The sequence below is a fragment of the Pseudoalteromonas sp. NEC-BIFX-2020_015 genome (genome assembly GCF_012952265.1).
In the GTDB taxonomy this organism is placed as follows: domain Bacteria; phylum Pseudomonadota; class Gammaproteobacteria; order Enterobacterales; family Alteromonadaceae; genus Pseudoalteromonas; species Pseudoalteromonas neustonica.
On the sequence record NZ_JABCJL010000023.1, the window covers coordinates 1 to 57,671 of the forward strand.

The 57,671-nt window shown below is 39.0% G+C and carries 53 protein-coding genes; 27 read left to right on the forward strand and 26 right to left on the reverse strand.

From position 1 onward, the window contains the following. Positions 1 to 124: 124 nt before the first annotated feature. From HH219_RS15745 to aceK, 9 genes are all read right to left on the reverse strand, one after another. On the reverse strand, positions 125 to 619 hold the full coding sequence (locus tag HH219_RS15745) for a rod shape-determining protein (RefSeq protein WP_211842161.1): 495 nt from the start codon (positions 617 to 619) through the stop codon (positions 125 to 127). Between the two features lie 114 nt (positions 620 to 733). Then, positions 734 to 1,321 (reverse strand): hypothetical protein, encoded by a 588-nt coding sequence (locus HH219_RS15750; protein WP_169328021.1) that lies wholly within the window; start codon positions 1,319 to 1,321, stop codon positions 734 to 736. A gap of 465 nt (positions 1,322 to 1,786) precedes the next feature. Then, positions 1,787 to 2,005, reverse strand: a complete 219-nt coding sequence (locus HH219_RS15755; protein ID WP_054206280.1) for a DUF6500 family protein — start codon at positions 2,003 to 2,005, stop codon at positions 1,787 to 1,789. 495 nt (positions 2,006 to 2,500) lie between these two features. Beyond that, positions 2,501 to 3,403, reverse strand: coding sequence for an AraC family transcriptional regulator (locus tag HH219_RS15765; protein ID WP_169328022.1), 903 nt, complete (start codon positions 3,401 to 3,403; stop codon positions 2,501 to 2,503). Between the two features lie 106 nt (positions 3,404 to 3,509). Next, on the reverse strand, positions 3,510 to 4,160 hold the full coding sequence (gene lepB / locus HH219_RS15770) for a signal peptidase I (RefSeq protein ID WP_169328023.1): 651 nt from the start codon (positions 4,158 to 4,160) through the stop codon (positions 3,510 to 3,512). A 207-nt stretch (positions 4,161 to 4,367) separates the two neighbouring features. Continuing rightward, positions 4,368 to 4,622, reverse strand: a complete 255-nt coding sequence (locus tag HH219_RS15775; protein ID WP_054206276.1) for a DUF2999 family protein — start codon at positions 4,620 to 4,622, stop codon at positions 4,368 to 4,370. A 63-nt stretch (positions 4,623 to 4,685) separates the two neighbouring features. After that, positions 4,686 to 5,648, reverse strand: a complete 963-nt coding sequence (locus tag HH219_RS15780) for a zinc-binding dehydrogenase (RefSeq protein ID WP_169328024.1) — start codon at positions 5,646 to 5,648, stop codon at positions 4,686 to 4,688. Positions 5,649 to 5,662: 14 nt separating this feature from the next. Then, on the reverse strand, positions 5,663 to 6,055 hold the full coding sequence (locus tag HH219_RS15785) for a hypothetical protein (protein WP_054206274.1): 393 nt from the start codon (positions 6,053 to 6,055) through the stop codon (positions 5,663 to 5,665). A 303-nt stretch (positions 6,056 to 6,358) separates the two neighbouring features. Further along, positions 6,359 to 8,185 carry a bifunctional isocitrate dehydrogenase kinase/phosphatase gene (gene aceK / locus HH219_RS15790; protein ID WP_169328025.1) on the reverse strand — a complete coding sequence of 609 codons (1,827 nt, stop codon included), beginning with the start codon at positions 8,183 to 8,185 and terminating at the stop codon, positions 6,359 to 6,361. Positions 8,186 to 8,289: 104 nt separating this feature from the next. On the opposite strand from aceK, the gene HH219_RS15795 reads away from it, so the two are divergent. Continuing rightward, positions 8,290 to 9,237 carry a LysR family transcriptional regulator gene (locus HH219_RS15795; protein WP_054206287.1) on the forward strand — a complete coding sequence of 316 codons (948 nt, stop codon included), beginning with the start codon at positions 8,290 to 8,292 and terminating at the stop codon, positions 9,235 to 9,237. A gap of 170 nt (positions 9,238 to 9,407) precedes the next feature. Next, positions 9,408 to 9,857: a hypothetical protein gene (locus HH219_RS15800; protein WP_169328058.1), complete on the forward strand. Its 450-nt coding sequence runs from the start codon at positions 9,408 to 9,410 to the stop codon at positions 9,855 to 9,857. Position 9,858: 1 nt separating this feature from the next. Here the strand turns inward: HH219_RS15800 and icd are convergent, their stop codons facing one another. From icd to HH219_RS15830, 6 genes are all read right to left on the reverse strand, one after another. After that, a complete protein-coding gene (gene icd, locus HH219_RS15805; RefSeq protein WP_169328026.1) occupies positions 9,859 to 11,118 on the reverse strand; it encodes an NADP-dependent isocitrate dehydrogenase in 1,260 nt (419 codons plus the stop codon). A 224-nt stretch (positions 11,119 to 11,342) separates the two neighbouring features. After that, a complete protein-coding gene (locus HH219_RS15810; RefSeq protein ID WP_169328027.1) occupies positions 11,343 to 14,048 on the reverse strand; it encodes a 7TM diverse intracellular signaling domain-containing protein in 2,706 nt (901 codons plus the stop codon). Positions 14,049 to 14,077: 29 nt separating this feature from the next. Next, a complete protein-coding gene (locus tag HH219_RS15815) occupies positions 14,078 to 16,348 on the reverse strand; it encodes a TonB-dependent receptor (RefSeq protein WP_169328028.1) in 2,271 nt (756 codons plus the stop codon). Positions 16,349 to 16,446: 98 nt separating this feature from the next. After that, positions 16,447 to 18,699 carry an NAD(P)-binding protein gene (locus tag HH219_RS15820; RefSeq protein ID WP_169328029.1) on the reverse strand — a complete coding sequence of 751 codons (2,253 nt, stop codon included), beginning with the start codon at positions 18,697 to 18,699 and terminating at the stop codon, positions 16,447 to 16,449. A gap of 11 nt (positions 18,700 to 18,710) precedes the next feature. Next, positions 18,711 to 19,667, reverse strand: a complete 957-nt coding sequence (locus HH219_RS15825) for an acetoacetate decarboxylase (protein ID WP_169328030.1) — start codon at positions 19,665 to 19,667, stop codon at positions 18,711 to 18,713. A 400-nt stretch (positions 19,668 to 20,067) separates the two neighbouring features. Further along, positions 20,068 to 20,619, reverse strand: coding sequence for a hypothetical protein (locus HH219_RS15830; RefSeq protein WP_054206267.1), 552 nt, complete (start codon positions 20,617 to 20,619; stop codon positions 20,068 to 20,070). 369 nt (positions 20,620 to 20,988) lie between these two features. Between HH219_RS15830 and HH219_RS15835 the strand changes: the two genes are divergently transcribed. Both HH219_RS15835 and HH219_RS15840 read left to right on the forward strand, forming a co-directional pair. Beyond that, positions 20,989 to 21,156, forward strand: coding sequence for a hypothetical protein (locus HH219_RS15835; protein ID WP_167349706.1), 168 nt, complete (start codon positions 20,989 to 20,991; stop codon positions 21,154 to 21,156). Positions 21,157 to 21,283: 127 nt separating this feature from the next. Continuing rightward, positions 21,284 to 22,141, forward strand: a complete 858-nt coding sequence (locus tag HH219_RS15840; protein ID WP_054455488.1) for a TIGR02285 family protein — start codon at positions 21,284 to 21,286, stop codon at positions 22,139 to 22,141. A 49-nt stretch (positions 22,142 to 22,190) separates the two neighbouring features. Here HH219_RS15840 and HH219_RS15845 read toward each other — a convergent pair whose 3' ends face one another. The 5 genes from HH219_RS15845 to HH219_RS15865 form a co-directional block, all read right to left on the reverse strand. Continuing rightward, positions 22,191 to 22,769: a YceI family protein gene (locus tag HH219_RS15845; RefSeq protein ID WP_169328031.1), complete on the reverse strand. Its 579-nt coding sequence runs from the start codon at positions 22,767 to 22,769 to the stop codon at positions 22,191 to 22,193. A gap of 3 nt (positions 22,770 to 22,772) precedes the next feature. Next, entirely contained in the window at positions 22,773 to 23,327 is a 555-nt protein-coding gene (locus tag HH219_RS15850; protein WP_169328032.1) for a cytochrome b, read from the reverse strand. A gap of 151 nt (positions 23,328 to 23,478) precedes the next feature. Continuing rightward, entirely contained in the window at positions 23,479 to 24,312 is an 834-nt protein-coding gene (locus HH219_RS15855; RefSeq protein ID WP_169328033.1) for a ScpA family protein, read from the reverse strand. A 14-nt stretch (positions 24,313 to 24,326) separates the two neighbouring features. After that, complete coding sequence (locus HH219_RS15860) at positions 24,327 to 24,947, reverse strand: L-threonylcarbamoyladenylate synthase (RefSeq protein ID WP_054206263.1); 621 nt, start codon at positions 24,945 to 24,947, stop codon at positions 24,327 to 24,329. Beyond that, positions 24,940 to 25,797, reverse strand: coding sequence for a PHP domain-containing protein (locus tag HH219_RS15865; protein ID WP_054206262.1), 858 nt, complete (start codon positions 25,795 to 25,797; stop codon positions 24,940 to 24,942). The genes HH219_RS15860 and HH219_RS15865 overlap by 8 nt, the downstream gene beginning before the upstream one ends. Positions 25,798 to 26,218: 421 nt before the next feature. Between HH219_RS15865 and HH219_RS15870 the strand changes: the two genes are divergently transcribed. Genes HH219_RS15870 through trpA form a run of 6 tightly spaced genes read left to right on the forward strand, consistent with a single transcriptional unit; the run spans position 26,219 to position 32,858 of the window. Continuing rightward, positions 26,219 to 27,787: an anthranilate synthase component 1 gene (locus HH219_RS15870; RefSeq protein ID WP_054206261.1), complete on the forward strand. Its 1,569-nt coding sequence runs from the start codon at positions 26,219 to 26,221 to the stop codon at positions 27,785 to 27,787. Between the two features lies 1 nt (position 27,788). After that, positions 27,789 to 28,406, forward strand: a complete 618-nt coding sequence (locus HH219_RS15875) for an aminodeoxychorismate/anthranilate synthase component II (protein WP_169328034.1) — start codon at positions 27,789 to 27,791, stop codon at positions 28,404 to 28,406. Positions 28,407 to 28,414: 8 nt separating this feature from the next. After that, entirely contained in the window at positions 28,415 to 29,485 is a 1,071-nt protein-coding gene (gene trpD, locus HH219_RS15880; protein WP_054455475.1) for an anthranilate phosphoribosyltransferase, read from the forward strand. Continuing rightward, complete coding sequence (gene trpCF / locus HH219_RS15885; RefSeq protein WP_169328035.1) at positions 29,478 to 30,842, forward strand: bifunctional indole-3-glycerol-phosphate synthase TrpC/phosphoribosylanthranilate isomerase TrpF; 1,365 nt, start codon at positions 29,478 to 29,480, stop codon at positions 30,840 to 30,842. Before trpD ends, trpCF begins: the two co-directional genes overlap by 8 nt. 7 nt (positions 30,843 to 30,849) lie before the next feature. Continuing rightward, on the forward strand, positions 30,850 to 32,034 hold the full coding sequence (trpB, locus tag HH219_RS15890) for a tryptophan synthase subunit beta (protein ID WP_169328036.1): 1,185 nt from the start codon (positions 30,850 to 30,852) through the stop codon (positions 32,032 to 32,034). Continuing rightward, positions 32,031 to 32,858, forward strand: a complete 828-nt coding sequence (gene trpA, locus HH219_RS15895; protein WP_054206257.1) for a tryptophan synthase subunit alpha — start codon at positions 32,031 to 32,033, stop codon at positions 32,856 to 32,858. Before trpB ends, trpA begins: the two co-directional genes overlap by 4 nt. A gap of 53 nt (positions 32,859 to 32,911) precedes the next feature. On the opposite strand, the gene HH219_RS15900 is transcribed toward trpA, so the two are convergent. Beyond that, positions 32,912 to 33,181, reverse strand: coding sequence for an HU family DNA-binding protein (locus HH219_RS15900; protein ID WP_054206256.1), 270 nt, complete (start codon positions 33,179 to 33,181; stop codon positions 32,912 to 32,914). A 197-nt stretch (positions 33,182 to 33,378) separates the two neighbouring features. On the opposite strand from HH219_RS15900, the gene HH219_RS15905 reads away from it, so the two are divergent. Both HH219_RS15905 and HH219_RS15910 read left to right on the forward strand, forming a co-directional pair. Further along, positions 33,379 to 33,966, forward strand: coding sequence for an inner membrane-spanning protein YciB (locus HH219_RS15905; RefSeq protein ID WP_054206255.1), 588 nt, complete (start codon positions 33,379 to 33,381; stop codon positions 33,964 to 33,966). A gap of 60 nt (positions 33,967 to 34,026) precedes the next feature. Further along, positions 34,027 to 34,668: a CPBP family intramembrane glutamic endopeptidase gene (locus HH219_RS15910; protein WP_054206254.1), complete on the forward strand. Its 642-nt coding sequence runs from the start codon at positions 34,027 to 34,029 to the stop codon at positions 34,666 to 34,668. Between the two features lie 49 nt (positions 34,669 to 34,717). Here HH219_RS15910 and HH219_RS15915 read toward each other — a convergent pair whose 3' ends face one another. Beyond that, the gene (locus HH219_RS15915) at positions 34,718 to 36,142 is read right to left on the reverse strand and encodes a sodium-dependent transporter (protein ID WP_054206253.1); all 1,425 of its coding nucleotides are present in this window, start codon (positions 36,140 to 36,142) and stop codon (positions 34,718 to 34,720) included. A 211-nt stretch (positions 36,143 to 36,353) separates the two neighbouring features. Between HH219_RS15915 and HH219_RS15920 the strand changes: the two genes are divergently transcribed. From HH219_RS15920 to HH219_RS15940, 5 genes are all read left to right on the forward strand, one after another. Continuing rightward, entirely contained in the window at positions 36,354 to 36,656 is a 303-nt protein-coding gene (locus HH219_RS15920) for a YciI family protein (RefSeq protein ID WP_054206252.1), read from the forward strand. A 392-nt stretch (positions 36,657 to 37,048) separates the two neighbouring features. Further along, on the forward strand, positions 37,049 to 37,312 hold the full coding sequence (locus HH219_RS15925; protein ID WP_054206251.1) for a PepSY domain-containing protein: 264 nt from the start codon (positions 37,049 to 37,051) through the stop codon (positions 37,310 to 37,312). Positions 37,313 to 37,315: 3 nt separating this feature from the next. Continuing rightward, positions 37,316 to 37,990: a response regulator transcription factor gene (locus tag HH219_RS15930; protein WP_016709350.1), complete on the forward strand. Its 675-nt coding sequence runs from the start codon at positions 37,316 to 37,318 to the stop codon at positions 37,988 to 37,990. Then, a complete protein-coding gene (locus HH219_RS15935; RefSeq protein ID WP_054206250.1) occupies positions 37,984 to 39,321 on the forward strand; it encodes an ATP-binding protein in 1,338 nt (445 codons plus the stop codon). Before HH219_RS15930 ends, HH219_RS15935 begins: the two co-directional genes overlap by 7 nt. After that, positions 39,308 to 39,715, forward strand: a complete 408-nt coding sequence (locus tag HH219_RS15940; protein WP_054206249.1) for a hypothetical protein — start codon at positions 39,308 to 39,310, stop codon at positions 39,713 to 39,715. The genes HH219_RS15935 and HH219_RS15940 overlap by 14 nt, the downstream gene beginning before the upstream one ends. A gap of 64 nt (positions 39,716 to 39,779) precedes the next feature. On the opposite strand, the gene HH219_RS15945 is transcribed toward HH219_RS15940, so the two are convergent. Beyond that, positions 39,780 to 40,820 carry an AI-2E family transporter gene (locus tag HH219_RS15945; RefSeq protein ID WP_054206248.1) on the reverse strand — a complete coding sequence of 347 codons (1,041 nt, stop codon included), beginning with the start codon at positions 40,818 to 40,820 and terminating at the stop codon, positions 39,780 to 39,782. A 130-nt stretch (positions 40,821 to 40,950) separates the two neighbouring features. Between HH219_RS15945 and HH219_RS15950 the strand changes: the two genes are divergently transcribed. Together HH219_RS15950 and HH219_RS15955 are read left to right on the forward strand one after the other, a co-directional pair. Beyond that, the gene (locus HH219_RS15950) at positions 40,951 to 41,844 is read left to right on the forward strand and encodes a TIGR01777 family oxidoreductase (protein ID WP_169328037.1); all 894 of its coding nucleotides are present in this window, start codon (positions 40,951 to 40,953) and stop codon (positions 41,842 to 41,844) included. A gap of 136 nt (positions 41,845 to 41,980) precedes the next feature. Next, positions 41,981 to 43,153 carry a GGDEF domain-containing protein gene (locus HH219_RS15955; RefSeq protein WP_169328038.1) on the forward strand — a complete coding sequence of 391 codons (1,173 nt, stop codon included), beginning with the start codon at positions 41,981 to 41,983 and terminating at the stop codon, positions 43,151 to 43,153. Positions 43,154 to 43,161: 8 nt separating this feature from the next. Here the strand turns inward: HH219_RS15955 and HH219_RS15960 are convergent, their stop codons facing one another. Continuing rightward, positions 43,162 to 43,590: a biopolymer transporter ExbD gene (locus tag HH219_RS15960; protein ID WP_169328039.1), complete on the reverse strand. Its 429-nt coding sequence runs from the start codon at positions 43,588 to 43,590 to the stop codon at positions 43,162 to 43,164. A 364-nt stretch (positions 43,591 to 43,954) separates the two neighbouring features. Here HH219_RS15960 and HH219_RS15965 point away from each other — a divergent pair, with 364 nt between their 5' ends. Both HH219_RS15965 and HH219_RS15970 read left to right on the forward strand, forming a co-directional pair. Next, on the forward strand, positions 43,955 to 44,395 hold the full coding sequence (locus HH219_RS15965; protein ID WP_054206244.1) for a hypothetical protein: 441 nt from the start codon (positions 43,955 to 43,957) through the stop codon (positions 44,393 to 44,395). 523 nt (positions 44,396 to 44,918) lie between these two features. Further along, positions 44,919 to 46,772, forward strand: coding sequence for a TonB-dependent receptor (locus HH219_RS15970; RefSeq protein WP_169328040.1), 1,854 nt, complete (start codon positions 44,919 to 44,921; stop codon positions 46,770 to 46,772). Between the two features lie 388 nt (positions 46,773 to 47,160). Here the strand turns inward: HH219_RS15970 and HH219_RS15975 are convergent, their stop codons facing one another. Next, complete coding sequence (locus HH219_RS15975) at positions 47,161 to 47,424, reverse strand: YkgJ family cysteine cluster protein (RefSeq protein ID WP_054206242.1); 264 nt, start codon at positions 47,422 to 47,424, stop codon at positions 47,161 to 47,163. Positions 47,425 to 47,550: 126 nt separating this feature from the next. On the opposite strand from HH219_RS15975, the gene HH219_RS15980 reads away from it, so the two are divergent. The 3 genes from HH219_RS15980 (at position 47,551) to HH219_RS15990 (ending at position 53,514) form a co-directional block, all read left to right on the forward strand. After that, a complete protein-coding gene (locus tag HH219_RS15980; protein ID WP_054206241.1) occupies positions 47,551 to 48,723 on the forward strand; it encodes an efflux RND transporter periplasmic adaptor subunit in 1,173 nt (390 codons plus the stop codon). Positions 48,724 to 48,726: 3 nt separating this feature from the next. Further along, positions 48,727 to 51,888: an efflux RND transporter permease subunit gene (locus tag HH219_RS15985; protein ID WP_054455465.1), complete on the forward strand. Its 3,162-nt coding sequence runs from the start codon at positions 48,727 to 48,729 to the stop codon at positions 51,886 to 51,888. 174 nt (positions 51,889 to 52,062) lie between these two features. Next, positions 52,063 to 53,514, forward strand: coding sequence for a serine hydrolase domain-containing protein (locus HH219_RS15990; RefSeq protein WP_169328041.1), 1,452 nt, complete (start codon positions 52,063 to 52,065; stop codon positions 53,512 to 53,514). 67 nt (positions 53,515 to 53,581) lie between these two features. Here the strand turns inward: HH219_RS15990 and HH219_RS15995 are convergent, their stop codons facing one another. Next, the gene (locus HH219_RS15995) at positions 53,582 to 54,520 is read right to left on the reverse strand and encodes a LysR family transcriptional regulator (RefSeq protein ID WP_169328042.1); all 939 of its coding nucleotides are present in this window, start codon (positions 54,518 to 54,520) and stop codon (positions 53,582 to 53,584) included. A gap of 120 nt (positions 54,521 to 54,640) precedes the next feature. On the opposite strand from HH219_RS15995, the gene HH219_RS16000 reads away from it, so the two are divergent. From HH219_RS16000 to HH219_RS16010, 3 genes are all read left to right on the forward strand, one after another. Next, positions 54,641 to 54,931, forward strand: coding sequence for a putative quinol monooxygenase (locus tag HH219_RS16000; RefSeq protein ID WP_169328043.1), 291 nt, complete (start codon positions 54,641 to 54,643; stop codon positions 54,929 to 54,931). A 42-nt stretch (positions 54,932 to 54,973) separates the two neighbouring features. Beyond that, a complete protein-coding gene (locus HH219_RS16005; RefSeq protein ID WP_169328044.1) occupies positions 54,974 to 55,630 on the forward strand; it encodes a nitroreductase family protein in 657 nt (218 codons plus the stop codon). Positions 55,631 to 56,038: 408 nt separating this feature from the next. After that, on the forward strand, positions 56,039 to 57,547 hold the full coding sequence (locus tag HH219_RS16010; protein WP_169328045.1) for an OmpA family protein: 1,509 nt from the start codon (positions 56,039 to 56,041) through the stop codon (positions 57,545 to 57,547). Positions 57,548 to 57,671: the final 124 nt, after the last annotated feature.

The following is a 57,671-nucleotide window of genomic DNA, read 5'->3' on the forward strand; positions in this document are numbered from 1 at the left end:
GGAAGACACATACACCTTACAACGAATCAACATATTTAGAAGCACTAAAAAGAAGAGGTTCGCCGCTGTTAAAATTTGCAATAAATAGCTAAATTTTACTAGTTGTCCACCTCAGGGCGTGTTGTTAAGTGGCTGATACTCTTACCTTTACTGTATCAAAGTTTTCTACATTAGTATTGATTTTACAACCTAAATAAATAACCACTTCCCGAGCACCTGCACCTATTGCTAGCTCTCGTAAAACTCTTTCTTCTATATCGGTTAGTCCACCATCAGTTTTCTCTAACTGGTGAATAATAACCCTCGGTGAAGGTCTGATGATTGGATTATTATGCATGGTATAAATAGCGTGCTGCAATATTTTCTCTGCGCACATAAAGTCTGCGACAAAAGACCGGTTGTGTTTAAAAGGGTTTAGAACTCTAATGTTTGGAGCAGATAGGGATTTAGCATTCTTTCCGATTGCTTTTATGACTTCCCCTTTTTTAGTATTTTCTATAGCAATATAAGGCTCTTCTTCGAATGACATGTCAGAAGTAAAAGCTTTAATCGAAACTTTGTTCTCACTTAATTCAACAAGTAAATCATTGGAGAACAGACTTCTAAGAAATGTGAACAATACTTTCGGCCTCCGAGCCACTTAACGCCGCGTTAAGCGGACTAAAATTGTTGGTTATAATGTGTAGCGAAGCGGAACCTAACCAACTGTTTTAGTTCCGTTTTAAACGCCTTGTTATGATTTGGCTAAGTGCGAAAACTGTCTATCTTGTTTTATATACTCAATTAAACCATAGCGTCCTTGAAAAACTTTTGAACCTTGAAGTAAGTTCTCATAGTTAACATTGTCAATTGGGCATTCCTGATCTTCTTTCCAACTGGCAAATGCATAGACAATTAATACAGAGCCAGCATGTAGACCTGTATAATAACCTTGTTGGATTAAGTCACTTTTACCAACTACGTCATAAAATTTATGGCTCCAGTACTCTTCAATAGAATTTAATACCATTTGATAATGTTCAGTCTCAATTTTATTCTTGAATTGTTTAAATTTTTCGATTTCTCTAGCTGACATTATCCAGTTACTTCGGTGGTTGATTACCATGCCACCTTCATCTTTATTTTTAGTTAGAATTTCAAATGATGCTTCCAGCTTAATAACAGCAGCATCAAATAACTCCTTATCTAAAGATAACCGTTTATCAAACTTGTTTTTCTTGTATGTAAAAGTCAAACCGGCTAATGCGATGACCGCTGAAGATAAAGCAATGAATGCAGATATTGCCGAAATCATATTTCCCTCGTTGAAAAAACTTTGCATTGATAATCCTAGAAAATCATAACAATTTTGTCTATGACATTTGTCGTTTTATAAACCGACAAATGTCCATATATTACAATGCATTTATCTTAGCCCTCAAATAAACACCTGTAAACAATTAGTTAACTTTGCCTCATATTTTATAAATGCAGAAATACACCAAAATGGTAGAGATCAGTAATATTGGATAAAAACAAAATACTGTCTACATATACAGTGTTTTACTGTAGAGATTCACACTATCAAATCTCCTTTCATTGACGATTAAAATACTGTAAAAATCCTTTGGCTTTAAAAAGTGGTTTTAAGTTAGGCTTACAGTCGTGACGTAAAGTTGCATGACTTTAGGTGATACTTTAGAGTGTTACTTTCAAAACTGCACTGCTTTAGCGTTACATAAAATTGCTGCGACATAACGTGCTTTTAGTGACACCGCTAATAAGAATAAATGAATAGCAGATATTGCTATAGGCCTTCTACTATCATTTCTTTGATTTTTTGGGCTTTTACAAAGTGGTCTAATTGATGGGTTTGTATCCACCACGTTGCAGCTTCCATTAGCGACTGCGGATCATCATTTTTATTTGCAAAAAAAGCATAAAATGACAACCCTACATTGGGTCCTTTTTGTGCAATTTTTTTATTGCATACAGTAATGATTTTTTCTCTAAGTTGCGCATTCATTGTATTCTGGATCTCTTACTTTAATAAAATGCATTACCGTATTTTTAATTTTAAGCAACTGTAATGTATGTAGCGAATAAGTGTGTAGTCATAGTTTAAAGTAGTTAAATAAACTAAACAGCTGCTTTTTTCAAAATATTTTATACTCGGCGCTGATGCTAAAAATGATGCAAGTTCAGCAAGCACTCCATTATTTTCAATATGCTCAATATAGGCACGGTGGTGTTTAACACTAAGCCACTGCTCTTCTATCAACATTTCTGAGTTTGGTTTATCAAAATAAATCGTTACATCTAAACAGCCGTTAAATGCCCTTACTGCGGGTAAGTGTTTTTTCTAAAAATGGCAGTAATAATTCGAGTTGCCCTGATTTTACACAACAATTAAGCGTTACTCTTATACTCATGTCTTTCTCCTGTGATTAATGAGTTGTTGTATTTAATCACCGCTAAAAAATATAACTACTCAAAAACGATCAAAAGTAACGTTTTTAAATCAATTACTTTGTTTAAATTGTTTTGGCGTTATGCTGTACTTCTTTTTAAACAACTTAATGAAATGGGAAACGTTTTCGTAACCTAAATCTGCTGCTATATGTGTGACGGTTAACTCTGTTTCTTGTAAAAGTTGGTAGGCTCGAACCAAGCGTTTTTCTTGTAGCCACTGGTTAGGCGTAACACTGTAAAGAGATTTAAAGTCTCGTGTAAATGTTGATACACTTTTACCGGATAAATTAGCTAAATCTTTAATTGTTAACTTAAGGGTATTCGGGTTATTCAGCAGCCGCGTGATATTACGCTTAGGTGGGTGAGTTGTGTGCTTTGATTGTACGAGCGTTTGATAAATAGCTTTGTCGTAAATTGCTAATAAATACAGTAACTCTAAAAGCTTAACTTTTAACAGAGGCGCTGTATTACAGGTTCGTTTATGCAGTTTTTGAATTGAATCAAAATAGGTTTTCACTAAATCATCGCATTGAATATTAAGCAACGACGTAGCGCTGACAATCTTACTCGGCTGACTTTTATTTACTTTGTATGTGCTTAAAAATTCGCTGATCACATCCTCATCAAAAAAAGTTAAGTACGCTTTTAACGATGAGGTTGTTCTTACATAATCTGAATGCAAGTTAAGCCCTTGCGGTAAAAATACAGCACTGCCAGCATGCAGCTCATGTGTTTTATTTTCAGATGTTGTAATGGTTTCTTGCCCACTTTCAATGTACACCAAACACGGTGTATTCGTATAAAATTCAACATCCACTAAATCATGGCGAAGGCTTTTATAAAAAATCCCTGTATTTGCGGTGTGTAGCAGCGGCACAACATCAGTCATTGTATAAAGTGACTGGGGTAGTACTAATATATTTTTTTTACTGTGATCAGATACGCTGTTCATTTATCACCTATAAAAACGTGCAATCAGTGTTCTTTTGTTAACATCCTGCACTGTATTTTATTCGCCGGCCGAGCATGGTAAATACGTGTAGTTGAGTATTAATTTTTTACTCTAACACTTTTAATATTCGTTCTTTACGCGGTATATAGTAATTATCGTAATTTAATGACACTATCACCCGCTGCGCTTTGCCGAGTAACTCTTTACGTGGCACTAAGCCTATCATTCTTGAATCTGCACTGTTGTCTCGGTTATCGCCCATTGCTAAATACATGTCTTCTGCGATTGTAATTGGCGCAAAGCTTTGTATGGTGGAGCGCTGCTTATCAACTTTTACAAGGTGTTTAATGCCATTTAAGTTTTCGATTCTTATTTGGTTTGTTGTGTTGTCTGTTGAGGTGTCATAACTGAGTTTTTTACCGTTAATAATTAGCTCATTATTAACTAATGCAACCGTGTCGCCAGGTACACCTATAACGCGCTTAATTAATCGATTATCAGCTGCCACTGAATCAAATACTATAATATCGCCCGCACTTGGCTCAGCTATTCTCGCAAGCGATATTTTTGTAAAAGGAACTCTTAAGTCGTAGGCCATTTTATCTGTGAGGATTCTATCACCTTCAACAATTGTTGGTTTCATCGAACCTGTAGGTACTTCATACCAATCAGCTACTGCGCTCCTAAATACACACATTAACGAAATGAAGACGATAAGTGAGCGATTATTTCGCCAAATTTTATATAGGCTTTTCATGTTAGATTATCCATAAAAGTGGGTTACATACTAGACTTGGCAAATAACCTTAGGTTCATAAAACATGTAATAAACAATGTAACAAACTATGAATACAAAAGAGGATAAAATATAGGGCGATAAATAAAAGTAAAGCGCGCTTGGCGCGCTTGGCGCGCTTTACTTTTATACATTACTTAGGGCTTAACGTGATTTTATTGCTTTTTATTATTGATTTTTAAACTGTGCTTTTGCTTGTTCAACTTGGCCTTGATCAATGCCAAGTGAATCAGCCGCTTCTTTAATTAAATGTGGTTGAGTCATTACGACTGCCATTAATTGCTGTAGTTTTTCAGGCGGTATACCAAGTTGTTGCACTAGCGCCATTGCCATCATAGGGTTTTGTGTAAATGCTTGAAAAAGTTCATGTACTTTTTCGTCACTTACGTTGTGTTCTTTTAGGGTTGCTATAATTGGGTTCATTGTATGCCTTGGATTGCTTTTTTCAGTTACCCTAAGTTATATGGGCAAACTTTAATTTTTAAACTACTCAACGAGTAATACAACCTTTCCTGCATTTTCGTTTCGCTCAAGTATGGTATGCGCTTTTGCTGCATCTTGCCATGGTAGGGTTTTATAAATATTAAAATCAAACGTTTGATTGGCTATATCGTCATAAAACCTTGCTACAAACGCATCGCGCAGCTGACGTTTAAAGGTTTGGCTGCGGTTGCGAAGTGTTGAAGCATGCAATGAAATGCGCTTTTGTAATAAGCGTGCAAAATCCACTTCTGCAAAGCGCCCGTCTAAAAATGCCAACATCACAATTTGGCAATCTAATGCAGCAATGGCTGCATTTTTATTTAAATAACGCCCTGATACCGGATCAACAATCACATTTGCTGTTAAATTATGCTGTTGCATATAATCAACAAAGTCATATGTTTTATAGTTTATGGCATGATCCGCGCCGAGCGCTTTGCCGTGCTGACATTTTTCATCGCTCCCTGCGGTGATAACCACAATTGCACCGGTGCGTTTAGCCATTTGAATGCAGGCACCACCTACACCGCTGGCCCCAGCATGAATAAGCACAGTGTGCCCTTGCTGCAAATTACCTAGTTGGAAAAGCGCACCAAATGCCGTTAAATACACTTCGCTAATGGCTGCACCCTGCGCCATTGTTAAGCCACTCGGTAAAACCATTAATTGCGCTGCATCTACTGCTACATATTCACTATAAGCGCCGCCAGCGCACAACGTAAATACCGCTTTATTAAGCCAGCTATTATCAGCATCTGCGCCAAGCTCAATGACTGTGCCTGCACATTCTAACCCTAATATGGGGCTATCGCCTTGCGGAGCTGGGTATTTACCTTGTCGCTGCATGCAATCGGCGCGATTAACGCCTATCGCAGCCACTTTAATCAATACTTCGTGCGCTTTTAATTGCGGTTTAACGGTTTCGCTGAGTGATAATTGCGCATGTTGATGGGAAATAAATTGCATAGGTGCTCCCTTTATTAATCGATTTTACGCCATACTTCGGCTTCAATTAACTTACCATTTTCAGTTAAAGAATGATGCCACAAGTTCCCTTCAATTTTATAATCAAAGGCCATTGTTTTACCAAGTAATGAGGGGATATTGCCATATGCGAACGTCTCAACAAACTGTTCATTTTTTAAAGTGTATTGCCCGCCACCAGCATAGTGGAACTTGCCATTTTTTTGGGTAATATAGTTAAAATGCGTTGCAGTAATCAGTTTTACTGAGGTCAGCTCTGGTGCTTTAGCACTCACAAACCCATCTTCAACGGCGTATTTGCCTTGCACAAACTCCCAGCTGCCCAATAGTGGATTAGCCACTGCTATTGGCGAAGCAATTAATAAACTTGCTAACAATAAAGATTTCATACTCTTTCCTTGGTTTTATTTTGAGGAGTAATATACCCTTTTTCGCACCCAACATTCATTAGACTTTAATAGTGGTATTACTATACCCAAATCACCTCAAGATGCAGGATTCAGCGTTTCACAGGGGCTTAATATCAAGGCGTTACTTTGCAACAATGGCAGTCCCTTTTAAGAAGTAACAACGATGAGAGTAAGCGCCTGTGAAACGCCCAAAGGGTTGGTTTAAAAGCGATTTATACTGTGTTATTGATTTTAACAAGGGAACAACCATTATTTGCAATCAATGCCTTGTCTAAATCGCTTTTAACTCCAACTGCAACTCGCATCTTGAGGTGGTTTGGGTATAAAGCGCCAACTTTGTTTATAAGGGTACACATCAGCCAGATGCCCTGCATTGATTTGGTTTTGACATTGCTGCCAAAATTCAGGGCTGAATAAATTGTGATGTTGCTGGCAAAAATAACTAAACGCCTGCTTGTTTGCGCTAAAAAAAACGTTAAATTGACTTGGAAATACGTCGTTTTCGGCTACATCAAAATAGCTTTCGCAACTGATCTCATCAAAGCTATTTTGGCTCGTTGGTAAATCTCTAAATTCGCAATCTGTTAATGGGCATATTTCATCGTAATCATAAAACACCACACGACCCCAACGTGTCACGCCAAAATTTTTCATCAGCATATCACCAGGAAAAATATTAGCCTCAGCTAAATCTTTAATTGCTTTACCGTAATCGTGCATTACGTTACTAAGCTGTTTGTTGTCACACTGATTAATGTATAAATTAAGCGGGGTCATTTTACGCTCAACGTACACATGTTTTAGCACGAGCGCTTTATTTGAAATTGCCATGCTGTTGCCAATACTCGCGCGCATTTGCTCAAGCAGTTCATCGCTAAAACGGCTTAAATCAAATGCCAAATAGCGAAACTCATGTGTGTCGACTAAACGCCCTACTCTGTCGGCTTGTTTTACAAAATCGTATTTTGCCATTACTTGTGCTTTAGTGGATGTTTTGGGTGCGCTAAATCTATCTTTGATCACCTTGTAAACATAATCAGAGTGCGGTGTCGTAAATACCAGCATCACCATACCTGGAGTCCCTGGGGCAATAATGTATTTATCGTGTGTGGGGCTATTTTTAGTCGTGTCTACTTTGTAACGGTAAAATTCAGTTTTAGCGTGTTTAATAAAACCTATGGCATTAAATAACTCAAATCGTTGCTTATGTGGCATTAACACTGACAGGTAATCTACATAACGGGCTGGTTGATCTGTATCAACCATAAAATAAGTACGTGCAAAGCCAAACAGTAAACTGAGTTGATCAGCCCCCATCATTACAGCATCAAGCTTTAAGCCATTTTCAGTATGTAATATCGCCACTGCAAAAGGCATATTATCGCCATTTTTAGCAATGCATCGGCCAATTAAATAACAGGCTTTATTTCTAAAAAATAATGAATTAGCGTATTCAATAAAACCATCATTTAGACTCATCAATTCATATACTTGGCGACATTGCTGCTTTGCACCTAGTGTTAAAGTACGCTGTAAAGCATCAACATCCTTGTTTAAATCTGTAAATTTAACCCGAAAAGCTTGGCGATAAATTAGTTGTGCTACAGCATGAGTAAAGCCATTTTGTAATGAAATTCGGCTCACTAAATTATCAAATGGTCTTGGTTTAGCGCGGTACTTAGCTTTTAAGACAAACAAATGTACAGTGCGTATTTTTTTATCGTCCCAAATAGAGCCAAATGTTGAATTAAAAAATGTGTGCGCAATGGGCTGGTTTTCGTGATTTTCGACCATTTCTCCATAAATGTGTTTTGCTTGCTCCCATAGCCGTGGGTCATGTAGTTCTTTAAAAGCAATTATTCGCACTGCATTACTCACGCTTTTAACTTGGCGCTCATACACTTGTAAACGCTCGCGCATTGCTGATTGCACATCTAACCATTGTCGTTGCTCAAAGCGACTTTGTGCACCCAAGGTAATATTTAAAAATGCAGCAAACATGCCTTCAAACCCAGCAAATACAGCCCGTGCTAGTTTAGTTGCAATAACATGCTCTATGGCATCATTCGGTGAAGCCGCTAACAGTATTTGTGTGTTTTGTTTGGGCATATTTTTATCACTTATGGTGGCTATGTAATTTTATGGGTTTACACACCTTAGCAAGCAGGCTTTAATTTAGATAATTAATACAGCGAATGAATAAGATTGATCAAATGAATATAAGAAATGTCGATCTCAATCTACTGGTGTACTTAAATGTACTCATAGATGAGCAAAATGTCTCTAAGGCGGCAAATAAATTAGCGTTAACACAGCCTGCAATGAGTAATGCACTCAAGCGTTTACGTGATTTATTTGACGACCCGCTACTTGTTCGCGCAGCAGGCTCTATGACTCCGACTGCAAAAGCCTTAAGCTTAAAGCCAGAAATAGAGGCGTTGTTAAAAATGGCCGAGGCAATTACTCAGCCCAGTGATGTTTTTGATCCTACTACTGCACACATGACATTTAGAGTGATGGCAAATGACTATTTAGAATCAACCTTAATCGCTCCATTTATAACCGCACAGCTTAATAAACACCCAGGGCTTAATTTTGATGTACTCAGTCCTAGCGATGTAAACCTGCAAGATATGGAAAAAGGCACTATTGATTTAGCGATTAATCGCTTTAATGGTTTGCCGCGATCTTTTCATCAATCCAGTGTGTGGCGGGATAATTATTGCTGTTTAATGCACCCTGCAAACCCCTTTTTACAGCAGCCCAATTTAAACCAATATTTGGCCTCAGAACACATTTGGGTTAATCGTGCTGGCTGGGGGGCTGAAGCTGCGGTTACTAATAAATCAGGGAGCCAGAAATTAGGCTGGGTAGACGAAGCACTCTGGCAATTAGAGCAGACCCGCCATATTAGGGTGTTTACCCGTCATTACATGGTGGCAAGTTTATTGTGCCAATCTCCCCAGTTAATCGCAACATTACCAAGACGACAAGCAATGCTACTAACCAAACACACTAACTTAGTGATCAGCCCTGTACCATTTCAAATAGTGCCTATAGAGGTAAAAATGATCTGGAGCCCACTACTGCACCATGCAAGCCCGCATCAATGGTTACGCAGAGAATTACAAAATTTTGCTGCAACAATTGCGGATCGCTGAGATTGTTCAAACCAATCTTTAAATACTTATGCTACGATTCAATCCAATTCACGATATTGATTAAATCAATATCAGTTATTGAAAACAACAATTTCATAAATAGTGTTCTTAGGGCTAGAGTGAAGTCATACCAAATGAGTTAGCCACTAAAATTAAGAGACAACATTATGATGCAAACGACAGCAAGCTTTACCCAACAAGACGGATTATTCATCGATGGTCATTTACATGCTTTTATTGAGCAACAGCTATGTAAAAAAATGACGATAAATTGTGACGATGTGTATCAGGCATTAGCCACATTAGTTGATGAGTTTGGTTGTCAGTGCCGTAAAAACAAACACCTTGAAGATGATAGCTTAGACGTGCAAACATTATTGCATGCGTACAAAGTTGAACATAATCACCCTCATTGTCATGTTGATGCGCAAACAACAACCGCGGTACTCGATGAATATTGTTGTCAGGTGCCTGCAATCATTGTGGTTGCGTTAATGGATACCCTAAGCGGCACACCTAGCGATGAACATGATGCAAAGGCTATTTATCACCGTGCTGCAACCCTTGTTAACCGCCCTTGTATGTATCGTGCAGAACTTAGTAACGCCAATGCAGCCTAAGCTATGAGTGCTTTAAGTGCTCGATTATCCTTTGTGTAAAGTCACTGCAACTTAGGATAGTCGAGTTATGTGGATCTTCTTGTAAATCAAAGGTCAATTCACCCGCTAAAAAGGTGTATTGCAAAGCATGCTCTATCTGATTAGCTGCTTCATGCCACTTCATAAATCGTAGCATCATTACCGCACTTAAAATGCTACTTGTTGGATTAGCGCTATTTTGACCAGCTATTCGCTCAAAAGTCCCGTGCGTTGGTTCAAAAAATGCCACTTCATTATTTAAGTTTGCCGCTGGCATGATGCCAATCCCTCCCACTTGTGCTGTTAGCATATCAGCTAAATAGTCACCATTTTGATTGGTTGTCACGACCACATCAAATTGCTCAGGGTTCATCAGCGCTTGTTGATGCATGTTATCAGCAATCACTTCTTTAATAACCAGTGGTGCTAAGCCTTCTCGCGGAATTTCAAGCCAACGGCCATTACTATGTGGTACTGCTGAAAACTCATTCTGTGCAAGCGCAAAACCCCAGCGTTTGAATGCACCATCAGTAAATTTAAGCACATTACCTTTATGCACAACAGTGACTGAGTCACTTTTTTGCTCCAGCGCATAATTAATTGCATAGCGAACTAAACGCTGTGACCCTTCTTTGGAGATATTCTTAATGCCAATACCACATTGCTGATCAAAGCGTAGACGAGTAACGCCCATTTCTTGACATAAAAAGTCCAACATTTTTTCTGCTTCAACACTGCCAGCTTGCCATTCTATGCCAGAATAAATATCTTCTGAGCTATCGCGGATCACCACAATGTTAGTTTTTTCAGGATGTTTCAGTGGCGAAGGTAATACACTGTAGCCTTTAATAGGCCGCATATTGACAAACAAATCCATTTCATGACGAAGGGCTACATTGAGTGAACGAAAACCACCACCAATCGGTGTGGTTAAAGGGCCTTTTATAGCAATTTTAAACTGCCTAACAGCATGTATTGTTTCTTGCGGAAACCAATCACCATCGTAAAGCTGCGCTGCTTTTTCACCATTGAACACTTCCATCCAGTGAATTTTACGCTGTCCTTGGTAACACACATCAACAGCGTGATTTACCACTTTTCGCATACAGGGTGAGATATCTTGCCCAACGCCATCACCATCAATATAAGCAATAATAGGTTGTAGAGGAATATGCCACTGGCCTTGTTCATCAATGCTAATCTGTTCGCCATTTGGCGGCACGTCAATATGTTGATAGCCCATAATATTCCTATGTGTTTGTATAAAAACCATAACAATTAAACCATGCTTATAATGATCTGTCGTAGTTAGAGCATCTATAGTTACTATTCAACAATAAAATAATCATGCTAAAACAGTTTTTTGTTGATCGGTATGTGAACAAAATGCTTAGGACAATAAATCTTTTGAGGTTAACGCTCAGTAGCAGATCGCGTGGCTGTGGGGTCACAGTCTAAATAATAAATTCATTGTTTAACTGGGGATATAATCGAGTCCATTTTAGCTAATAATCCGTTAACTAAACGACTATCCAAGGTGATGCTATCTGCTTTGAGGGACTTATCTAAACAAACAGCTTGCTGATAAAGCGCATCGCAATCAAACATCCCTGCTGTCCCTTTTATCATATGAATACTTTTTGCTAACCCATCTATATCACCGCTGCCAAACTGGGCCGCAATGGTATCTCTTTGATTTTTTAACCCTTCAATATACGTTTTTTTCAACGCATCAAATTCATGATCAGGCAATTTAACTTCTTCGTGCATTTCTATATCAAGGTAACTGGCAATTTTATGGCTAAACTGACTGCGATCTATTGGTTTTGCAATGTGATCAACAAATCCTTGTTTTAGATAACGATCAATCTCATTTTTCATCGTATTTGCCGTCAATGCAACTATTGGTGTTGTTAAACCCGTCGCCTGCATCATATGAATAGCTTGCTCACCATCCATCACTGGCATTTGAATATCCAATAAAATTAAATCAAATTGGTTATCAAGTGTTGCTTGCACTGCATCTTGCCCGTTTTCCACTGCCGTAACTGTTAACCCCATACGCTGTAAAATACGCTCGATTAACTGACGGTTCTCAGGGTGATCTTCAGCAACGAGTACTTCACCCACTAAGTTGCGTTGGCATTGTGAAGAGACTAAATCTTTTGGTTGCTCAATTGATATATCTTCAAAGCTGTTAACCCAGCGTGTTTTTTCAGTTATTTGTAACGCTAAAGCTAGGCTAAACTCACTACCGCTGCCTACTTCAGAATGAACGCTGATATCACCATCTAATTTTTGAGCCAAACTTTTTGATATATTTAAGCCTAATCCAGTTCCACCATATTTACGCGTGTTCGTTGCATCAGCTTGGTAAAATGGGGTAAATAACTCTTGCTGCTCAGCAAGGGTCATACCGATGCCCGTGTCTTTGACTTTGATCCACAATTGATCTTTTTCACAACTTACTGATAGTTCTATATTTCCAACGGTCGTAAATTTAATCGCATTAGCAGCAAGATTTAATAGTATTTGCCGTAAGCGTGTTGGATCAGAAATAATCCAATCAGGTAAAGGAAATTCATAATTTACATTAAATTTTAGGCCTTTATCTCTAATTTGTTTACCAAGTATAGATTCAATATGCGCAATGGTTGAAAATAAATCAGTTTCAACTAACGATATTTCTAATCGGTTTGCTTCAATTTTTGACATATCTAAAATATCATTAATTAAGCCTAAGACGTGCCGACTATTTTGCAAAATAACGCGAATACCGTGATTACGCTCGTGAGGCTTTATGTCCCCTAAAATGATCCCATCTGCATAGCCAATAATAGATGTCATAGGGGTACGAATTTCATGGCTCATATTCGCTAAGAAACGACTTTTTGCTTCACTTGCATCCCTTAGCTCTTCAGCTAACTGTTCAAGCTCTTGTGTGCGCAGCTGCACTTTTTGCTCTAAATTTTTAGTTAACTCAACATTATCGTCATGTAAAAGGCTAAATTTATTTGCAACTGCAAATGCCAAGAGCATCGCATCCAGTGATGTACCTATAAGACCCAGTAAATACAAATCAATCGCTATAGGAGGTATCAAACCTAGGTTAGTCAGATTCCCAACCATATTAGGGATCGCCATAGCAAGGTAAGCCATTACAAAATAACGCGCTGGTTTAAACCCACTCATCCAGCTTCGCACACCAATAAACATGCCTAAGCATAAGGTTGCACCGGTAACAAAAGTGGCCCATATAAAACCAAAACCAGGCCATAAAATTGCAAATGGTACGCCTAACGTAGCAACCGCCCCGAGTAATAACGACGCAATGGATAATCTCGGTGAGGTTTCTTTAAGCTTAAGTAAGCTGTTATAAAATAAGATGTTTGTAAGGGGAATAAGCGTAAAGCCCAACCAATGCAAATGTGCATTGTAATAGCCAAATATTTGATCCGGAATATGGAAAAACTGACTCCATGCAAACACCCAACATGCAGTAAACATTGCATAATAAAGGTGTGTCACATCGCGCGCACCAAAATAAATCAGTAAATTATATAACCCTAGAGCAATCCCCACCCCAAAACACAACAGCATTATCATGTTCTGTAAGGTGATTTGAGGAAAAAAATCATCGTAAGGTTTTAAAACTAATTTAGGCGGAGTATAAAAGTAGTCACTTTCAAATTTAGTGACTAATACATAACGCTTCCCTGGGATCAGCGTTATTTTATTACCGTATTGAAATGCGAATTCATTTTTTTCTAAGCCACCTGTAATATAACGTGCTACAGGTGCGCTAGGCGTATCGAGATCATAAATACGTGTTTCAACCCTAGACACCAACGTATTATATGGATACAGGACTAATTCAGTTAATTTAGTTTGGTTTTCTAAAGGTAAAACAAGCCAATAACTACCACCAAAATAGGTTGTACGATTTTGCGGCTTTTTATTTAAGATCCACGTTTTGAGCTCGTCACTTGTGCGCGCAAAACCACTGTGATTACTTTGCAACACAGAACCTACTTGCAAAAGATTGGTTTCATGCTGCTGTTCATCATAAATGAAAAGATCAGGCATACTCGCCGCAGTCGCTGTACCGCAATACAGCAAACTAAAAAGCATAAACATTATTACTTTAAGGCTTAAGGCTGCCTTTACTTCCATATAACGCACCTTAATCTATCTGCATGTTTTTAAAACTGATAGCTAACATCAAGCCCATACCGGCGACCTTCACCTTTAAAGTCTTCTAGCATACCTAAGAATGGGCCTAAATCAAATTTCAAATGAGAGTAATGCGTTTCAAATAAATTTTTTCCCCACAATACCATTGACCACTGATCCATCTGATAACGAATATTACCGTTAACTAAACTATAGCCGTCTTGAAAGGCATAGGGGTTTTGGTTCTGATCAAAGTAATAATCAGATTGATAATCAATAACCAGTTGAGTTGTTAGTGGATTATTTGCAAGCTCAAATGCATACTCTATCGCTGCCGAAACATTCCACTTAGATGTAAAAGGTAGGCGGTTATTGGTCAAACTATTGCCAAGTGGATCTACAAACTCTTCAAACTCGGCATGCGGTATATAACCCAGTGAAAAACGCATTGATAATGCATCATTGGCTTTATAATCAAACTCTGCTTCTAAACCGTAAATAGTAGAATCACCAACGTTTTCTAACAGCTGAACTGGCGGGCTTTGTGGCGATGCTGATGGTTGATTCATAAATACTTGTTGATCATTATAATCATAATAAAATGCAGCCCAATTCATTCGCACACCGTGCTCAGGCCACCAAGATTTAGTACCAACTTCATGGGAGTTTAGGCGTTCTTTATCATAGGCGGCCAACTCAGCTTGCTCTGGTGATGATAAAAACCCACCATTATAACCCCCGCTTTTTGCACCGTTTGCAAACCTATAATATGTGTTTGTGGTCTTACTTAGTTGATAATTTACAGACAACTGTCCTGAAAACCCGTTGTCGCTTTGCTCTCCTTTCACATGATAAAAAGGCACTATAGCGCCTTCTAGGTCGCTAGGATCAACAATGGCATTTAATTGAGAGAGTGAATCGTACTCCAGTGATTCATACGAATAACGAAGCCCTGCCGCAATCCACCACTTCGTACTTAGCTGATAATCAAGTTGGCTAAACAAAGCAAGACTTTGCGTATCAATTTGATTGTCGTAATAAAATGTTGCAGTTAAATTTGTGGGCAAAATACCACGATAATCACGTAATATATCATTTACATTATTTTGCTTTATCGATTCGTCAGCAAAATAAATTCCAGTTGTGAGAGTATGATCACCAAATTGTGTTGCTAAACGTAACTCTTGAGTAATAAAGTCTGTATCTAGCCCTAATGAACCTTCACAAAGACGCTGTGGAGAACCATCACAATTAAACGCATGGTCTCGCTCCAACTGATTATAACTTGATATGGAGACGAGCTCATTTTCAGAATTTATTTGCCAGTTTAAATGTGCACTAAAACCTTTACCGTCGCTTTTATGAGGCGAGTCATTATTTACGCTCACGGTATAAAAGTCGTCGCTGCCATCGTTAAAACCAAAATTATCAAAGCAATTTTGAGAGCCCGCTTGTTCAACAGAGCACGGCTGCAATGTTAGCGGATTAGCTACAATCCCAATACTCCCCACAGGCTGTACAATTCCTTGCCAATCTTCAATGTGTCCTTTTAATAATAGTTGAACATTGTCAAAGTCGGTTAACAAAGAAATACGCGCATTTGTTTGTTGCATACCTGCGGTAGGTGCTTGAGTATAAATATTTTTTGTAGAATACTCATAGTCTTGATGATTAAGCGCCACGCGCAAAGCGCTATTTTCGCTAATTTGAGTGTTATACATACCATCAAGAGTTACTGAATTATTATTGCCAGCACCAACACTCAGGTAACCCGTTTGGGCAAACTCAGGGCGTTTTGTACGAATCAATATCGCCCCACCGGTAGAGTTTCTACCAAATAATGTTCCTTGGGGGCCACGCAGTATATCCACTTGCTCAATATCAAAAAAGTTAACTATTTGATTGCTCGCAGAGCCAACCGCCACGTCGTCAACGTATATTGCCACTGGCGATGTATTCGCAGTATTATAATCTACTAAACCAACCCCACGAATGTTAACTGCCGGCGGTGTGCCTTCAGCTGCATTTTGACTAATTTTTACATTAGGTGCGAATACTGAAAGCTCTGTCGTGTCTTTGTAATGTTGAGATGTTAATGCCGCTCCTTTTACATGACTGACCGCAATACTTACTTTTTCAATCGCTTGAGCGCGTTTTTGCGCATACACTTCTATCACTTCCATGTTACTTTTTGACACCACAGCAGCTTCATTTTGCGCCTGAAGACTCAATGGCAAAATTAAACTTGATGAACACAATAACAACACATGATTTGAAATTGGTTTGCATAGGCTTTTCATTCGTAACAGACCTTTATCCTAGGAGTATGTAAATATACTGTAATTATTTATAATTATAGACTAATTAATTACTAAAAGTAGTCTAAATATCAGTAACTTTAGGTAGTTTTTGTCGGCTCGAATGCATTTTCTCCACTTATAGATTGTGGATATCCACATAATGCTCGCGCTGTCTGCATTCCTGCCATAACAGCCGCTTCAACACAACCGGCATTCACACCCGTTTTGATCCAATCCCCTGTTATAAATAAATTACTAAACTGCGTACCATCCGTCGCTAAACGATACTGGCTCGAACCTGCTACAGACAAAACATAGCGTTCACTCGGGTCAACATTAACTCGCCAATATTGTTGATCTAAACGCGCTTTGCCTGACACATCATTTGCATATAATACTGACCAATCAAAGCCATTTTGATCATAAGCTAATGGCCATAATGGCTGCATATTAGTCGTTACCAATTGTGTTAAATTCGTTTTTACATCAGCTTTTGCTCGCGCTGGGAACGTGTGGTCACTTTGTGGTGGATATTCTGCACAGGCAAAGGCACTGCAAAAATAGGCAATGTTTTTTGGACTGTTATTCAATGGCCATTGCTCTTTGTCTACTAAGTTTTGCATTGCAGCCCACGTGTCAAATGGTTCGCTAAAACCACTTAAAATCGGCCCTTCTTCGCTTGGCGGCATATACTCCCAACCAAGCTGCTGATCTGTTTTATTTAACCAAAGCTGGCTGGCTTGCGTTGCTACCGTAAGAACATTTTTAGCTTGTGCAGCAAATGCATCATCAATAGCTAATAAACACGGGCAAATATGTTCCAATGATGCAACAGAAACACCAAGAATAAGTTGATCAAAATCGTGTTTGAAACGCAATGTTTTGTGAGGCAATGGCTGACCAAATTCAGCTCGATAACGACTTGGCCAGTCTGTCCAAAAAGACTCTAAATTAATATTATATTGCTGTAATAGCGTCGCTTGCGCTGTATTAATTTGATTATAAAGGGGCTCACTTGGCCAGCAAGGTAAACTTTTAACATCAACAAGGGGTTGATATTCAATATTATTTTTCAGTTCAACTTGTTGTTGCAATTCAATTTCTGTTACACAACGCTTACCATTACTATCATAGCCAGGCGTAATATTTTGAAGTTGATGGAAAAACTCAAACTTAACCCCTCTTTGCTTTAAGAGCTCATAAAGTGGTGAAAAAATCACATCCCCCATTCCTGCCTGCATTTTCCACATAACACCACCACGATAGCATAATGCGATTCTCAACATTGCTAATGCTGCAACCCCAGCTTCTACATTCGGTTTGCTAAAATCCCCTTTAGGGTATGCAAACACTAAATCATAAAACCCACGCACAGGGGCCGAATCCACACTGTATTGTTTATTCGCGCCATTTTTTAGCAGCCATTGGCGAAAATCATACTTATTAATAACACCAAAACCATCACGGTAAACTTTGTCTTTGATTAGCCCGACAAGCATTGCAATTGCAAGATCAGCACAAATATATAAGCGTCTTAATTGTGCATTTTCATCCATTAACTCTGTCAATTCTTGATTAAGCCAGCGCTTTAACTTTCTGACGATATACCAAATTACTAAGCTATCTTTTTTCTCAGATATTTGAGGCTGTAATGTATTTTTATTTTGTGTAAATTCATTTAATTTATCGACCAGTAAGCTGGGCGTTGATGTGATCTCTTGACTTAAGTTTTGTATATCATGTGTAAACGTTTTCCACGCATCACTGCCATCAGTGGCTAGCTCTTGAACATGTTGGTATAGGTGTTGTAGTAAATATTTATCACGTGTTTTTTTAGTTGTTAATTGTGTACTTTTAGCTTGTTGATTTGCTGCAATTTCTAGTTGCGGGATCCATTTTTTTAACCACGCAAGGGTCATTTTAATAAAATCCCATGCTGTAATATCTAAACTACCGTTTGCAGGGTTACCCGGTAAAACTGGAAAATCAATTGGCCACGTTTCCCACTCATTATCTATATGCTCTTCTAAGGCAATAAAACTATGTGGTTTAAACGCTTGTTGCCACGTGCTTAATGCGCATGTTGTAGGGCGATTTAATTTATTGTAAACCGTTTCGATTGCTTTAAAGCTGTTTACATATGCTCCAAACCAAACATGTAAACCATGTTCTTCTATACGCTCGCCCATCGCTGCATTTCGCCCACTCGCTCCTTTTCCCCCTAAACGCCATCCTTGCTGATAAACAGTAATTTCGCGATGCTGCTGCCAATCATCTTGCTCAGTCAAATACAACGCAGCAGTCATAGCAGCAACCCCACCACCGATAATGGCTATTTTTTCATTACTCATACTATTTTCCTTTATAGAGGGAGGACTTGAGAAGCTTCAAGTTGGTCAAAATCCATGCATATATAAAAAGGTAAATACACATCTTGTGGGCCTATTTTTAAGCCAAACATTTCAGCCAATGGAAAACTATCCAACTGCTCTATTTGTAATTGAAAGTCTGGCTTTAAGAATTTAAATTTATGGATTTTTTTAATTTCTGATGGCGAGTGCATCACAGCTTGATATACCGCTAATTTGCCTTGACCATCAGGGAATTGCTTAAATAATATTTGGTCCATTTGTGGATTAACAAACCCACTAAGCAATTGCTTTAATAAGGAAAAATCTATACCCATGTGCTCCCCATCAAACAAATTTGCCACACGATCACCAAAATCTTCCAACGTTGATAAAACACTTTCGTTATTTTCTTTAGCTGTGGTTGTTAAGGAAAGTAGCTGGTGTGTCTCTAATTTAGATGATGGAGAGAAATGTTTAAAGCAATCTAGCGATAATGAAAAATCAGTTAGTTTGTTAACAGAGCTAGGCATTTTATATTCACACATATATTTATTGTAGCCCCATGTCTCTCGTCCATTTATGAGTGCATAAATATTATTGACACAAATAAATGCTGGGTACCAATAAAGATGCGTAATATCTTCATCATCTCCTTGCTTTTCTACCTTTACAACTGGCAACCAAACAATAATATCTGTTTCTTGCATCCAACCATGTTCGTTAAAAGGTGGTGTTAATGAGGCGATTTTTTCAATATCAGTAAATGTCAGTAGCGCGTACTCACCCAGCCCTTTAAAGTAAGTGTCCTCTGTTGCTACTGTATTAAGTGTATTACTTATATACGCTTGAACTTTTGTTTGATCTATTTTTATAAAAAAGCCATACATGTTTGCATTAGTCATCCGACATGGCGGCTTTGCTACAGGGTTAGATAAGAAGTGACGATATAGCTTATGTTGGTCAGTCATATAATAAATTAATCTAAGTTAAAAACTTAGTATAGCCATACAACTAATCAATATACTAGTTTGTAGCATTTAATTAATACAATACAACTAGGGCGTGTTGACCTTTGTGGATTGAAATTTGTTCAATCTAGGGCCGATTTAATCGCGGCGCGAGGTTTGTAACCTAGCGGGCTAAGTAAAAACCGAGCAAAGCTTCCGCGTCCTGCTCACGCCCCTTACCTACATCCCTGTAGGTAACAAAAAGTTAATCGCCCCTAGGAAGAACCCTTTGGGCAGCGCATATTTGGCATTTATACTGCGTTATCGCCTATTTATGGGGAACAACCACACATCATAGGCGCTGCCTTGCCTAAATACCAAATAGACTGCTGCAAAATTAATCATGAAAGGTCAACACGCCCTATAAATCATCACTAAACAGTCGTTTACTAAAATATAAGTAACCTTGATTATCAAAATTATTTGATAATGGATTCATAAAGCCATGGCCATAGTCACACTGAAAACAGCTGACGTTCGCTTTTGTTTGTAGGCTTGTGATAATAACGCTCACATCAAAATGTGCCTCTTGATAAGGAAATATCAATTCGCATGGTATTGTTGCTGGTAAATTTAAATTATAACGAATTTGATTTGGATAAAATGCCACGAGCTTTTTGATATAGCGATTTTTAGTACATGCTTGGCTACGCCATGCGGCTGCCCCCCCAGCACTAAAACCAATAATTGTGGTATCCGTTTTTATATTATCTAACACTTTATTTAGTTTTTGAAAATAACCGTCATGCCCACACTGAGATATAAACTGTTGATATTGCAGCTCCTCGTCAATAACGGGCTGTAGTTGAGCATCGTATGGATCTACAATAATAAACTCACCATTCAACGCTTGTGCAAACTGTGTCAAATATGATGTTTTTCCAAAAATATCACTCACAATAATGTAATTCATCTATTGTCCTCACTTTTTCGTGCCTCAAAATACAGTATTTATAATTAAAAAACTATAAAACAACAAAAATGCTTGCCTAAACAAATTTACTTAGGTAAAGTCACTTCTTGGTCCTAAAAAAGCCTCGCGGTTAACCTCTTTACCTTGATCCAGTAAGCCCCGCAAAACGTATATTTTAAAGCTAAGTTATTGTACGGCGAGAACCCCAAGTCAAACTACGACATATTTTTTAAATAGTCGCATAAATGTCATAAAGATCGTCAACACTATAATGAAGCTAAACACGAAACAGTCTATCTAATCATGTTTTAACTGCTAATATGAAATTAGCGACATAGAAAAGATAACAAGAAAAAAGTGAGTTTTATTATGTCTTATAATTACAATGGATCTATGATCCAAATCGCACATCCAGTGCAATCAATTTCAGTAAATAAACAACGTGTTATTTTTTCTGATACGCAAGGTTTAAAGAATGCCTTGTTTACAAAAGCAAGTGACGCACGTCAGTTTGTTAAATGGCTGAAATCCAATTAATTTATATTGAATTGTATTATTGCTATTGAATTACGCCAGCCTTTGCTGGCGTTTTGCTTTTTTCCAAGAAACTATTTAACTAACTGCTACACTTATTTATAGTAATCATTTTTTAGTGGTATAAATAATGACAGGTGTGTATCTAACTCTATTTTTATTTTTATTATCTAGCACCACGGTACACGCTAAAACAATTGACTGGGTAGTCACCGACTTCGCCCCATATTATATTTTTAATGATCAATATGCGGGTACAGGACGTGACGAAAGTGTTATCTCTTTACTTGAAGAACAACTACCAAACTATACCTTTAAGCGAGTTATTTTACCTTCGAGCAGAACTGTTCGCGAAGTCTCGAACCCAAATCACACCTATTGTATGCTCTCGCTGTATCAAAGTGAGCATCGCCGTGAACATATAGCATTTAGTGAGCAAGCTTCCACTATTGGCTTATCACCTTCCATCGCTATCCATAAAGAACTCTTACACAGCCTAAAATTAGATCCTAACGCCCAAATTTCACTAAAAAAATTGTTAAGTGAATACAAACTCACCTTAGGCATATCAATGAGCCGTTCTTATGGAGAAACGATAGACGACGTAATAAATACTAATGCTGATGCATCTATCATTATTCGTCCGGGACGAGATACACTCGCAAGCTTAACTTATATGCTAAAAAAGAAACGCATAGATATATTGTTAGGCTATCCGAGTGAGCATTTTTATTTAGCTAAATCTATGGGCTTTGATGATGAGTTGATACAGCTACCACTAACCGAGGCGTCAGAACTCAGCTTTGGCTATATTGGCTGCACTAATACCGCACAAGGTAAGCAGCACATAAAAACTTTAAATAGCGCACTGGCAATCATAAAAGAACAGCCTAGTTATCACGAAGTATTAATACGTTGGTTACCTGATAATTTAAAGCCCTTACTTGAGCAACGTTTACAAGCAAACAAAAACGCCTCAACTAAGTGAGGCGTTTTTTCTAACTATTTGTGCGAATATTACTGCGCCTAAACTTTGCTTATTTACGTATGCCTTCAATAAATAAACCAATATCAACATGTGTTGATGCAGGCCCAAGATTATAATCAATACCAAAATCAGCTAATTTCAGGCTGGTTTCACCTTCAAAACCAACACGATAACCACCCCATGGATCTTTTCCTTCACCTATTTTATCTATTTCAAAAGTAATGCTTTTAGTGACGCCATGTAATGTAAAGTCACCCGTTACTTTTGCTTCATCGCCTTTAGCATCAAATACAATACTGGTGCTTTTAAAACTTGCTTGTGGAAACTTATCAACATTTAAGAAATCTTTTCCTCTTAAATGTTTATCACGTTCTGCATGGTTTGAATCGATACTTTTAGTATCAATATTTACCATGATCTGTGATGCATTTGGGTTAGCTGAATCATAATTAAAGCCACCATCAAATGTATTAAAACGACCATGTAACCAACTGTAACCTAAATGTTTAATTTTAAAGTTTACAAATGCATGAGCGCCTTGAGTGTCAATCACATAGTCTGCTGCGTGTGCAGTGCTTGCGCCAAATAATGTTGCTGCAACAGCAGCAGATAGTAGTAATTTTTTCATTTATTAATCACCCTTTAATGGTTTGATCATTCTAATTAAGGTTTTATCTTTATCGATAAAATGATGTTTTAATGCCCCAAGTGCATGTAACGTTACTAAGCCGATCAAACTACATGCCGCCCAGTAATGAACTTTACCTGCAATATCTGCCTGATTTTCTACCGATAAGTCAATTGCGGGAATACTAAATAACGTAAACACCTCAATCGCACGACCATCCGCAGTCGAAATCAAATACCCTGAAATAACAATACCAATCAATAACATGTAGATAAATAAATGTGCAAAGTGCGCGACTTTATTCACTACTTTACTTGAACCTTCAACAGGTTTTGGCTGTGTGCCCATTACCCGCCACGCTAATCTAAATATCAATAATGCCGCAAGTGTGATCCCTATACTTTTATGTAAATCCATCGAACCACGATACCAGCTATCGTAATAAGTAAGCTCGACCATATATAAACCTAGGCCAAAAAGACCTATAACTATCAATGCCATCAGCCAATGCAAAACAATGGTAACTAAGCCATAACTCGAGTGAGTATTTTTAAACATAGAAAGACTCCCTAAACCAGTAACGCTAGAATAGCCCGTCCCTAACTAAAAGAAAATAGCGAATAACAAACAAGTTGTGTGCATATATGCACATAACTTGTTACGGGTTTGCGAGTTAAAGCTTCACGACAATTACTTTGAGTGGGTGAAATTAGTTTTGTTCAACTAAGCCAATATATATTTGTGTGGTTGGATCGACTTGTAGGCAACTGATCAACCCTTCTTTAATTAGTTCTAACATCGCGATAAAACTCACTACCACCCCGCTGCGCCCTTCGTCAAAGGTAAATAAGTCAGTGAAAGGAAGCTGTGAACTGGCTTGTGATAGTTTTTGTAATATTAAGCTCATTCGTTCACGGGTTGATAGTGTTTCGGCTGTGATTTGATGGTGTTCCAGCGTTTTTGCTCGTGCCATCACATCGCTAAGGGCAAACAATAAATCCTTTAGATCTACATCAGGGAGTAACTGCGCTTGCTCATCTTGCTCTGGCACCAGCGCCTGTGCAATATAAATATCACGACCAACGCGTGGAATATCGTCAAGATTTTCTGCGGCTTGCTTAAATTGTTCGTACTCTTGTAATCGGCGTATTAGTTCAGCCCGAGGATCTTCTTCTTCTTCCAGTTCTTCATGTTTGGGCAATAATAAGCGCGATTTTATTTGCGCTAACAAGGCTGCCATTACTAAATACTCGCCTGCTAACTCAAGTTGAAACTCGGTCATCATTTCAACATAATGGACATACTGCTCTGTAATACTAAAAATAGACAATTCAAGAATATCGAGTTTATGTTTTTTAATTAGATACAGAAGTAAATCAAGCGGCCCTTCGAAGGTTTCTAAAATAACTTCAAGCGCATCAGGCGGAATATATAAGTCTTGCGGCGTATTCATTACTTCTTTGCCATGCAAAAAAGCCAGCGGCAGCTTTCGCTGCGCCAGCTCTTGTGTTTGAGCTACCTGTTCAGTGACGCGCTCACTCATGGTGTTTAACAAGGTTATTCAAATGGAGTTGTATCACCGCAGCCAACACGTAGCACTTCAACTGTATCTTCTGAAAGATCAATCACTGTCGTTGCTTGTTCGGCTAAGTAACCGCCATGAATAATTAAATCAACCAAAGGGCCTATGCGATCGCGAATTTCATCTGGATCAGATTCTGTAAACTGCTCACCGGGTAATATTAATGAACACGACATCAATGGCTCGCCTAATTCAGCGAGTAACGCACAGGTAATTGGATGCTCTATTACACGAATACCAATGGTCTTTTTCTTGTCATTTAATAGCCGTTTAGGGACTTCTTTAGTTCCTTTGAATATAAATGTGTACGGCCCAGGAGTATTATTCTTAATTAGCCTGAACAATTGATTATCTACGCGAGCATAGGTCGAAAGCTCAGATAGATCGCGACACACTAATGTAAAATTGTGGTGTCTCTCAATGCCACGAATACGTTCAATACGCTCTTTGGCTTGTTTATTCCCTAAATTACAGCCTATTGCATAGCCTGAATCTGTCGGGTAAACCACTACCCCGCCTTTCTTAATTATATCGACTGCTTGATTAATTAATCGTGGTTGTGGATTATCTGGATGAATATGAAAAAAATCACTCATGTGTTACTCCTTCTTGCCCTTCCCAAGTTTGCCAAACGCCTTGGCAATCTTTTGGCAGATATAAGTTTTTTCCTAATTCTAGCCAACTAGTAGGAAAATGAAAATCAGACCCTTGCGAGCACAGTAAGCCGTATTCACGGCTCAATTCACCCAAGAACTGTCGCTCCGTGGGTGCTTGTTGTGGTTGTGCAACTTCCATTGCATCGCCACCAGCATCTTTAAACTGACTTAATAATTTGCGCAGCCACTTATTCGACATTTGATAACGCCCAGGATGGGCAACAACAGCGACGCCACCTGCGGCGTGAATTGCCGTAATCGCCGTTTTCATGTCACACCAGTCACTTGGCACATACCCTGTTTTTGCACGACCAAGGTATTTTTTAAATACGCCTGGTATTGTGGTTGCAACACCACGCGTGATCAGCGCTCTTGCATAATGCGCGCGGGTTATCTGTGCATCACCAGCAAGCTCCTGCGCTTGTTCATAAATGCCATCAAAGCCATTTTTTTCTAAGCGTCGGCCAATCTCTATTGCTCTAGCAGCACGCTTTTGTTGCTGTATAGTGAGTAAACTGGTCAATGCTTCTTCATTGATATCTACATTTAATGCCACAATATGGATCTCAAAACTTTCCCACTTGGTGGAAATTTCAACACCTGTGATCAAGGTTAATGGCAGAGACTCGTTTTTTATATAGGCTTGAGCGGGTTTCACCGCAGCGATAGTGTCATGATCCGTAATCGCAAACACATCTATATTTTTTTCAACTGCACGCAATAATAACTGCTCAACACTTAGTTGCCCGTCAGAATGCGTAGTGTGGCTGTGTAAATCGTATTTTATCAAAAGAGAAGACTGCTCATATTAAATGTGCCAAAGTTGTTATTAAGTATAACAAAAAATTTTAATAAATTGTTTTTAATAAATACTTGACATTAACGCCGTTGATACGGTTTACTGTAGCCACTTGAGACACATTAAGAACAAAAACAATGACCAATTCAATCCAAAACACTATCTGGTGGTGGCACTCGTAAATTATCGGGTGACGAATTGTCGTGTCTAACACATTCAAACCCGCTTATTGCGGGTTTTTTTATATTTAAATTTTAGGGTAACAAACATGAATAACGTAGCAACTCTTACACATCATTGGTGGTGGCGCCTGGTATAGCGGGACGGTAATGGTCTATCTAAAACATAGATATCGTTATTCAAACCCCGCATAGCATAGCTTGCGGGGTTTATTTTTTTGAGGGAATGAGGTTTGATTTTTAGTCATATAACAACAACGCCAGGTGAAGTTACCAGCATCACCCAAGTGCGAGAGTACATCCATAGCCCATTAGCTCTTTACGGGCTGCTTGATAAAGACAACTCATTGTTATTAGAGTCAGCCGAAATTGATTCTAAAGACAGTGTTAAGAGTTTAATTTTAGTCGATTGTGCGCTTAAAATTATCTGCGCGGGCAAAACAGTTACGGTAACAGCGCAATCTAATAATGGTCAGCAATTATTGCCTTATTTACAAAGTAAGTTAGAAAATTGCCACACTCAACTAAGCGAACAAACCCTGACTATTGAGTATAAGGGCTGTGATAGCGACATTGATGAAGCCACTAAGCTTATCGCCGATAACGCATTTAGTGCTCTACGCTGCTGTATAAATAATATTAACAGCACCACTAACAATCCTTTTTCGCTATTCTTAGGCGGTGTATTTGCCTACGATATGGTGGCCAACTTTGAACAACTAAGTGATGTTCCTGATGGCGATAACAGCTGCCCTGATTATGTATTTTATTTAGCCGAAACCCTTGTCATTATTGATCATCAAGCTAAAACAACGGAGCTCATTGGAAATGTGTTTAACGGCCCTGATGTTCATGCTAATTGCTTTGAGGTAGGAAAGAAGCTTGAACGCTTAAATACATTATGCGACCAAGCTGATAATTTTAGTGCAACACAAACAATGGGCGCCAGTGATGTAACTGTTGATATCAGCGACGAAGTTTACTGCCAACAGGTCAAAAGTTTGAAAAAACACATTGTTGATGGTGACATCTTTCAAGTTGTTCCATCGCGCACTTTTTCACTGCCATGTGCAAACTCGCTACATGCTTACAGCCAACTAAAAAAACAAAACCCAAGCCCGTATATGTTTTACATGCGCGATAGTGAATTTGCTTTGTTTGGTGCATCTCCGGAGTCAGCTTTAAAGTTTTGTGCACAGTCACAACAAGTTGAAGTGTATCCAATTGCAGGCACCCGCCCCAGAGGTAAGTTTGCCAATGGTCAAATTAATCCTGATTTAGATAGCCGTATTGAGCTTGAGCTACGTAATGATCAAAAAGAACGTGCTGAACATTTGATGCTGGTCGATTTAGCACGTAACGACGTAGCCCGTATTAGCGTACCCGGTACTCGTCATGCCAAAGAACTATTAAAAGTAGACCGCTATTCTCAAGTCATGCATTTAGTGTCTCGCGTTGTGGGGACTTTAAAACCTGACCTTGATGCCTTGCATGCTTATCAAGCCTGTATGAATATGGGTACACTTGTTGGCGCACCGAAAGTCAGTGCCGCAGAGCTAGTACGTCAAACTGAAGGTAAACGTCGAGGAAGTTACGGTGGCGCGGTAGGTTACCTTACTGGTGATGGGGCAATGGATAGCTGTATTGTTATTCGCTCAGCCTTTGTAAAAAATAACATAGCCTACGTTCAAGCAGGTGCTGGTGTGGTACATGACTCTGACCCGCAATCTGAAGCAAACGAGACTCGCGCTAAAGCACAAGCAGTTATCACAGCGATTCAATCGACGTATCAAGGACACTAAAATGAGCGTAACTAACACTAAACTAACGGATGTAAAAATCTACTTTTTAGATAACTTTGATTCATTTAGTTATAACTTAGTCGATGAACTTTCTATGTTAGGCAGCGATTTAGTGGTATATCGTAACAACATAGATGCACAGGTTATTTTTGAAAAAATGTGCAACGAAACTAAGCCGGTCATTTTAGTGCTATCACCCGGTCCAGGTACGCCCTCAGCCGCAGGCTGTTTAATGGCATTGATTGAACTATGTAAAGGACACTTCCCCATGCTGGGAATTTGTCTTGGCCAACAAGCATTGACACAAAGTTATGGTGGGGTTATTGGCCATGCTGGCGAAACCGTACATGGTAAGTCGTCAATCATTGAACTTGGTGAACACCCCGTTTTTGCAGGTATGGGGGAGCGTATACCAGTAGCCCGATATCATTCACTTATGGCAACGCAGGTACCTGATAGTGTAAAAGTAATTGCTAACTATGAAGCAATTCCAATGGCAATCTATCATGCGCAAGATCATGCTTTGGGTTATCAATTTCATCCTGAGTCTATTTTGACGCCAAATGGCGCCGCGCTACTTCAACAAAGTATGCAATTTTTAGCTAACGCAAAGCAGTAGAGGACTTTATGTCAGTAAATCAACAATCAGCCACGCACAACACAAGTGCCCTCATTGATGTGTTACTTACACAAACATCATTAAGCTTTAGCCAAAGCCAACAGTTATTTGATGCGATAATGCAAGGTAAAGTAAATGATATTGCGCTCTCAGCATTATTAGTCGCATTGAAACTCAAAGGTGAAGTAAGTGACGAAATTGCAGGCGCAGCTGCTTCCATGCGTGCTAATGCCGTTCCTTTTAATACAAAATTAGCAATGTTAGCTGACAGTTGCGGCACTGGCGGCGATGGCTCAAACACCATTAATATTAGTACTACCGCGGCCATTGTTGCAGCCGCCTGCGGCATTAATATGGTCAAACACGGTAACCGCAGTGTATCGAGTAACTCAGGCTCCGCCGATTTACTCAAAGCGCTGGGTATTAATATTGATATGACACCAGATCAAGCCGTTGCGTGTTTAGAACAAACTGGGTTTACCTTTTTGTTTGCGCCGCATTACCACAGTGGCGTACGCCATGCGATGGAAGTACGGACAACGTTAAAAACCCGTACTATTTTTAATATTTTAGGGCCTTTAGCAAACCCCGCAGCACCTGAAGTGCAATTGCTCGGTGTATACGACGAAAACTTATGCTTAGCGATGGCGCAAACTCTAAAAACCCTCGGTACAAAGCGCGCTATGGTAGTTCATGGTTCCGGCACCGATGAAATCGCCTTGCATGGTAAAACGACCGTTGTAGAGCTTAATAATGGAGAGCTTCGCCAGTACACACTCAGCCCTGCTGATTTTGGCCTTGCAAACTATTCACTTGAACAACTCGCCGGTGAAGGTCCAGAATATAACGCCAATGCCAGTCGCGCCATTTTAGCAGGCACAGGGACGGATGCGCATAATGCAGCAATTATCGTCAATGTTGCCGCACTGTTGTATCTCACTGGTAAAGTCGAAAACTTTAAAGCAGGCGCACAACACGTCGTTGAGGTTTTAAAAAGTGGTCGCGCCTTAAACACATTAAACACTATTGTAGAGCAAAGCCATAAAGCCGTAACAAACTCAGAGGTAACCAATGGCTAACGTATTAGACAAAATCGTCGCAGATAAGAAAATAGAGCTGGCTGAGCGTAAAGTAAAGCGCCCCCTTGAGAGCTTTAAAGCACAAGCAGTACCAACAAATCGTGATTTTTATAAAGCCTTAGCAGCACCTGGTACACAGTTTATTTTAGAGTGTAAAAAAGCTTCTCCTTCGAAGGGCCTGATTAGAGAGCCATTTGACTTAGCTGAAATTACAAATGTTTATAAAAACTACGCCACCTGTATTAGTGTATTAACAGATGAAAAATACTTTCAAGGAAGTTTTGATTACCTAGAGTTTGTACGCAGCCAAGTTGAACAGCCACTGATCTGTAAAGACTTCTTTATTGATGAATACCAAGTTTACATGGCTCGAATTTATGGTGGCGATGCAATATTGTTAATGTTATCAGTGCTTGATGATAAACAGTATCAACTATTGGCAAGCGTAGCGCGCAGCTTAAACATGGCTATTTTGACTGAAGTGAGCAATAAAGAAGAAGTAGTGCGTGCATTAGCTCTTGATGCACAGATCATCGGTATTAATAACCGTGATTTACGTGATTTAAGTACTGATTTAGCTACAACCGAAAGACTGCGTACACTTATTCCTAATGACAAAGTCGTGATCTCTGAATCTGGTATCTATACCCATCAAGATGTAAAACGCTTAGCACCTTTGTGTAATGGCTTTTTAATTGGCAGTTCATTGATGGCTGAACGTGATTTAGAACGCGCGTGTCGTCGTGTAATTTTAGGTGAAAACAAAGTCTGTGGTTTAACTCGCAGTGAAGATGCCATTAATGCTTATAAAAGTGGTGCCGTATTTGGTGGATTAATTTTTGCGCCTAAATCACCGCGTTATGTTGACCTAGATTGCGCCTTACAAATAACTCAAAGCGCCCCGCTCGCTTATGTGGGTGTATTTGTAAATGAAAGCATTACAAATGTCGCTGAGCATGCAACAAGCTTAAAGCTATCTGCAGTGCAATTACACGGCCAAGAAGACAATGATTACATAAATACACTGCGCCCTTTACTGCCGCGTGGCTGTCAAATTTGGAAAGCTCAAGCAATTAAAGATAGCTTGCCTGAACCTATTAGTGGCGTTGATCGTCACCTATACGATACCCACAGTGATACACAAGCTGGCGGTACAGGTAAAACATTTGACTGGGCAATTTTAAAAGATGTAAAACAGCCGTTTATGCTCGCAGGTGGTTTAAATGCAGACAATATTCAAGGCGCTTTATACCAAGGTGCTCATGGCCTAGATTTAAACTCTGGGGTTGAGCAAAGCGCAGGCAAAAAATGCCAACAAAAATTAAATGATGCGTTTATCAGCATCCGCAAATATTGAGGTTAATATGAATAATCCAGCTTACTTTGGCGAATTTGGCGGCATGTTTGTCCCAGAATTGCTTGTTCCAGCGCTAAAACAACTAGAAAATGAGTTCAATAAGTCACAAACAGATCCGGCTTTTCAAGTTGAACTTGAAAAGTTACTTAATGAATATGCCGGTCGCCCTACACCGCTTACATTAACCCGTAACTTAATTAAAAACCCAAAAGTCAAACTATACTTAAAACGTGAAGACTTACTCCATGGTGGCGCGCATAAAACCAACCAAGTATTAGGTCAAGCATTATTAACAAAGCGCATGGGCAAAAAAGAAGTTATTGCTGAAACGGGTGCCGGACAACACGGGGTAGCCACAGCACTTGCATGCGCACTACTGGGTTTAAAGTGCCGTATTTACATGGGCGCAAAAGACGTTGAACGTCAGCAACCTAATGTATTCAGAATGAAACTAATGGGCGCAGAAGTTATTCCTGTAACCGCAGGCTCTGGCACACTTAAAGATGCTGTAAATGAAGCGCTGCGTGACTGGTCAGCAAATTATAAAGAAGCACACTATTTACTGGGCACAGCCGCAGGCCCTCACCCATTCCCAACCATTGTCCGTGAGTTTCAAAAGGTAATAGGTGAAGAAGCAAAAGAACAAATATTAAAAGCAGAAGGTCGTTTGCCTGATGCTGTACTAGCCTGTGTTGGTGGTGGCTCTAACGCCATTGGTATGTTTACTGACTTTATTGACGAACCTAGTGTTAAATTAATCGGGGTCGAGCCTGCGGGTAAAGGCCTTGATACTCACGAACATGGCGCAACAATTTGCAAAGGCACCAAAGGTATTTTACACGGTACATATACTTATATTATGCAAAACGATGATGGCCAGATAGAGGAATCATACTCTGTTTCAGCAGGTCTTGATTACCCTGCAGTGGGCCCACAACATGCATTTTTACATGAAACTGGCCGGGCTCAGTATGTGGGTATTACAGATACAGAAGCACTTGAAGCATTTCAGCTACTGGCTAAAAATGAAGGGATTATTCCTGCGCTAGAATCAAGCCATGCGCTTGCTTACGCACTCAAGTATGCGGAGGAGCTAACTGAGGAGTCCATTTTAGTGGTCAATTTAAGTGGCCGTGGTGATAAAGACTTAGCACATGTTATGGATGTACTTTCAAAAGGAGAAAACGCATGAGCCAAACTGACCAAAAAACCGACCGCTACGGCAAAATGTTTGCAGCATTAAGCGAGCAAAATCAAGGCTCATTTGTCCCATTTGTGACTATAGGTGACCCAAATAAAGAGCTTAGTGTTGAAATAATTAAAAGTTTAATTGATGGTGGCGCAGATGCGCTTGAATTAGGGATCCCATTTTCAGACCCTATTGCTGATGGCCCGGTTATTCAAGCGGCAAACATTCGCGCCCTTGATGTACACATTAACACGCAAGATTGTTTTGATATCATTAAGCAAGTGCGCCAATACAATGCAGATATTCCAATTGGCTTACTGTTATATTCAAACTTGGTGTTTAAACGGGGCCTAGAAGCTTTTTATAAAGATGCCAAAGCGGTCGGTGTTGATTCAATTTTAGTGGCTGACGTACCACTTCACGAATCTAAAATGTTTCGACAAGCTGCAATGAGTAATAACATTGACCCAATTTTTATCGCCACACCAAATGCGCCTGATGACACACTACGTCAATGTGCATCTTATGGCCGCGGTTATACCTATTTGCTTTCACGTGCTGGTGTGACAGGTACTGAGACCAAAGCACAAATGCCAGCGAACTCTATTGTTACTAAACTAAAAGAGTATCACAGTGCACCAGCATTACTCGGTTTTGGTATTTCAACGCCGGAAGATGTAAAGGCAGCCTTGGCTGCTGGCGCTGCTGGCGCTATTTCAGGCTCTGCGGTGGTTAAAATTATTGAAACAAACCTTGATAACCCGCAGGCTATGTTAAGTGGTTTAAAAGAGTTTGTAGCTACGATGAAAGCGGCTACAGTACGTTAAAACACCATTCATTAAAAAAGGGCCTGAATAGGCCCTTTTTATTTAACAATGCCTCAAAGGTTATCTTTTAGCGCTTTGGCGGGCTTAAAAACCGGCTTGTTAGCGCCTTCAATTTCAATCACTGCGCCCGTTTGCGGATTACGCCCTGCTCTTGCCGGATAATAACTTAACGCAAACGTACCTAAACCATTAACTTGCACTTGATCGCCTTCTGATAATGACTTAGTTATAGCCGCTAACATACTCTCTAAAGCTGCTTTAGAGTCTTTTTTAGTTAATTCACTGTGTGCTGACATGGCACTGATAAGTTCTGCTTTATTCATAAAATGCTCCTAAAGACGCCGCTAAACCTAACTAGGTTCACGGATTTTGGTAATGGTCGAATACAAAGCCAAGCAGGCTAAGGGTTAGTTACCCCTAAGTCAACCTTGTAAAGAACACAATAAGTTGATACAACCACTGCAATTATTTTGGTGTTATACAAGTTTTATCAAATTAGTATTAAAATTACGGGCATTCTATGCATGCAATAATTGAATTCATTCCGCTTATTTTATTTTTTGTGGTCTTTAAATTGACTGATATCTACTGGGCAACAGCCCTATTAATGGCTGCCACATTGATTCAGGTGACTTACTCTTATTTTAAAACAGGTAATGTCCCTGTACGCCAATGGCTATTTTTTGCCATTGCCATCATTTTGGGCACGCTGACACTGGTTTTTCATGATGAACAGTTTGTTAAATTTAAAGCGACCATTATTTATGCGGTAATTTCTTTAAGCTTACTCATCAGCCGCTACTTTTTTGGCAAAAACTTAGTCAAGAAAGCACTGAGTTCAGTTTTGCAAACAGCATTTGAATCAGAGCAAGAGGTTGCCGTACCAGAGTCTCTCTGGGATAAACTCAACATGTTATGGATGGCCATTACTGCCGGAATATCAGCATTAAACATTTACATTGCCTATAACTTCTCACTCGATTTTTGGGTTAACTTCAAAGTATTTGGTTTAATGGGGATTACTTTTATCAGTATTTTTACCACTATGATCATATTGTATAAATACTTACCTGATGAAGATGACGAAGTCGATAGTAAACACCTTTAACGTCATAAATCTGTCGTCTTTACTTGTTAGCCTAGGATACAAAATCACGCTGAGACGACCTTGAACGCCAATCAATACCGCTGGTTTGAATTTACACTTATATTTATTTGCTTGCCTTTAATTGGGTTTTATCTGCGTGCTTATTTAGCAAACTGGCTGATCCCCGCACTTATTATATTAATGAGTGTATGCGGCATGCTCTTACTTGGTGATCCTCACTTTAAACGCTTTAGGATTACCAGCCTTGGCCAATTTTCGGCTGTTAAACGTCGGTTGTTTAGTTTCTTTTTTATAGGTGCTCTATTTTCTGGCGTATTCTACGGAATAATTAATCAAGGAAATTGGTTTGTTATGCCACGAAACTCACTTCAAGACTGGTTAATGTTACTCATTCTTTATCCTGTTTTGTCTGTGATGCCACAAGAATTAATATTTAGAACCTACTTTTTTCATCGATATAAGCGCATTATGCCAAACAAAACGGTGCGAATTCTCGTCAGTGCCACGGTGTTTGCATTAGCACATATTGTTTATGCTAATTGGGTGGCTGTAATACTCGCATTTATTGGCGGTTTATTATTTGCGTTCACCTATGCACAAAGCCGTTCGACGTTTGTGTGTGTAATTGAGCATAGCTTGTGGGGCTTGTGGATGTTTACATTGGGGATAGGACAATATTTAGATTCTGCAATAGTGCCTTAAACAAAAGCCGCGCTAAATAGCGCGGCTTTTGAATCAAAAACTACCTAACTTAAAAACCAAATATACTCACTGCAAAAAATTTCGTCGCAACAGTATTTACCAATATTACTGTTAATATCACAGGAATAAACGTAGAAAGAGAGAAGTTTACGTACTTTTCAGTAAAGCTACCCGCATAACTAGGGCAACCTTGGCTTAACTCTTCACTTAAGCGAACTTTCTTCCAGCGGTACATAACAAATAAACATACCATCAAACCATTAAGCGGTAAAATCGTGTCGTAAAACACATCATACACAATATCAAATAAGCTTTTTGAACCACCGCCATAGTTGGTAAATGATGTTAATCCTTCAACCATACCAAATGACATTGTGCACAATACTGTCAGTACACCAATACTACCCGTTAAGATAAGCAACGCCATTTTACGGCTGATACCTTTACGATCACATAATGTTGCCGTTGGTACTTCAACGATTGATACTAATGATGTTATCGCCGCAAAAAATACTAATAAGAAAAAGATAAACGCAACAATTGATGCGCCTACATAGCCAATATCAGTTTGTAGTGCTAACAATATTTTTGGTAAAAATTCAAAAATCATTGATACAGAAGAATCTGACAGTTTAGTTGGGTCTGTCTCAGGATTAAAACTAAAGATTGCTGGTAACACCATTAAGCCGGCAATAAATGCAACTAACGAATCTGTTACCGCAACCATTTTAGCACTGCCTACAATGTCGTCTTTTTTAGAAATATACGATGCATAGGTCATTAAAATACCCATACCTAAAGACAATGAAAAGAATGCTTGTGCTAATGCACCATTGAGTACGCTCGCGTTCATTTTAGTAAAGTCAGGGATAATATAGTATTTAACACCTGCCATAGCATTATCAAGGGTCAGTACATAAACAACCAACGCGATTAATAATACAAACAACGCGGGCATTAAAAATTTCGCTGCCTTTTCAATCCCTTGCTTAACACCACCGACAAGAATCAAGTTAACAATTAGCGCCACAACCGCCATATAACCGAACACGCTTGAGCTATTTATAAATACCCCAAAACTTTTAGGGTCAGCCAACATATCTAAATTACCGAGTGCTACTTGACTTAAATAACCAAATATCCACACGGTGATAACCATATAAAAAACAGCAATCATAAAGGGGGTTAATACAGCTAAAAAGCCTGCAAACGTCCACTTTTTATCATTACCAGAGAGCAGTTTATATGCATTTAATGGATCTTTTTGTGCTTGGCGGCCCATTGCCATCTCAGCCATCATTACGGGTAAACAAATAAAAACGACAAACAGTGCATAAATAAGTAAGAATGCACCACCACCATTTTTTGTTGCCGAGACAGGGAACCCAACTAAGTTACCTATACCAACTGCAGAGCCTGCCGCTGCTAATATAAAACCTAGGCGAGAGCTAAAGTGCTCACGATTATCGCTCATTTAAAAACCTTATTATTATTTTTTAACATCCCAGCGACTCTAACAGTGTTGTGCTGGGCTTTTCAAGCATATTCAGTTTAAAAGTATAATGTGGCTGTAAACCACACAGTCAACAAATCAAAGGTTAAGTAATCGCAATTTATTCGCCTAACAGATCTGCTGTGCTAATATCGAAACAATTTCAATAATATTAAAATGTAGAGAACATACTATGCTGTATATGATTTACTCAACTGATGTTGACAAGAGCTTAGCGTTTAGAAAAGCAGCCCGACCAGCCCATTTAGCACGTTTACAAGAGCTAAATGAACAAGGCAGATTACTCACTGCAGGCCCTCTTCCTGCAGTTGATAATGATGACCCAGGTGAAGCTGGTTTTACAGGCTCTTTAGTTATTGCTGAATTTAACTCGTTAGAAGCTGCACGTGAATGGGCTGCTGCCGACCCTTATGTCAGTGGTGGGGTATATGACAATTCTGTTGTTAAACCCTTTAAAAAAGTATTCCCAGCTTAAACCTTAAAATTATACCCAAACCAACTCAAGATGCAGAATTCAGCGCTTCACCGAGTTGGTTTAAAAGCGAATTATACGGGCGTTATTGATTTGAACAATAGAACCTCTATTTATACCAATCAGCGTAGATATGGGGTCTATTTAATGACAAGAACACTGCGCTATAACGGGCGTGCCTAAATCGCTTTTAATTCCAACTGAAACGCGCATATTGAGGTGGCTTGGGTATATCCCTAGCCTCATAATTGCAATTTGAGCTGCACAGTTCAGTGTTTGTTCACGAGTTGTTAATTAAACTCATCCAGCTTAAATCATGTTTTTCATGATTTTTACTTGAGTTTTAGCTAGTTGGTTCATTAAACTAACAAGGTCTGGTTTAGGAGTTGCCCATCATGCGTATGTTATTAGCCCTTGGCGTCGTCATTTTTACACTATTTTCGTTCTCTTTTTCGAATAATAGTTATGCTGACTCTCAGGTAAATAAAACACCCATCACAAAAAAACAAGCGGTTGAGCTTGCTAAAAAAATAGAAGATGGTAAAACTCTCAAAATTACCGTACAAAATGACGTTTATACCGTAAGAATATTAAAAGCTGACGGCCATGTTGTCGACATTCACGTAAATAAAAAAACCGGCGAAGCGAAAAAGGATTAAAAAATGCGAATTTTAGTAATTGAAGATGATTTACACCTAGCAGATAATCTACGCAATGCATTAGAAAAAGAACGCTATAGTGTTGATCTATGTCATGACGGCGAAGCTGGTTTATTCCATATCACTGAATACCCTCTTGATATGGCGGTCGTTGATTTAGGTTTACCAAAAATAGATGGTATTGAACTTATCAATAAAGCGCGAGCGCAAGGGATTACCATTCCTATACTTATATTAACTGCACGCGATCGTTGGCAAGATAAAGTAGAAGGCCTTGATGCGGGCGCTGATGACTATCTAACAAAACCATTTCATGTTGAAGAATTGATTGCACGTTGTAATGCCCTCATTCGACGCAGTGCAGGTAAAGCAAATCCAGAAATGACTGCTGGACCAATTAAAATTCATACGCGCTCACAACAAGTATGGGTTGATGACAGAGAATTAAGCCTGACGGCCTATGAATACAAAGTTCTTGAGTATTTAATGGTTAACCCGCAAAAAGTAATCTCTAAATCTGAATTAACCGAGCATATTTATGATCAAGATTTTGATTTAGATTCAAACGTCATTGAAGTATTCGTACTGCGCTTACGTAAAAAGCTCGACCCTGATGGCACACTAAACCCGGTAGAAACCCTACGTGGACGTGGTTACAGGCTCAAAAGCCAGTGGTAGCGTCGCAAATATCGCTTAAAATAAGGCAAGGATTTATCCTTGTCTTTGTTTTATTGGTCGCCTTACCTATTTTATTTTTCTCTATTGGTAAGGCGTACTACGCGTCATTAATCGAAGCCACCGAAAAAACCCTCGAAGCCCATTTATACTCATTAATTTCAGAGGTTGATTTTACGGAACGCGGCATTATTATGCCCAGTACCATTTTAGCCCCAGAACTGAACCGTTTAAATTCTGATACGTATGCAATGATCTATCGCGATGAACAGCCCGTTTGGCATTCTGAGTCTGCGGTTAATGTAAATTTTGCCCCACAAAGTATCGAAGCGCGTGCTGGCTCTGCTGATTTTCGCCGTATTGAGTACAAAGGGACTGCTTATTGGCAATTAAGTCTAACGGTCATTTTAGGTAATATTGATCAATCGGAACAAGCGCGCTTTATATTATTAAAGCGTAATGATGCCCTACTGCGTTTAATGGACGGTTTTAAACAAACACTCGTCAATTGGATGTATGTAATGGGTGTTGCAATAGCAGCATTAATGGCTATTGGGTTTGTTTGGAGCGCACGTCCGCTACAGCGTCTTGATAAAGAGATAAAAGCCATTGAATCGGGTGATATTCAAGAAATAAAAGGCCTATATCCCATAGAGCTGCAAACAATAAAAGCTGATTTAAATCTACTACTGCAGACCCAACAACGTCAAAAAGAGCGTTATCGAGCTTCTTTAAGTGACTTAGCACACGCGCTTAAAACGCCTTTGGCCGTGTTAAAATCAAGTCCACTGGCCAATGACGCTGATGCTCAAGAACAACTTGATCGTATCAACGTGATGATCGAACATCAATTAAAGCGAGCTGCAACTGGTGCAGCTGATACATGGAAAAAACAAACCATGATCAAGCCTGTTATTGATTCAATACTCAGTGCTATGAGCAAAGTTTACCGAGACAAAGATATTATTTTTACTTGCGATGTCACTGACAAGCAGTACTTTTTAGGTGATAAAACCGATTTGCTTGAATTATTAGGTAATTTAATTGATAACGCATGTAAAGCGTGTCGTTCACAAGTGGCTATCCATGTAATACAAGATAAAAACCTCAGCGTTGCTATAAGTGATGATGGCCCTGGCGTACCAATTGATAAACGTGAGTCTTTACTCACTCGCGGAACTCGTTTAGATACATATGAAAATGGCCATGGTGTAGGAATGGCAATTGTGTCAGATTTAGTAAAATCGTATAACGGGACACTTACCATTTTAGATTCTCACACCTTAAATGGTGCTAACTTTATATTAGAGTTTAATTATAATGATAAAAAATAATAGCTTAACTTTACTATGTGCATTAATACTGCTCTTTACTGAAAATGCTTTAAGTATGGATGACTGTATCTTAGATGATAAAGCGACCACTAATGAAGCTAAAAAGTATATTCAATGTTTAGATAGAAACATTGCTAACTTAAAGAGAACACAAAAAACGTGGATCAATAAGCTCAACTTAGATTTAGAAAAAATTCAAGAGGATACGGGGAACACGCAACTTTTACCTATATTTACTCGTAGTTTAACTTCCCACACTCGCTTTTTAGAAGACAGCTGCCGTTGGCGCTATCTGCAAAAGATGCCCAACGCCACCCAAGCGGCAATAGTATATAAACGCTGTGAGATTTTACTATTAGATCAATACATAGCCACTTTAAAACAACCTTTATAGGTAGCGTAATGCACACCTAAGTAACCAACACAGGTAACGTGTTGGTTACAATTTTTAGTCAAAGCTATTCTTTTGACCCTTCTAGTTCTTCACCATTTCCTAATAAAGTTGCTAGCCATCGGCCTTCTTCACTGGTCTCGAGTGCGATTTTCACTATCATTGTTAATGGTACAGACAGTAACATGCCAACCGTACCTAATAGCCAGCCCCAAAAAATCAATGACAAAAATACGACCAATGTAGATAACCCCAGCCCCTTACCCATGTACTTTGGCTCAACAATATTACCCATAACTGTATTAATTGTTAAGTAACCCGCCCCAACAAAACCAGCGATTAAAGGGCCTTGGGTTATTAATGCAAGGAGAACCGCAGGAATAGCAGCAATAATAGAACCGATATTAGGAATATAATTAAACATGAAGGCGATTACCCCCCACAACACAAAGTAGTCAACGTTCAAAGTCCACAATAATAATGCTGCCAGTAAACCCGTACCAAGACTCACCACCGTTTTAATCGCTAAATATGAGTTAATTGAATTTAAGAAGCGGTCTATCTGCTTCATCTTCATATCAGGATCATCTAACGCCATATGAATTTTATGGCTTAACATTGGCCCTTCAAATAACATAAATACTACGGTCAAAATAATTAAGAACAGGTTTGCCATCACTCCACCAAGCCCAGTTAACATACCTGTGGCAACATCAATCATTTTTCCGGGATCAAACATCGATATGAGCTGTTCTTTATTAATTAATATGTTATAGCTCGCAGCGACATCCACCAGCCAAATAAACTCTTCTTTAAGTTGTGCTTTATATTGTGGTAAATCTTGTGAAAAATCAGTGAGTGATTGACCAACTAGGCCACCAAGACTTACACCGACACCCACTACCATTAGCATGACAAGCATAATGGCAATACCTTTAGGTATTTTATAGCGACCAAAAAAACTTAATAAAGGATTACAAATAATGGCAATAAATCCAGCTAATACAAACGGGATAACAATAACACTTGCTGCTTTTATACCTGCTAAACCAATTACTAATGCCGCGAAAATAACTAAACTTTTGTTTACTCCAGTTAATCCAGCCAAACTATAATCCTTGAAAATAAAAACTGCGGTTAGTGTATGTGAAAAGTTAATCAAATGAAATATTTGCAAAGTGATCAAAGCCGTCTATCTTTCGTATAAAATTAATATTGCTACTAAAAAGAAACCTCTTATGCACATATTGATCACTGGCGCGACTGGCTTAATCGGCGGCTATTTATGCTCCGCATTGAACAAGGACCATAAGCTAACAGTACTTACTCGCAATATAAGTAAAGCAACGCAACAACTTGGACCAAACATTCATTACATTGATGCCCTCACTAGCGTTGATTTTAACGACCTAGATTGTGTTATTAACTTGGCGGGTGAACCCATTGTAAATAAACGTTGGAGTGATAAACAAAAGTGTATTCTGCGTAATAGTCGTATTACACTGACCCAACAAATTAGTAATGCGATAAAGCAATGCCATACACCACCGCATACGTTTATATCAGGCAGTGCTATAGGGTTTTATGGCAGGCAATCCAGCACCCACATTGACGAGCAGTTTGTTGATGTAACACCTGAATTTAGCCACCACCTATGCAATGATTGGGAACAAGCAGCACTGAGTGCTCAGTCAACTGATACCCGCGTATGCTTACTACGTACCGGTATCGTCTTAGCAAATAATAACGGTGCTTTAGCAAAAATGCTGCCCCCCTTTAAACTGGGTTTAGGTGGACCTATTGGCAGTGGTCGCCAAGGTATGTCATGGATACATATTGAGGATATGATTAATCTAATTATCCACATGCTCACGCATTCACAACTCAGTGGTGCATTTAATATGACCGCACCAGCGCCAGTATCAAATGCCGAGTTTAGTCAACATTTAGGGAAAGCATTGAACCGCCCCGCTAAAATTCCAATGCCTGCATGGATACTAAAATTAGCAATGGGTGAAATGGCTGATTTATTACTTTACGGTCAATATGTACAACCGAAAAAAGCACTTAATAGCCACTATAATTTTAGTTACCCTACATTGGACCTAGCATTAGAAAACCTATTGGGATGATAATAAATAACCATAAGATGAGAATCAAAAAACAATAATTTAATACTACCTTGCTATTTAAACGCTAATAAATAATACTTGCATCACAATTGTAATTATTGACTCAAATAGGTCAATCGAACTGAGCAAATTATTAATGCTTCATTTACCTACTGTAATTAGCATATCACTGCTGTTAAATATACTCATCGGCGGCTTTTTTATTACCGTTTATAATTATAAAAAACAACGGTGTTACTTATATTTAGGTGCTTCTTGTGCTGTGTTTGTTGTTGCACAAATTTTTGCTTGTTTACGTATTGTTTTAGACAATACATTTATTACCCACTACCTTGCTGATTTGTGCATAATAATTAGCCCTGTATTGGCGATTATTGGTTTACAAAAAGTGACTCATACTCATAGCCGTACTAGCCGTCATTTTTTAACCTTAATTTTTGTAAGTGCTATTATATTACTCCCTATTTACGCGGTTACCGCTGGGCAAATGGTCACTAGCATTATTATTGCAACGCTCTTTATGTACGCAGCTTATTTAGTACATAAAATGAAATGCGCCGCTCCTATACAGCAAAAAATACTCTCAGCGTGTTTTATTAGCCACAGTATTATTATGTACATACAAGGTATGATGCTAGCAGCCCCGCATATAACAAATACAGTGCTTGATTTTCATCAACCTCTACAGGCTATTTTGATCAACCACATTATTTTGGCAACTGCTACAGCCCTAGTATTACCATTTTTATTATTTGTAAATATTGAAGAAAAACTTCAACGCCTTGTCAATCACGATACGTTAACGTGCTTGTTAAATCGTCGTGGGTTTTTTATGCAAGGACAAGCACTGCTAAAACAAGGTATTGCACATCAACAATCTTTTGCTGTTGTTATGATCGATATAGATCATTTTAAAAGAGTGAATGATAAATATGGTCACAGCACGGGTGATACCGCAATAAAATGGATTGCTCAACATATTATGGCACATCTGAATGACCACGATATTGCTGCGCGTATTGGTGGTGAAGAGTTTGCCTTGTTGCTCCCAGATCAATCGTTATATCAAGCTAAAGAAACTGCACAGCGCTTGTGTGATGCCATAAGGGAACATAGCTTACACTTTAAAGGTAACTCTATTGATTTATCAGTAAGTGTAGGGATCAGTAGCAGTTATGATGCGAATGCATCTATTAAGACATTGTTAGATCAAGCTGACAAGCGTTTATATATTGCAAAAGCTAAAGGCAGAGATCAAGTTGTTATTTGCGACCATCAAGCAGGTCAAATGGTAAACAACACAATGTAAATGCAGCTTTATAGATTACCCCATACAATATGCGTAATCCCTTGCTTTTTGAATATATCAGTAGCTTCAAGACTCAAACTCAATGGCACATCATCTGCTACGAATAACCACACTCGATTAGTCGGGAGCTCAGAGAGCATCTCAAAAATCAGTTGATTTATAGCTTCTTTTTCACTGAGATTGTATGTTGTTTTATCATGTAAAAATCGCAACGCTCCACTGCGACTCAATGAGACTCTAATGGCTGGGTTATGCGCGCACCAGTTGCGATAACTACCACAATTATCAAGCATTGTGCCTTTAATTACCTCAACTGCGGTCTCTTTTTGAAAAGAAAACAACATAACAAAAAAAATTAACAATACAAAACCTAAATCCATGTAAGGCTGGGTATTTAAAACGCCTGTAGTAAATTCATTTTTTCGTTTTTTTCTCATACTGTATACTCCTGCCTAATACAGCCATTCATTTATTGGTAACTTTATAGTTTTATTATTTATAAACAATGCGCTAATGGTAACTTTTGTATCCCTGCTGTAACTAACTCACTGAGTATTTTTATAAACGGCTCTATAATTCTTTGCGCGACACTTCGGCTTAACCACCAGTGTGAATAACATTTTTAACGAATAACACATGTTTGTGCAAACTTTGAAATACTGTGCGCGGTATCTAACATGCTTTTTACACAGTCTTTTTTATTACTTTTTATATCTATTGCCATTAATGTTTACAGTAAACTTTACATCTGCACTGTTTAGTCACACACTAAATCATCACTAATAAGTTTCTAAAATCAGAATGAAATCATTTATTACACTTTGCACTATTACGCTTATGTTACTTTTAAACGGTTGTGGTAGTGAAGATTCACCAAAAGGTGAAAACAATACACCAGGCAATAGCGCCGCATTATTCTTTGATGTGTTATATAACGAAAAAGATCTTACTAAAGCCAGTAGTATGGCTACGCCAAAAATGGCTAGGATCATGAAGTCCTATGGCACCGCTAAACAATTTGCACGAAACTTAATTAACATGCAATTTGATGAAGTGACGATTGAAGTTGATATGACCAATATGAGCTTGAGAGAGCAATATGGTGACAAAGCAAATATTAACCTCATTTTTACCGGCTATCTTAATGGGAATAAAGTCGATGATATGCGCAGTGTAAAAATGGTACGTAAAAAAGGCAACTGGTACGTTGATAAAATAAATGCAGACCCTTTCGCACGCTAAATCTAAACATAATTGCAAGCCTTGTTTATAACAAGGCACGTACTTTAACTGACTTTGCAGCCTCTAACAAATATCAGGTTACCGAGGTTTGGAATCGAGCGGGCTAAGTAAACCCGCGTCCTGCTCACGCCCCTAGAAAGAACCCTTTGGACAGCGCGCCTGTTTGACATTTATACTGCATTATCGCCTATTTATGAGAAACACCACACACCATAGGCGCTGCCTTGCCTAAATACCAAATAGACTGCTGCAAAATCAATCACTAAAGGTCAACACACCCTAGCTATATTCAGCCTTTGATGATTGCCCACACCCCTAGTTCAAAATCCTTTTACATGTATAGCCACACCACCCCATTCGCTAAGTGATTAAAACGCCTAAATATTGAAGCAATATGTTGTGTTTATAAAGTATAAGTAAATGCAATTTTCTCGCATTAAGATACAATGGCGCCACAATCAAAGTTATTAAATATTAGCCCCTAAGCGCTACTTTGTAGACTACGCGAAAAAGAGAACTTAAGATGATCCGAACGGTACACCTCACTCTACCAGCCTTATTATGTAGTATATCAACGTTGTCATTCGCAGCAGACGAGACCGATACAAAAAGTATAGAAAAAATCACTATTGAAGCGTCACCAACAGCGAACAAAGAACCTGTCGGTACCTTCGACTCTCCAGTTTCTAACTTAGAATACGACCCTCGGGTTGATTTACAATCACGCAATATGGCTGAAGCGCAAGCAGATGTGACTATTCGCGGCGGTATTTTTGAAAACACTGGTTTTAGAGTCGGCAGCGCCACTTTATTTGATCCACAGTCAGGCCATTACTTTGCTGAAATTCCTATTGCGCCACAGATGTTAACGAGCCCTAGAGTCATAACAGGGGTAGATAACGCACTTTATGGTGTCAATAGTTCAGTCGGAACGGTCTCTTTTGGTTGGAAACCAATTAACACAGGAGGTAGTGTATCGCTTGGTGCTGGTAATAATGATTTTAATCGACAAAGCTTACATGGCGCTGTTAGCCTACCGCTAGAGGGAGTTAATGAGTGGCGTGTGGGAGTTGAAGGTGAGTTTTCTCACTCTCAAAGCGATGGCTCAATTGATAATGGCGATCATGACTTTAGCCGCGCATCAACACGTGTACAATTAACCGGCCCTCAATCACAAACCGACCTGTTCTTTGGCTATCAAGAAAAGTTTTTTGGCTGGCCAAATATGTATACGCCATTTAATGTAAATGAAACCGAAGATCTTGAAACCCGCTTAGTGATGCTAAACCATAAGCAAGAATACGCAGCCGACAGTGAGTTTGAAATATCTGCATATTATCGTAAACATAACGACCATTATGTTTTTTCACGTGAAAACCCATCTATGTTTGAGGCGTTTCATGAGAGCGAAGTAAAATCACTGGCGCTCTCAGGTCGTCATGCTCGCAATGATTCATTCGCGCTCAATTACTCTGCGCAGTATATTGAAGATTCGATTGAATCAACGACTTTAGAAAATAACTTTACGTCGCGCAGTTACTATAAGGTCAGTATTTTACCTGAATATAAAGTAACACTTGAAACTAATCAAAGCATTACTATGCGCCTTGGTGCCACTTTTGACGATACAAATAGAGACGATTCTGACATTTCACTCATTGGTGATGTTACTTGGAATACAGTAACTCAAGATGGTACTGAACGAGCACTTTATTTATCGTACGCACAAGCAAGCCAAGTGGCTGGTTACACTGCCATTGGCGGTAGTGACTCTGGAGGCTTATTTAGAAGTAACTATTCGCTTGAACGTGAAGTAACTAAAAACCTAGAACTAGGCTTACTTTTTGAGCAGCAAAATTGGGTGTTTAACTCTGCCCTCTTTTATCGCCAAGATGAAAATTTAACCGATTGGACCTACAGTTTAAATTCAACATCAGCCCGCTTTGCAAACCCGGTTGATATTGATACATCTGGCGTTGAATTTTTTGCCACTAAACATTTTGATACCGCAGAAGTTATTGCAAGCTACACCTTCTTAAATAAATCAGAAGATTATGGCGTTGCAGACATAGATGCCAGTTTTTACGCATTAAACTACCCTGATCACAGGCTAACCCTTGGCGCGATTTGGACCCCAAGCGATTTACTTGAGTTTCGCATTGATAATGAATGGCGTAAACAACACGAAAACACGCTTAGAAATGGTGATGATGACGCGTTATTTACGCACCTAACCTTAAAAATAACGCCACATCAATTTGAAAACTTTTTTATTACGCTTGCAGCGGATAACGTGTGGGGCGAATCATTTGAAGAGATCCCAGGCACCCCAGGACGTGGTGAACAATATACACTCAGTGCAACCTACAGCTGGTAACAGCATATAAAGCCTTCGCAAAGGAGGCTTTAGTTCCTATACCCAAACCATCTCAAGATGCTGTTTCAGTAGGAATTTAAAGCGATTTAGGCAAGGTATTGATTGCAAGCAATAGTGATTTTATTATTAAAATCAATACCTTATAAAATTAACGCAGTATAAATCGCTTTAAAACCAACCCGTTGGGCGTTTCACAGAGACTTACTCTCATCGTTGTTACTTCTTAAAAGGGATAGCCATTGTTGCAAAGTAACGCCTTGATATTAAGCTCCTGTGAAACGCTGAATTCTGCATCTTGAGGTGGCTTGGGTATATAACCTAAGCAAAAACGCCCTATAAACATTCTTCAAACCAATGACGCGTAAAAAATGTGTGTATAAATTTTACGTTAGGTCAGCTCTTCTAGCTCTGTGATCAACGCTAAAGCATGTGCGTTACTGGTACCGCAAACATCCAAAGTAGCACTAAAATCACTGCACACTTTAGGGCGACTTTCATCGCCAAATAGTTTGCATAAATTGCCTTCATCCAGCTGAATACAACGTTCTCCGGCCTTTTTACCATTAGGCATGCCGGGAATTGGCGAGCTGATACTTGGCGCAATACAGCACGCACCACACCCTAAACGACACGTCATTGTTAATGTATTCATACTTGCCCTTTTTGTACCTTACTTATCTACTTTGTTAACTGTGTAATGACTTGTTACATCTTCATACGATTTTAAAATATTTTATTCTCTATAATTACTCTGTCACCTAATTATGAGGAAAGCCCTGTGGCTACTAAAAAACAAATTATTCTACCTATCGCGGTACTGGTTGGCGGGATTGCACTTGCTGCAGGCTTCTCTTCAATGAAGAAACCACCAGAAGAAAAACCAGCAGTTGATACTCGCCCGTTAGTATCAACAACGGCTGTCCACCTTGACCCAATAAACTTGGATGTAAAATCCTATGGTGTAGTAAAAGCAAAAGATCACACCATGCTAGTTGCCCAAGTTAGTGGGCAAGTTGTATTTGTCTCTGAGCAATTTGTTCAAGGCGGATTCGTCAAACAGGGCGATATTCTAGCACGAATTGATCCAAATGATTATGAAGCTGCATTGATTGAAGCGCAGGCTGGCATGGCACAAGCAAGCGCTGATTTAGAAATTGAACGTGCTCAAGCACATGTAGCACAAGCTGAGTGGGATCGCATCAAAGATAATTCAAGCCAAGTAATTCCATCGCAGTTGTATTTACGTAAGCCACAACTAGCAGAAAAACTAGCCCGCTATCGTGCGGCGCAAGCCTCTGAAAAACGAGCTAAACGTAATTTAGAGCGTACATATATCAAAGCCCCTTATGATGCAATTATTGCAGCGCGTGATATTAGTTTAGGCAGCGTGGTCAATCCAGGTAATAAATTTGGTGAATTAAGCTCAACTTCCATTGCAGAAATACGCCTTCCAGTTGCAGACAAAGAACTGCAATATTTGATTAATGGTGGTATTGGCGCCACAGTCACTCTTAGTGCTGATTTTGCAGGGAAACCAACGCAATGGCAGGCAAAAGTAGTTCGCAGTGAAGGCGTGATTGATCAAAAAAGCCGCATGAGCTATTTAGTCGCACAAATTGCAACCCCTTATGCTAGTGAGCAACCTTTGCGTTTTGGCTCTTACATTAATGCGACTATTTCAGGGCGTGAATTAAACAATGCGATTGTTGTACCGCACCATTTAGTAAAGGACGGCAAAATTGTCGTACTCAACGATGATTTAACATTATCATTCAAAACAATTGATATAGTTAGAGAATACAACGGCATGGTGATAGCATCACAAGGCCTAACGGAAGGTCAGCAACTAATAACCTCTGCGCTTGAGTACCCAAGTGAAGGTATGCTGGTAAAAATTAATGATGCTGACAAGCCTCTTGGTGCAACCCAACTTGCATTGAAAGAGGAATAAAAAATGACCATTCATAGCGAAAAGGGCTTAATTGCTTGGTTTGCTCGCAACCCTGTTGCAGCCAACCTATTAATGATTTTTATTCTCGTGGGCGGTATTTTAACAGCGTTTTCTATTCGTAAACAAATGTTTCCGCAGTTTGAAAATAACTGGATCAGCGTGCAAGCGGTGTATCCTGGTGCAGCACCACAAGAGGTAGAAGAAGGCATTACCATCAAGGTCGAAGAGGCACTTGAAGGCCTTGAAGGTATAAAACGTAAAATCACCTACTCAAACCGCAGTTTTTCTCAAGCATGGATTGAAGTCGCAGAAAAATACGACACCCAAGAAGTACTCGATGAAATAAAGATGCAAGTTGACTCAATCAACACTTTTCCAGCTGAAATGGAACGCCCTGTTGTTCGTCACGATAAATTTGAGCAAGAAGTAATGATACTCGCTCTGTATGGCGATATGTCGAACCATCAGCTCAAAGAGCTGGGCAATAATATTAAAGATGAACTCCAAGCCCTGCCATTAATAAACCTCGTTGAATTTAACAGTGGCTTAGACTATGAAATAGGCATTGAAGTCAGTCCAGATAAACTACGTGAATATGGCCTAACCTTTAGGGATATTTCAGGGGCTGTACGCGCGTTTTCAGCCAATATGTCAGCGGGGCAAATACGCTCTGAGAATGGCTATATTTCAATGCGGGTTGAAAAACAAGCGTACCGTGGTAATGAATTTGAAAAGCTTCCTCTAATTTTACTCCCTGATGGCGCACAAGTCTTTTTAGGCGACGTTGCGACCATCAACGATGGCTTTGAAGAAGGCTTACAATACTCTAAATACAATGGTAAAAACTCACTCTCATTTGAAGTCAACGCGTCAAAAGATCAAGACATTACTAAAATTGCTAAAGTCCTCAAGCAATACCTTGCAGATAAAGCCGATACATTACCTGCGGGCGTAAAGTTAACCCCTATTGTTGATCTAACTTACTACCTTGAAGGTCGATTAGATATGATGATCGATAACATGGTATGGGGCGGCATTTTGGTTATGGTGGTACTCGCCTTATTTTTACCACTGCGCTTAGCTTTTTGGGTAATGATGGGTTTACCTGTGTCGTTCCTTGGCGCATTTTTGATGATGCCAGTGGGCTTTTTAGATGTCACAATTAACTTAGCATCGCTGTTTGCCTTTATATTAGTGCTAGGAATTGTCGTTGATGACGCGATAGTCGTAGGTGAATCTGCCAGTGCCGAAATAGAAAAGTACGGCCACAGTCTTGATAATGTTGTACGCGGTGTTAAACGCGTTGCTATGCCCGCCACTTTTGGTGTATTAACCACCATTGCAGCTTTTTTACCGCAAACTTTAGCTACAGGCCCAGGTGCTGCGTTTTCTAAAGCCATTGGTGGCGTTATTATTCTATGTTTGATTTTCTCGTTAATTGAGTCAAAACTTATTTTACCTGCGCATATTGCCGCAATGAATCCACGTAAACCAAACCCTAAAAATCCACTGCACCGCTTACGTAACGTAATGGATGGCGGATTAAGACGCTTTGTAGAAAATTATTACACACCGTTTATTAGTCGCTGTATTCATTATCGCTATACCGTTATTATTGGCTTTGTCTGTGTATTAATCGTCAGCGGCGGTATGTTTGCAGGTGGCCTCGTTAAGTTTGTTGCCAACCCTAAAATACCTCATGACTTTCCGCGTATTTCCGTCGAAATGAACTTAGCATCATCAGAGCAAGCAACACTAGAAACTGCGCGTAAAATTGAGCAAGTCATTATAAATGTTGATAATCAGCTTAAAGAACAATATGGCACTGCTATGGTTCGTGATTTATCAGTAAGCTTACGCGGTCGTACTAATGCCAGCATCATGGCAATATTGGTTGAGCCAGACCTACGCCCTATTGATACCTTTGCATTAAGTGCACTTTGGCGTGAGCAAATGCCACCTTTGCCTGGTGTTAAAACATTAACCATTCAAGACAGCATTATGAATGGGGGCCGAGATGATGGCGATATTAGCTTCCGTCTTGAAGGTAAAAACGTTGATAAACTTAAAGAAGTTGCCGCAAAACTGAAAGAAAAACTTAATACATTGGAAGGCGTGGGTGATGTAAATGACTCAATGCAAAGTGCAACAGATGAAGTACAACTTGATTTAAAACCACTTGCTTACAGTATGGGATTAACCCTTGCTGATGTTGCTTCCCAAGTAAGCTTTAGCTACTACGGCCTTGAAGCACAGCGCATTCTTCGCGATGGCGAAGAGATTAAGGTGATGATCCGCTACCCTGAAGATGCCCGTAACTCAATCAGCGACATTGACAGTGTACGTATTGTTACGCCAAGTGGCGCGGAAGTACCGCTGGCTGAAGTCGCCGAAGTTAAATTAGTTGATGGTGTGAATAGCATTCGCCGTGAAAACTCTAAACGTACCATTAATGTGTGGGCATCTGTTGATACTGATCAAGTTGAACCGTTTGCCATCGCAGAACAAATTCGCGATGAATATTTACCTTCATTATTAAAAAGTTACCCCGGTGTACAGAGCAGTGTTGCTGGACGTATTCAAGAAGAGATGGACAGCGTTGCAGAGCAAGTACGTGATTTTGCTTTATCAATGATGATTATTTTTGCACTTTTAGCAATTCCGCTACGATCATACTCGCAGCCATTAATTATTATGTCGGTGATCCCGTTTGGTGTCATAGGTGCCATGTTTGGCCACATGGTACTGGGTATGACGATGAGTGGTTTGTCAATTTTCGGCATTATCGCGGTGGCCGGTGTGGTGGTAAATGACTCGCTGGTTATGGTTGATTTTGTAAATAAAGCGCGCGCTGATGGCGTTGCAATTAAAGATGCCGTAACTCAAGCAGGCGCACGACGCTTTAGAGCAATACTACTGACCTCTATCACTACATTTATTGGTGTAATGCCCATCATTATGGAAACCAGTCTACAAGCGAAGATTGTTATTCCGATGGCAGTGTCACTTGCGTTTGGCGTACTGTTTGCCACGGTTATCACTTTAATACTGATCCCATGCCAATACGTGGCGCTTGAAGATGCCAAACGAGTTATTCGTAAATGGCGTGGTAAAGAAGCGCTAGTCGATGGTCAACCTGTTGCAGTAACGCCAACCAATACATAAAATTTAACATCCCAACCAACTAGCCCGCACTGTTTACAGTGCGGGCTTTTTTATATTAATAATCACAACAACCGTGAATTTAGTACATAAAATCAACATTATAATTATTTACTTAGCACACAATCCACGCTACAAATAGATGATAAAACGAACTAAAAACAAATAAGGACGCACATGCTATCAAAACAACTCGTGTTACTTTACTCTTTTTTAATAGTATCCCTCGCATTATTCTCTGGTGCTACAAACGCCAATAATCAACAGCAAAAAATGGATTCTTTTATCCAAAAATACCATGACTTAAAACAGTTTAACGGCAATATTTTAGTGGCAAAACAAGGCAAAGTGATTTTTGAAAAAAGCTATGGTTATGCCAATTTTGAATGGGATATTAAAAATACAGCCGAAACTAAATTTCGTATAGGTTCTATCACTAAACAATTCACCGCAATGCTGACTTTACAACTAGTACAAGATGGTAAAATAGATCTAGACAAACCTATCGCCACTTACCTACCCGACTATCGACCTGACACAGCAAAAAAAATTACCGTTAGGCAATTACTTAACCACACCTCTGGGCTTGGTAATTACACTCAAGCCCATAACTTCCATGAGCACTATAGCCGCAACCCATATGGTGTAGACGAATTTATTAAACTGCTATGCAGTGATGATTTACTCTTCAAGCCTGGCAGTAAATTTCGCTACAGTAACTCAGGGTACTTTTTATTGGGCGCAATTATTGAAAAAGCATCAGGCAAAACGTATCAACAACTTTTGCAAACAAATATTTTAACGCCTCTTGGTATGAGCGACAGTGGCTATGACTCAAGTAGCCATATCATCAAATATCGTGCAAGTGGCTACAATAATAACTTAGATGGTTATACTAATGCTGCTTATTTGGATATGTCGATCCCCTATGCTGCAGGTTCTATGTACTCGACTGCTCGTGATTTAGTTAAGTGGGATCAAGCACTTTACACAAATAAACTGCTCAATAATGAGCTAAAAAGTCAAATGTACACCACCTCCACACAACGTAATTACGCACTGGGTTGGGAAGTAAATCAATTAAAGACGCAAAAGTATGGCAAGCCACTAACTCAAATCCAACACGGAGGGGGGATTAATGGTTTTAATGCATTTATTAGTCGTATTGCTGAAGAGCAATTATTGGTGGTTATTTTAAATAATACTGGCGGAGCGCCATTAACTCCGATGGCCGAAGGATTATTAAATATTTATTATGACAAACCCTATAAAATCGCCACAGAAAATGTTGATAGCCAACTATATAATGCTTTACTAGCTGGGGGAGTTGCAGGACTGAAAAGTAAGTATAGTGAGCTAAAAGAGCAAAATAACCCGCTTCGAGAAAGAACCATCAACTACTTTGGTTATGAATTAATGACAATGAAAAAACTTGATGCCGCCATTGCAATCTTTGAACTCAATGCAGCGCAATACCCTGACTCTGCAAATACACATGACAGTTTAGGAGAAGCTTATTTAACTGCAAATAAGCCAACACTCGCATTAAAAAGCTATCAAACTGCACTTGCATTGAACCCTGAGAGTGAAAGTGCAAAAAAAGCCATCAAACAACTGCTATTACAATAAACAAAAAAACTGGCGAAAAGTTTATTATCCGAAGCTCAGATCACGTAATTAGGGTGTACTTGTTGCTTTAGTTTACCAATACACTGGCGTCAAGTATCCCCTTCTCAACAAGCTGCTTTAGTGTTTCGTGTGCTTTTTGTCTGCATACATCACGCAACAACCGCACTGCGGGCGTAATTGATTGCCGACTTGGGCAAATTAGCCACAACTCGCCGCAGGTATGTTGATAATCAGGCATAACTGTAACGACTCTGTCATTAAGCAGGTCATCTGCAATATCCAGCGCCGATTTTACAGCAAGTCCTTTACCGGCGACACACCAACGCCTAACTAAATCACCATCGTTTGAAGCTCGTCTTCCCTGCATTTTTACTTTGTACTTATTTTCGCCATCAGTAAATTCCCAAACATTATTGATAATGTCTTGTAGCTGATAAAACAGTCCTTGATGCTGTGCAAGGTCATCGGGATGTATGGGGTTAGTGTGCTCAGCAAGATACTCTTTGGTTGCACACAATAAACGCGGCACCGTACAAATTTTAAATCCATACACGTTAGCATCATTAGGCGAGCCATAGCGAAGCGCTATATCAACTGAATCACGATAAAAATCTATGTTACTGTCACTTATGTGAGTACGTAAACTCACTTTAGGATAGTTGTCCATTATTTCATCTATCCAAGGGATCACTAAATTTCGACCAAGATCAGATGACAATGCAACCCTCAGCTCGCCTTCAATTTCATCGTGTTCACCTTTAATGTTTTGCTTTGCCTGCTCAAGTATTGTCAGCGCTTGCTCACACTGCACAATGTACCGCTCGCCTGCACTTGAAAGCCTTAGGTGACGTGTAGTACGTACAAATAATTCACAGCCTAATGCTGATTCTACTCGTTTAATTGCTGCACTGGCAGTGGCTGTACGCATATCTAGTTTTGCTGCGGCGCGCGTAATACTTCTAAACTCCGCTACTTTCAAAATCAGTTTTAAATCTTCAATCTGCATATTATCTATTTTTATTTGATAATGATTCAATCATTATGGTGTTTATCTAAAGCAAAGCAAGGATTACTATGCATGTATAGAATAAACCTAGCTTAGATACATTCATTCGTAGGAGTTAAAGTGGCACAACTGACCATTGTGGCAAATATTATTGCCAAACCTGAACACATTGATTTAGTAAAAGTGCAATTAATAAAGCTTATTGAAACAACACGCGCTGAGCAAGGCTGTATCAATTACGACTTACATCAAAATAATGATAGCCCCGCTCATTTTATGTTTTATGAAAACTGGCAAACCCGCCAATTATGGCAAGCACATATGAACAACCAACACCTTCAAGACTATGTTGAAGCTGTTGATGGTGCAATTGAGTCATTTACACTTAATGAAATGACGATTATTAAGTAATCAAGGTTTAGCTAATTTAAACTATTCGCTACAGGAAAAAATATGACACACCCAATTATTAATGACTTAAATACTCGTTATACAACAAAAAAATACGATGCAACCAAACGTGTTGCTGCTGACGATTTAGCCGTATTATATGAAGCAATGCGCCTATCACCTTCATCTATCAATTCGCAGCCGTGGAAATTTATTGTGATTGAATCAGATCATGCTAAACAACGTATGCATGACACTTTTGAAAACAAATTTCAGTTTAATCAGCCGCATGTTAAAACAGCCTCGCATATTATTTTATTTGCCCACAACCCTAAATACAGCCGTGAAGATTACGCCAGAGTTATTGATGCGGATATTAAAAATGGTCGTACACCAGCAGAGAACCGTGAACAAGCATTTGGCGCTTACGCATTTGTTGACCTTAACACCGATGAAAATGGCAATAACGAAGCATGGACAAAAGCACAAACATATATTGCACTGGGTAACACAATGCATACCGCGGCGCGCTTAGGGATTGACTCAACACCAATGGAAGGCGTAGATCCACATCTTATTAGCCAAATATTTGCAGATGAACTCGACGGATACATTTGTGATGTTGCACTTGCGATTGGCTACCATGAAACGGCAACCGACTATAATGCTAAATTACCAAAATCACGTTTGGGCCAAGAGCACGTGATCAGCATTTTATAGCTTATAAATACACATCACTATAATTCCAAAATAAAATGCACAAAAATAACAATTGTGCATTTTTAATCTTATTCGTAACAACCGTTAATTTGTGTTTTAAGATAAAATAGCCCTTAAAAAATTGATACGTTATCCACCCTATCTACCTTACATTTGAAGTCAACCTCACCAGCAAATTGCGCAAAAAAACGCTCAAATCCAGCTGATAATTCAACCCTAATATGATATTTAAATTCAAGTCACTTTGAAAAATGGTTGAATTTGTAGTATTTTTGTACCGCTTTTACATTTCACCTTGATTACCCAACAATAATGAAAGGGAAGACAAGCTAAGTGGCACTCAGCGATTAGGCTGAGTGGTTAGGCTGAGTGGTTAGGCTCAATACTAATCAATTAAAAGGAATTATCATGAACAACATAAATAAAATATGTGTGCTTTGTATTACTTTTCTAAGTTTTACATTTAGCATACAAGCAAAGCCCCTACTTTCACCCTACCCAAATGCAAAGTTGCAGAATTCAGTTATTTTAGCGGGTGAAGAAACTCGCCTTGTTACAAAGTTTGTTCCTACAGCTAAAAAGTCTCAACAATTTGAATATCAAAAATTTATTGGAGATACCGGCCATTACGCTTATACGATAAAAAATGTTGCTTCGTTAAAGGTAACAAAAAATTATGAAAGTGCGTTAAGTGATGCTGGTTTTAAAGTGGTTTATACATGTTCTTTAAGTGATTGTTATTCAGGAGATAAACGTGAACAAAGAAAATTATTAGCTGAAAAGTCTAGCTACTTTAACCCTAGTAATCAATTCCAACAACCTCACTATATTTTCGCCACAAAAGGGGATGAGTCCCTCGATGCTGCTATTTCGTTATTTGTTGGTCAGTATAAAAATACGACGCGAGTATTATTAACCACAGTGGATATAAAAGACATTGAATCAGGACTTGTCACTGCCAATTTTGACGCATTTACCAAACACAATAGTAAACAGATAACCAAGGCACCGCGTAAAGATAAAGGGGGCTCAGCAGATCATCCATTAATAAGTCGCTACCCTAGTAGTTATATTGAAGATTATAAACAGGTTGATTATGAAGAATTCAGCATTCCTGTTGGTATTGTTGATACAAAAACAAACACACTCCCAATGCTAGACGTTACCGGAGACTTAACCCAAATTACTTATGTCGTAAACAGGGTGTCAACGCTAAAAATTTATCATAATTATCTAAGTGCTTTAGTAAAAGAAGGGTTTGAAACGGTATTCTCTTGTCAAAAAAATACATGCAGTGGTAACACCAGAGATAGGTTAATCGATGAGGATTTACAAAAGTTAGGTGATAAGCTCGCTGTAAAACAAGCTTATAATTACTGGCGCCAACCTCGATACCAAGTTATGAAAAGTACTGTTGAGGGCCAAACTACCTATGTAGCCTTTTTTATAGGCAACTATAATGGTGATTCTCGTGTTCAACTTGTTGTAATGCGTACCGAGCCATTATTAACAGGATTAATAGAAACCAATAGCGATAAAGTGTTAGAGCAACTAAAGCAAAAAGGTAAAGCCTCAATCTATGGGGTGTTATTTGACTACGATAAAGCGGTCATAAAGCCTGAATCTAAACAATCATTGGATGTCATTGCGCAAGTTCTGGAGAAAAATAAGGCATTGAGTTTGTATGTTGTTGGTCACACAGATGATAAAGGCTCTGCTGAATATAATTTAGAGCTTTCTAAACGTCGTGCTGATGCTGTTGTTAACGCTTTAATTACTAATTATGGTATCGCTGAAAAAAGATTAATTTCACAAGGTGTTGGGCCCTATTCTCCTGTAGCAACTAACAAAAATGAATTAGGCCGCGAACTTAATCGACGTGTTGAATTAGTGGAACAAATATCGGATTCAAAATAATTAACCTCTGCGCTACTACGGTATGGTTAATGTTTAATACATTCTGCATAAGTTAGATGAATAAGTGGCTTATTTCCCTAATAAGCCACTCTTTGTGCAACTGGTTAAGCATAAAACAGTTAAT

What these genes read in the sequence shown, in the direction of transcription:
- HH219_RS15750 (WP_169328021.1), bottom strand. Translation starts at nt 1,321, where the DNA reads ATGCAAAGTTTTTTCAACGAGGGAAATATGATTTCGGCAATATCTGCA.
- HH219_RS15755 (WP_054206280.1), bottom strand. Translation starts at nt 2,005, where the DNA reads ATGAATGCGCAACTTAGAGAAAAAATCATTACTGTATGCAATAAAAAA.
- HH219_RS15765 (WP_169328022.1), bottom strand. Translation starts at nt 3,403, where the DNA reads ATGAACAGCGTATCTGATCACAGTAAAAAAAATATATTAGTACTACCC.
- lepB (WP_169328023.1), bottom strand. Translation starts at nt 4,160, where the DNA reads ATGAAAAGCCTATATAAAATTTGGCGAAATAATCGCTCACTTATCGTC.
- HH219_RS15775 (WP_054206276.1), bottom strand. Translation starts at nt 4,622, where the DNA reads ATGAACCCAATTATAGCAACCCTAAAAGAACACAACGTAAGTGACGAA.
- HH219_RS15780 (WP_169328024.1), bottom strand. Translation starts at nt 5,648, where the DNA reads ATGCAATTTATTTCCCATCAACATGCGCAATTATCACTCAGCGAAACC.
- HH219_RS15785 (WP_054206274.1), bottom strand. Translation starts at nt 6,055, where the DNA reads ATGAAATCTTTATTGTTAGCAAGTTTATTAATTGCTTCGCCAATAGCA.
- aceK (WP_169328025.1), bottom strand. Translation starts at nt 8,185, where the DNA reads ATGCCCAAACAAAACACACAAATACTGTTAGCGGCTTCACCGAATGAT.
- HH219_RS15795 (WP_054206287.1), top strand. Translation starts at nt 8,290, where the DNA reads ATGAATATAAGAAATGTCGATCTCAATCTACTGGTGTACTTAAATGTA.
- HH219_RS15800 (WP_169328058.1), top strand. Translation starts at nt 9,408, where the DNA reads ATGCAAACGACAGCAAGCTTTACCCAACAAGACGGATTATTCATCGAT.
- icd (WP_169328026.1), bottom strand. Translation starts at nt 11,118, where the DNA reads ATGGGCTATCAACATATTGACGTGCCGCCAAATGGCGAACAGATTAGC.
- HH219_RS15810 (WP_169328027.1), bottom strand. Translation starts at nt 14,048, where the DNA reads ATGGAAGTAAAGGCAGCCTTAAGCCTTAAAGTAATAATGTTTATGCTT.
- HH219_RS15815 (WP_169328028.1), bottom strand. Translation starts at nt 16,348, where the DNA reads ATGAAAAGCCTATGCAAACCAATTTCAAATCATGTGTTGTTATTGTGT.
- HH219_RS15820 (WP_169328029.1), bottom strand. Translation starts at nt 18,699, where the DNA reads ATGAGTAATGAAAAAATAGCCATTATCGGTGGTGGGGTTGCTGCTATG.
- HH219_RS15825 (WP_169328030.1), bottom strand. Translation starts at nt 19,667, where the DNA reads ATGACTGACCAACATAAGCTATATCGTCACTTCTTATCTAACCCTGTA.
- HH219_RS15830 (WP_054206267.1), bottom strand. Translation starts at nt 20,619, where the DNA reads ATGAATTACATTATTGTGAGTGATATTTTTGGAAAAACATCATATTTG.
- HH219_RS15835 (WP_167349706.1), top strand. Translation starts at nt 20,989, where the DNA reads ATGTCTTATAATTACAATGGATCTATGATCCAAATCGCACATCCAGTG.
- HH219_RS15840 (WP_054455488.1), top strand. Translation starts at nt 21,284, where the DNA reads ATGACAGGTGTGTATCTAACTCTATTTTTATTTTTATTATCTAGCACC.
- HH219_RS15845 (WP_169328031.1), bottom strand. Translation starts at nt 22,769, where the DNA reads ATGAAAAAATTACTACTATCTGCTGCTGTTGCAGCAACATTATTTGGC.
- HH219_RS15850 (WP_169328032.1), bottom strand. Translation starts at nt 23,327, where the DNA reads ATGTTTAAAAATACTCACTCGAGTTATGGCTTAGTTACCATTGTTTTG.
- HH219_RS15855 (WP_169328033.1), bottom strand. Translation starts at nt 24,312, where the DNA reads ATGAGTGAGCGCGTCACTGAACAGGTAGCTCAAACACAAGAGCTGGCG.
- HH219_RS15860 (WP_054206263.1), bottom strand. Translation starts at nt 24,947, where the DNA reads ATGAGTGATTTTTTTCATATTCATCCAGATAATCCACAACCACGATTA.
- HH219_RS15875 (WP_169328034.1), top strand. Translation starts at nt 27,789, where the DNA reads ATGAGCGTAACTAACACTAAACTAACGGATGTAAAAATCTACTTTTTA.
- trpD (WP_054455475.1), top strand. Translation starts at nt 28,415, where the DNA reads ATGTCAGTAAATCAACAATCAGCCACGCACAACACAAGTGCCCTCATT.
- trpCF (WP_169328035.1), top strand. Translation starts at nt 29,478, where the DNA reads ATGGCTAACGTATTAGACAAAATCGTCGCAGATAAGAAAATAGAGCTG.
- trpB (WP_169328036.1), top strand. Translation starts at nt 30,850, where the DNA reads ATGAATAATCCAGCTTACTTTGGCGAATTTGGCGGCATGTTTGTCCCA.
- trpA (WP_054206257.1), top strand. Translation starts at nt 32,031, where the DNA reads ATGAGCCAAACTGACCAAAAAACCGACCGCTACGGCAAAATGTTTGCA.
- HH219_RS15900 (WP_054206256.1), bottom strand. Translation starts at nt 33,181, where the DNA reads ATGAATAAAGCAGAACTTATCAGTGCCATGTCAGCACACAGTGAATTA.
- HH219_RS15905 (WP_054206255.1), top strand. Translation starts at nt 33,379, where the DNA reads ATGCATGCAATAATTGAATTCATTCCGCTTATTTTATTTTTTGTGGTC.
- HH219_RS15915 (WP_054206253.1), bottom strand. Translation starts at nt 36,142, where the DNA reads ATGAGCGATAATCGTGAGCACTTTAGCTCTCGCCTAGGTTTTATATTA.
- HH219_RS15920 (WP_054206252.1), top strand. Translation starts at nt 36,354, where the DNA reads ATGCTGTATATGATTTACTCAACTGATGTTGACAAGAGCTTAGCGTTT.
- HH219_RS15925 (WP_054206251.1), top strand. Translation starts at nt 37,049, where the DNA reads ATGCGTATGTTATTAGCCCTTGGCGTCGTCATTTTTACACTATTTTCG.
- HH219_RS15930 (WP_016709350.1), top strand. Translation starts at nt 37,316, where the DNA reads ATGCGAATTTTAGTAATTGAAGATGATTTACACCTAGCAGATAATCTA.
- HH219_RS15940 (WP_054206249.1), top strand. Translation starts at nt 39,308, where the DNA reads ATGATAAAAAATAATAGCTTAACTTTACTATGTGCATTAATACTGCTC.
- HH219_RS15950 (WP_169328037.1), top strand. Translation starts at nt 40,951, where the DNA reads ATGCACATATTGATCACTGGCGCGACTGGCTTAATCGGCGGCTATTTA.
- HH219_RS15955 (WP_169328038.1), top strand. Translation starts at nt 41,981, where the DNA reads ATGCTTCATTTACCTACTGTAATTAGCATATCACTGCTGTTAAATATA.
- HH219_RS15960 (WP_169328039.1), bottom strand. Translation starts at nt 43,590, where the DNA reads ATGAGAAAAAAACGAAAAAATGAATTTACTACAGGCGTTTTAAATACC.
- HH219_RS15965 (WP_054206244.1), top strand. Translation starts at nt 43,955, where the DNA reads ATGAAATCATTTATTACACTTTGCACTATTACGCTTATGTTACTTTTA.
- HH219_RS15970 (WP_169328040.1), top strand. Translation starts at nt 44,919, where the DNA reads ATGATCCGAACGGTACACCTCACTCTACCAGCCTTATTATGTAGTATA.
- HH219_RS15975 (WP_054206242.1), bottom strand. Translation starts at nt 47,424, where the DNA reads ATGAATACATTAACAATGACGTGTCGTTTAGGGTGTGGTGCGTGCTGT.
- HH219_RS15985 (WP_054455465.1), top strand. Translation starts at nt 48,727, where the DNA reads ATGACCATTCATAGCGAAAAGGGCTTAATTGCTTGGTTTGCTCGCAAC.
- HH219_RS15990 (WP_169328041.1), top strand. Translation starts at nt 52,063, where the DNA reads ATGCTATCAAAACAACTCGTGTTACTTTACTCTTTTTTAATAGTATCC.
- HH219_RS15995 (WP_169328042.1), bottom strand. Translation starts at nt 54,520, where the DNA reads ATGCAGATTGAAGATTTAAAACTGATTTTGAAAGTAGCGGAGTTTAGA.
- HH219_RS16005 (WP_169328044.1), top strand. Translation starts at nt 54,974, where the DNA reads ATGACACACCCAATTATTAATGACTTAAATACTCGTTATACAACAAAA.
- HH219_RS16010 (WP_169328045.1), top strand. Translation starts at nt 56,039, where the DNA reads ATGAACAACATAAATAAAATATGTGTGCTTTGTATTACTTTTCTAAGT.